The organism is Bifidobacterium sp. ESL1133, assembly GCF_058107325.1.
Genome location: NZ_JBYLUI010000001.1, coordinates 1 through 57,671, shown reverse-complemented (window position 1 = coordinate 57,671; position 57,671 = coordinate 1). Strand labels below are relative to the sequence as shown.

Sequence of the window (57,671 nt, the reverse complement as noted above, 5' to 3'; positions counted from 1 at the left end):
GGGTTGTGCAGCTTCATCAGCACCCACACCGCCACCGCGAGGATGGCGATGCCACCGATGATGTTGAGGATGAGAATATTGCGTTTGCCCTTGGGCCCCGGCTCGTCGAACAGCAGAGAGCTTTGCTTACTTGCTTCACTCATGGCTTTACCTCCTGACCGCGAGCTTGTTGGACAACACCGTGGTGATGATGCCGATGGGAATGATGAGGATGACATATCCCAATGCGAAGATGAGGAATATCTGTACGATGGAATTGGCGTGGGATTCGATCATGGTGCTCATCAACGATGAGGTCTCCGATGCCACGGATGCGGCGGCGGCCACGGTCGAATTCTTGAGCAATGCGATAAACGTGTTACCCAAGGGTGCCACCGATCCACGGAAGGCCTGAGGCAGAATAATCTGCGTCGCCGATTGCATGAAGCTCAACCCCAAAGCACGCCCGGCCTCTGCTTGCCCCAATGGCACAGTGTTGATGCCCGAGCGCAGGGACTCGCAAACAAATGCCGCGGTGTACAGCGACAGACCCGTGACAGCCAACCAGAAGAAGTTCACTGAGAACTTGTCGGAGAACGTGAGCTTGAGCTGCCCGAAGGCACCAAGCACCATGAAGACCATGATGATGGTGAGCGGCATGTTTTTGAACAGCTCAACGTATGCGCCAGACAAGGTGCGCAGCGATGAGATGGGGCTGATGCGCATCATGAGCAGCACCACGCCCAGAATCAACGAGAACAGCGCGGACCAGAGCGTCAGTTCAATGTTGACTAGGAACGCACCGGGAACATTGTATTGACTCAGCAATTGTACAAAATCACTCATTTCGAAGCCCCCGTTTCTCCCTTGTTCGACAGTGGCGGGTTGTACTTGTCATTCGGCGTGTACTTCACCCCGCGGGTGTTGTCCTTGATGGCACGCTTCCACGAACCGTCCTGAACCATATGGTTTACAGCCGTATCGATCTTGTCAATCAGCTTGTCGTTGCCTTTTTTCACACCGATGCCGTAATACTCCTGCGTGAAGGGCTTGCCGATCAATCGCAATTTACCCCTTGCGTTGGCGGCAAGACCGGCAAGAATGATGTCGTCAGTGGTCACTGCATCCACGATGCCCGAGAACAAGGCCGTGGCGCACTCCGCATATCCAGGCTGCTCCATGAGCTGCACCTTTGAGGAATATTTCTTCTTGATGACCTGCGCGGATGTGGAGCCGGTCACCGAGCACAGACGTTTGCCGTCCAAGTCGTTGGGACCGGTGATGGAGTGGTCGTCATTCCTCACCATGAGATCCTGGCCGGCCACAAAGTATGGGCCAGCAAAGGAGACGGCCTTCTTGCGCTCAGCAGTAATGGAATAGGACGCGAGAATCATGTCGACATCCCCATTCTGCAGCATGGCCTCACGCTGCTTACTGGGGGCTTCCTTCCATACGATCTGCCCTTCAGAGTACCCGAGCTCGTGAGCGATGTAGCGTGCTACATCCACGTCGAAACCTTCGTAGGCGCCAGCCTTCTTGAAACCAACACCAGGCTGGTCGAACTTGATTCCTATCCGGATCTTTCCCTCTTCGTTCCCCGAGCCGCACGCGGCCACGGTGAACACGCACGCCACCGCGCACACCAGCGCCAGCATGCGCTGCCATATGTGAGATGTTCGTCTCGACATTCGTTTCATCACGTTTCACATCCTTCCCTAATAACGCAGCACGTTCATGCGGCAGCGCCACACCAACGTCAATCAATACTCGATACGCAATTCAGTGCGTCAGAATCTTCGACAGGAAGTCCTTGGCACGGTCGGTCTGCGGGTGGTCGAAGAAGTTGTCGGGAGTACCCTCTTCAAGAATCTTCCCGTCTGCCATGAACACGATGCGATCCGCGGCACGCCGGGCAAAGCCCATCTCGTGCGTTACGCAAATCATGGTCATGCCCTCCTTGGCGAGGCTGATCATCACGTCAAGCACCTCGTTCACCATCTCAGGATCGAGCGCGGAGGTCGGCTCGTCGAAGAGCATCACCTTGGGCTTCATGGCAAGCGCCCGCGCGATGGCGACACGCTGCTGCTGCCCTCCGGAAAGCTGGGACGGCATCTTGTTGGCCTGCGATTCCACGCCTACGCGTGCCAGCAGATCCATGGCCAAATCGTTAGCCTCTTTGGGATCCATGTGGTGTACCTTGATCGGCGCCAATGTCACGTTTTCCAAAATGGTCTTGTTCGCAAACAGGTTGAACTGCTGGAACACCATACCCACCTCGGCACGCAGATTGGCCAAGGCCTTGCCTTCCTGAGGCAGTTCGTGACCACTGATCAGAATATCTCCTGAGTCAATGGTCTCCAAGCGATTGATGGTGCGGCACATGGTCGACTTACCGGAACCGGAAGGCCCCACCACGACCAGCACCTCACCCTGCTTGACGGTAAGGTTGATGTCTTTGAGCACGTGCAGCTTACCGAAGTGCTTCTCAACATGCTTGAGCTCGACCAGCGCGCGGCCGGTCGGTTGATTGGAACCGGTGGTGCCGGTGCCCGCCTGCTGCGGGTCTTGTACTGTGTTCTCTACCATGGGATTAGTATATCGATGCATTGTTACGAACGTTCGCAATATGCGCAATATAGCCGATACAAACTCGATAAGTAAGCTTGTTTTCCTTGATATTCCAAGGAATTATTTTCCGCACTTTTTTGCTTACCGATACGAAAATACTCGGGCGGCAGCTACATGTCAGCCGCACGCCCGAGTATTTTTAACTCTTTACTGCATAGTATGCATATTGTGCATACTCATGAGCCCGTTACTCTTCCTCGTCAGGCTCCCAGTCCACACCGGTCTCAGCACGCTGAGCATCCGAAATCGGCGCCGGGGCACCAGTGAGTGGATCACGCCCGCCACCGGCCTTCGGGAAAGCAATGACATCACGGATGGAACTTGCACCGGCCAGCAGAGACACGGTACGGTCCCAACCCAAGGCGATACCTGCGTGCGGCGGCGCACCATACTTGAACGCTTCGAGCAGGAAACCGAACTTCTCCTGAGCTTCCGCCTCGTCGATACCAAGCACCTGCAGCACACGGTCCTGAATATCGGTGCGATGAATACGCACCGAACCGCCGCCCATCTCCTCGCCGTTGCACACAATGTCGTACGAATCGCTCATGGCGTGCTCTGGATCCTTGTCAAACGTATCGATCCAGTCTGCGGAAGGCATGGTGAAGGGGTGGTGCATGGAAGTCCATTTGGAGTTTCCGACTGCCACATCGTCATCATCAGGATCGTCGGTGCGCTTGAAGAGCGGGAAGTCTACCACCCACGTAAAAGCGAACTCGTCAGGCTTGAGCAGTCCCGCCTTGCGGGCGATCTCCACACGGGCCGCACCCAGCAACAATTGTGAGGATTCGCGCGCTCCTGCAGCGAAGAATACAGCGTCGCCATCCTTGGCACCGGTGGCTTGCTTGAGTCCTTCGCGCTCGGCGTCGGACAGATTCTTGGCTACCGGCCCCTTGAGTTCACCGTCAGCGCTGAACTGCACATAAGCCAGTCCCTTGGCACCACGCTGGCGCGCCCACTCCTGCCATGCATCGAACTGACGACGCGGGGTGTCCGCGCCACCCTCAAAGACCACAGCGCCGACATAAGGCGCCTGGAAGACGCGGAACGGGGTGTCCTTGAAGTACTCGGTGAGTTCCACGATCGGATTGCCGAAGCGCAGATCAGGCTTGTCGGAGCCATACTTATCCATGGCGTCCTGCCAAGTGATGCGTTGGATGGGCAGTTTGACCTCATAGCCTTGCGTCTTCCAGATGGCGGCGATGACCTTCTCGGCCATGGCCATCACATCTTCCTGATCCACATAGCTCATCTCAATGTCGAGCTGGGTGAACTCGGGCTGACGATCCGCGCGAAAATCCTCGTCACGATAGCAGCGGGCGAGCTGATAGTAGCGCTCCACACCGCCGACCATCAGCAGCTGCTTCAACAGCTGCGGGGACTGCGGCAACGCATACCAAGAACCTGGCACCAAACGTGCCGGCACCACGAAATCACGGGCACCTTCAGGCGTGGACTTAATGAAGGTCGGTGTCTCAACCTCGGTGAAGTCCATATCTTCGAGCGCATGACGAGCAGCGCGTGTCATGTCGCTGCGCAGCTTCAGATTGCTCTGCATCTGCGGACGTCGCAGGTCCAGGTAACGGTACTTCAGACGCACGTCCTCACCAGGCAGCTTGTTCTCAGACTCGTTCTCCAGCGCTGTGGAGACTTGGAACGGCAGCGCATCGGCTTTGGCCAATACCGTCAGCTTCTCGGCGACTACTTCGACCTTGCCCGTGCCCAAGTGCTCGTTCTCGTTGCCCTCAGGACGCTCACGCACCTCACCCTCGATCTGCACCACGAACTCGCTGCGCAACGGGCGCGCAATCTCCTCATCGTAGATGACGACCTGCACCAAGCCGGTGTTGTCACGCAAATCAATGAAGGCCACACCGCCGTGGTCACGCCGGCGATCCACCCAACCGGCGAGGGTCACGTGCTGGCCGATGAGATCCTCTCCTACCTGCGCTGCGTGATGTGTCCTGTACGCCGTCTGGCTCATACTTCCTCTATTCCTTTTGCTCTGCGAAGCCGCGAGCGTCCAGCTCCCGGGCATTCATGGCCACTGATGGAACCAGCATTCGGTTCCACGCCAACGTTTTTACCGCTCTTAGACTAGCGAGCTGCCCAGACGTGACAACCGCCCGTCACTGCCGCCAATACCACTCGTCTGCTCGCATCATGTCACTCAGGTGACCGAATCGTACCCACTCAAGGCGATACCGGATCAAGATGCGTACGTTTCGTTCATAAATCAGCTTAAATGTGAACGAAACGTACCCATTTACAGGCATACAGCCGGCGTATGGGTACGTTTCGATCTATCTCAGCCAGAAATAGGCACGGTAGAAAGACAATGACCAGGATAATTACCACTACTCGCTGAACTCAGCCAAGAGCGAGCGAGGTAGGCAAGACGACTGGCTGGACGAGCCATCGCTCAATCATTGCTCCAGAGACACGCTTTGCTCGGCGTACCGATCGTCGGGAGTCCAAGAATCGGCATTGGCCGGAACCTGCTCTCCTGTCACGATGTTCTTCACCGAGTCGCCCTCGATGGCATCGGACGCATCATCACTCTGACCTGCCGGGAACCACACATACGGAATGCCGAGTTTGTCGGCATACTTAATCTGCTTACCCAGTTTTGCCGCTGTGGGAGCCACATCCGCCGCGATACCGCGGGCACGCAACGACGCGGCGATGGCGTTGGATCCGGAACGCTTAGCCTCATCCCACACCGCAACCAACACCGAAGCCGGGGAGATGCGCGAAGCGGCAGCGCCTGCGGTGTGCAGCATGTAGGACACCAAACGAGACAGACCGATGGACAGACCGACCCCCGGGTACTTCTTGCTGCCTTGCGATGCCAAGTTGTCGTAGCGACCGCCGGAACAGATCGAACCGAGCGAGGCCGCGCCGTCCAAGAAGGTCTCGTAGACCGACCCAGTGTAATAATCAAGACCGCGTGCAATCTTCAGATCCGCAATGACGGAACCCGGACGAATGGCGGCAGCCTCGTCCACAATCATGGCCAATGTGTCAAGCCCCTCAATCGCCAGCGCATAGGCATCGCTGTCTTGAGCGATACCGTGTGCCACACACAATGCATCGAACCGCTCACGCAGCTGCGCACCATCTGCGGCACTAAGCTCGGCGAGTTCAAGACAGGCTTTGGCCTGACGCTCGTCGGCACCGCATTCGCTGATTAGCAGTTTGGAGACCTCGTCGGCACCTATCTTGTCAAGCTTGTCAATCTCACGCAGCACGCCTTCCACATCGCTCAGGCCAAGACCACGATAGAATCCTTCAGAAAGCTTGCGGTTGTTGGCGTGCACCGTGGCTTTGGGAAGACCAAAGGCACGCAGCTCCTCAAGGGCGCTGACCATGACCAACGGCAACTCCACCTCGTAGTGCGCGGGGAGGTCACCGTTGCCTACCACATCGATATCAGCCTGCACAAACTCGCGGAACCGGCCCTCTTGCGGACGCTCGCCACGCCACACTTTCTGAATCTGCCAGCGCTTGAATGGGAAGGTAAGCTGTCCGGAATTCTCCACCACGTAACGGCTGAGCGGCACGGTGAGGTCAAAGTGCAGCCCCAACCGCTGTTCAACCGGCGTGTCGGACTCGTGACCAACCTCCTGCAAGCGTGAGAGCAGGTAGATTTCCTTGCTGGTCTCGCCCTTCTTCAGCAGGCTCGAACCCGGCTCTGCGGCACGGGTTTCTATGCCTATGAACCCGTTGAGTTCAAAGACATGACGCAGCGTATCAATCACGCGCTGTTCAATTACTCGCTCTTGGGGAAGCCACTCGGGAAACCCTGATAATGATGCACCTTTAGCCATATCTCCTTATAATAAATGAGGTAGCCGAAATTAGGTCATCCTTCTTCCGGTATCCGCCTCTACACGACAGACCCAAGGAGCTGGCCATGGCCGACGAACAAGTCACTCAACCCACACCCACCACAGACGCTGGAACCGCCACTTCGCCCGCCACGCCGAGCGCGCCCAAACCTCACGCTCCCTCCCCTCTGGCTTTTGCCAAAAAGCCCATGAACCACCCCGTAGCGCCGAAGACGCAAGACTACTCCGAAGCTGATGTGAAAGCAGCAGAGGCATTTGGCCGCGTGGACGAAAACGGTAGCGTGTTCGTCAAGGAAGCAGGAACCGAACGTCAAGTAGGACAGTTCCCCGGAGCCGACACGCAAGAGGCGCTCACTCTTTATGCCCGTCGCTACCTCGATTTGAAAGCCAAGCTGGAGCTCTTCGCCGCACGTTTGGACAATCCGAGCATCAAGCCGCACGAGATTGACGAGTCCATCGCAACGCTCGGCGAAGAGATCACCAATGCCGAAGTCGTGGGTGACACCGCCGCGTTGCATACCCGCTACGAGGAACTCAAAGCACAAGGTCTGTCCAAGAAGGAAGAGCTTGCCAAGGCTCGCCAGGAAGCTGTCGCCAAGGCGATAAGAGAACGCACCGCCATCGTCGAGGAAGCCGAGGCTCTGGCCGCATCTCTGGGAGATTCCACCAATTGGAAGTCCGCCACCGACAAGGTGAAGGCGCTGTTCGAGCGTTGGCAGGAGCACCAGAAGACCACCGCACGCATCGACAAGCCTACTGCAGATGCTCTGTGGGCACGCTTCTCAGCAGCACGCTCAGCGGTCAACCAAGGCCGCCGCAAGTGGGGCAAGGCTCGCGATGCCGCCCGTGAGCAGACCAAGGCCGCCAAAGAGGCCATCATCAAGGAGGCCAACGAACTCAAAGACTCCACCGAGTGGGGCGCCACTTCGCACAAGTTCAATGAACTGATGGACCGTTGGAAGTCCGCAGGTTTTGCAGGACGCCGTGAAGAGGACGACCTGTGGGCACGCTTCCGCCAGGCCGCTGACACGTTCTTTGATGCACGTCAAGCCGACCGCGATCAAATGAGCTCCAGCGAACAAGAGAATCTGGCCAAGAAGGAGGAGCTGCTGAAGAAAGCACAGGCGCTGCTCCCTGTGGCTGACGAGAAGGCAGCCAAGCAGGCTCGACAGGCTCTCTCCTCCATTCAGGACGAGTGGGATCAGATCGGTTACGTGCCTAGGAACGACGTGCACCGCATCGAAAACGGCCTTGACCAGGTGGACAGCGCCATTAAGGCGGTTGAGGATGCGGCTTGGAAGAAGAGCGACCCTGAGGCCGACGCCCGTGTTTCCAGCTTTGAGAGCCAGCTCAAGGCACAGTTGCAGGCACTCGACGAGCAGATTGCCGCCGAAGGCGATGCCAAGCGCAAGGCAAAGCTTGAGGCGGAGAAAGCCACCAAAGAGCAGTGGCTGAACGCTGTAAAGTAGTGGCGAACACTGCCGACTGATATAGTCGCAGATAATTGTGGGGGTGTGCACAAATCCTGTGCACACCCCCACGTGTTTGTGTCCAGTTTATAAGCTGTTATATTCAGTTTGGCGAGTCAAGATGCCGAGACACCAAGGCATCAGGATACGAAAACGATATCAACACTATGGCCAGATAGCACGAGGTGCATGAACCGGTTGGGGTTCATGCACCTCGTTCATCTCAACACATGACCGCACCTCGTGCGGCAGGTATCACTAGGCGTTACTCGTCTTGTGACGCGTCTGAGTCCTTGTCAGTCTCAGCTTCTGTCTCGTGCTGACCGGTATCGCTGCCATCGGCACTGGCTGCACCTGCAGTCGGAGGCGTCAGCGGAGGCACCGGCAGAGCGGGAACCGTGCGCTCATCTGCGGCACTTGCTGCAGAGTCGTCGTGACCGGCACCGGATTGCACCGCCGTCAAGTCAGACTCGACAGTGTTCTGTGCGTCACCATCTGCAGACTCACTGCGTTCGGCCTCGACAAGTGTAGGGTCTTCGAATCGCTCGCCTCGGAAGGTGAACTCTCCCAAGATGCCCTCTCCCTGTGCATCGACCACAACCTTCTGCCCGTCCTCAAGCTGACCCATCAGAATCTGCTCCGAGATGGCATCCTCAATGTCGCGCTGAATCACACGGCGCAACGGGCGCGCACCCAGCAGCGGGTCAAAGCCCTTCTGCGCCAAGAGGTTCTTAGCGTCATCACTCAGCTCGAGCGACATGTGCCGTTCAAAGAGACGGTCGTTGAGACTCTTGATGTCCAGATCGACAATCTGACGCACTTGGGGTTCGGTGAGCTGACGGAAGACGATGATGTCATCCAGTCGGTTGAGGAACTCAGGACGGAACTGCTGCTTGAGCTCGCTCGTCACCTGTCCCTTCATACGCTCATAGCTCGTCTCACCGTTCGTCCCCGCACTGAAACCGGTGTTTGCAGCCTTGGCGATGTCCTTGGTGCCGAGGTTGGTGGTGAGAATGATGATGGTGTTCTTGAAGTCCACCTTGCGGCCTTGCCCGTCGGTGAGATGACCGTCATCCAGCACTTGCAACAACGTGTTGAAGATGTCGGGATGAGCCTTCTCAATCTCGTCGAACAACACCACGGAGAACGGCTTGCGTCGCACTTTCTCGGTGAGCTCGCCGCCCTCTTCATAGCCCACATATCCCGGGGGAGCTCCGAAGAGCCGCGAAGAGGCGTACTTCTCTGAGAACTCCGACATGTCTACGCGGATGAGAGCATCGTCGTCATCGAAGAGGAACTGTGCCAACGCCTTGGCCAGCTCGGTCTTACCGACACCAGTGGGACCGGCAAAGATGAAGGAGCCAGCGGGGCGCTTGGGATCTTTGAGACCAACTCGTGTACGCCGAATAGAGCGCGACAGCGCAGAAACGGCCTCTTCCTGGCCAATGATGCGCTTATGCAGCGAGGATTCCATGCCAAGCAGCTTCTTCGACTCCGCTTGGGTGAGCTTGAAGACCGGAATGCCGGTAGTGTTCGACACCACCTCGGCAATCACGTCCTCATCAACCACCATCTTGACGTTGCTGCCGCCCTCGCGCCACGTGGTCTCTTTCTCCTTGCGACTCTGCTCCAGCTTCTCCTGACTGTCGCGCAGCTCAGCGGCTTTCTCGAAGTCCTGATCCTTGATGGCCACGTCTTTCTCGTCGGAAAGCTTGGCGATGCGGCTGTCAAGCTCCTTGAGCTCTGGAGGAGCGGTCAACCGCTTGATGTGCAGCCTGGCACCAGCCTCATCGATAAGGTCAATGGCCTTGTCCGGCAGATTGCGGTCCTGAATATAGCGTGAAGACAATTCAGCCGCAGCCTGCAACGCACCATCTGTGATGGTGACGTGATGGTGGTTCTCGTACCGCGCACGCAAACCCTTGAGAATCTCGATGGTATCGGCGATCGAGGGCTCTTCGACCTGAATGGGCTGGAAACGACGTTCCAGAGCCGCATCCTTCTCGATGTATTTGCGGTACTCGTCGGTGGTGGTGGCACCGATGGTCTGCAGCTCGCCACGCGCGAGCATGGGCTTGAGAATGTCGGAAGCTCCCAGTGCTCCATCGGCAGATCCTGCACCAACGATGGTGTGGATCTCGTCGATGAACAGTACGATATCTCCGCGGGTCTTGATTTCCTTCAAGACCTTCTTCAAACGCTCTTCGAAGTCGCCACGGTAACGTGAACCCGCCACCATGGAAGCCAGATCGAGCGAATACACTTGCTTGTCTTTGAGGGTCTCAGGCACGTCACCCTCGTGAATCTTCTGTGCCAGTCCCTCCACGACAGCGGTTTTACCTACGCCAGGTTCACCGATAAGCACCGGGTTGTTCTTGGTGCGCCGGGAGAGCACTACCATGACGCGCTCAATCTCCTTGGCACGCCCAATGACCGGATCCAGCTTACCTTCTGTAGCCTCGGCAGTCAGGTTACGGCCAAACTGATCGAGCAATGCAGAACCGGTTTTGCGGGCTTTGTCCTGGACACCGCCGGCATTGGCCAGCTCGCCTTTGCCGTTCTCTGAGTCTTTGGCGCCATTGCCGCGAATCAAATCGATGGTGGAGCTGCGCAACTCGCCCAAATCCACATCCATCTTGATAAGCACCTGGGTACCCACACCCTCGCCTTCACGGATGAGACCCAGCAGAATGTGCTCGGTGCCGATGTAGCTGTGCCCCAGCTGCAAAGCCTCACGCAAACTCAACTCCAAGACCTGCCGCGCATGAGGCGTGAACGGAATATGGCCGTCCGGAGCAGCACTCCCCTTACCGATCATCTCCTCAACTTGCTTGCGCGTGCCATCAAGCGTAACACCCTTTGCTTCCAGCGCTTTGGCAGCGATGCCTTCGCCTTCCCTAATCAGGCCGAGCAGCAGATGTTCAGTGCCGATATAGTTGTGCTGAAGGGTTTTCGCTTCCTCCTGCGCCAGCACAATCACGCGCCTGGCACGGTCGGTAAACCGTTCGAACATACTTGTCCTTCCAATGTCGACAGTACTTATCTCAACTCTACAGATTCACGTGTACGATTATTCCGCACCAGGCAGATTGCGCTAAGAACGCAACCTTGTCCCTACCAAGACATTCATCTAGCTTTGCACTGCATCCTCAATGACGTCTTCCAGCAACTCCACCCGTTCGGCATTCCGCCCCTCGTGACGGTCAAACACGTCGATGTGAACATCGTCGTACGCCGGTTTCGTCTGCATCCAAAGCCTCGACGGCTCAGGCTGTTCAATCTCGGAATGCTCGCCGCACCCATGATCGAGCGAGACGACTTTGGCATCATCAGGACTCCACCGATTGGCGCATACTGCGAACATCGTGCCCAACTCTCCCACCATCGGCACCGCGAACCCACACGTGCTGCACACATTGCCGGCAGCGGTCTTGGTGGATAAGGATTTAGGTCCGCGCTGTCCTTGATACCAACGTTTGGCGGTCTGCGAGCGCCCTAATGCGCTCAGTACATGACGCCGGGAGAGCGAAAACTCCTCCACCACTTCATCCAGATCACTCATCTCGCCGCCGTCAGCATCGCTTTCGGCGGTTTCCTCTGCGGTCTTGCTCTCGCCGGCACCGTCTTGGGACTCTGCCGCTTGCGTTTCTTGTGCGGTATGATCTGCGTTGTTGCCGTATGCAGTGGCTCCGTCGTTGCTGCGACCGGACACTTCTGCGCCTTCATCGCCTTCTGCGCCACCGATACCATCAATGTCATCGTCCTGATCGGCATCATGCGGGACAGATTCGTCGGCGTCCTGCGATTCCTGGTATCCGGGTTCCAACCGTGGATCGTCGGGATCGGTGCCCAAAGCGTCGGTGACCGATATATCCTTGGCTTCGATGCGGTCTTTCCACGGCACCCATTGAGGAGCCAGTAATGACTCATCGGTGGCCACGAGTGACGCTTCGTTGACACTCCATGCCCCGTCGGCATCGCGGAAGAGCGTGACCGCCCACTGCCAACCTTCATAACCGCGCATGCGGCAGGCAAACCTGAAGTCGCTTACGCCCTCCCCCAAGTCAATGACCTGGAGGAAGTCCCCTACCTGGCTAGGATCATCGGCGGTTTCGAACGCCACTGCCTGAGCCAGCTCTTGTGCGGCCGTCATGGATTGTGTCATGCGTTATTCCTGTACATCGAAATTATCGGCGACTGCGCGCAGCAGCACCGCGAGTTTGCGCGACTGTGCCGCGTCCGGATAATGGTGGCGTCGCAGCGTGTTGCCGGCACCGTCCAACAGTTTGATCAGGTCTTCGACGATCGCTGCCATGTCGTCCGGTGCCGGGCGTGTGGCCTCGACGATGGAAGGGGCGGGACCGCTGAGTTCCACGTCCATGGCTTGCGGCCCTTTGCGGCCGTCCACCACCGAAAACTCGACCTTGGCGCCTTTGCGCACCATGTTCACGCCTTGCGGCAGGGACGAGGCGGGAAGAAAGACATCCCCTCCCTCATCGCTGGTTATGAAACCGTATCCACGCTTCTGGTCGAACCACCGTACTTTCCCGCTGGGCATTGTTCACCTCTCTTGATTCAACGCCGCCGAACGGCATAACCGAACGTCAACGCACACTGCTCATCCTATTCTACTGCTTGCGAGCCCCGAAGCGCTACGGGAAGAATCATGGTGAGCGTAAGCCCTCCTCCGGGAGTGGTGCCGGCACAGATGAATCCGTGATGAGCGTGTACCACGGATTTGGCTATGGACATGCCCAGACCGGTGCCGCCCTTCTCCCTGGCTCGGGAGGGATCGGCGGTATAGAAGCGCTCGAAGATCTGTGACTGCTTCTCCTCGGGCACTCCAGGCCCATGGTCGCGGAACATCATGACCGCGTACAACCGCCCCGGATCGTCCTCGTGCAGGTCGACCGCCATGTCGAGGAAATGTTCCAACGACAGCGAGGTCTGTTCCATATCCTGCAGCTCATCGGCACCCATACCCGAACGGATGATGTTCAGCCCTACTTCCACCAGCGAATCGGCTGGTGTGTAACGGTGAATGTTGCCCACGATGTTGGTCGCCACCTGTCGCAGCCGCGAGCCGTCGCCCTGCAGCTCGACATCGGGGAACCGTCCCTGCTTGAAGACCAGCTGGGACGGCTGACCGTCTATTTGCGGTGCAACCGCCAGAGTGCCGCGGTGAATGTCCCTCTTGGGGTCCAATGCATGCAGGTCATCGACGGCGTCACCGAGCATCTGATGCAGTTCCACCGTCTGCGTGGTGTCCACGCCGCGCCCTTCATCGAGCCGTGCCAAGGACAGCAGGTCTTCGACCAACACTGTCATGCGCGAGCTGGAATCCTCGATATGTGCGATGGAGGTATCGGCACGTTCCAACGCCCCGGGCATCTGCCGCTGCATGGTGTACAGTTCCGCGTATCCGTGGATGGCGGCGAGTGGAGTGCGCAATTCGTGACTGGCGTCGGAGACGAACTGTTTCATTTTCTCCGTGGTCACGCGCTGCTCTTTGAAACTCTGTTCGATGCGCGCCAACATGGCGTTGAGCGACGAGGCAAGAGAGCCGACCTCGGTGTTCGCAGGCGCCGTGGGAACGCGCTGCCCCAAGTCACCGTTGGCAATTTTCGCCGCCGTTTTCTCGATGCGTTTCAACGGGTCCAGCGTACGTCTGACGAGCAGGCTGCCCACCACGCCTCCGATGAGCACGATGCCCACACTCAAAAGCAAGGCATCACGGGTGAGTGTGCCCACCACGTCGATCTGGTCGCTCATGGATAAACCGATGTATACCACTTGCGTGGTCACCAACGTGCCATCATCACGCTTGTCCTGCCTGGCCAAGGCCAACACCCGCCAGGGCGCCTTGGCTTTCTGCAACGTCATCGAGTTCGCCGTCGGGCCGGCGCTGATGAGTTTGGATTGCGCGGTGAATGGCTCTCCAAGCTTCACGCTGCCCATAGATCCGTTTTCCGGCAAGTCCGGTTCAGCCAGCACATCATCCTTGAGCGTGGGGAGCAGCGGGGTGTAGATGATGCGATTCTCCATGTCGCGGTACTGCAGGAAATAGTCGTTGGGGATCCCTGAGCTGCGGCCGTCTCCTCTGCGCTGATCGAGCCATTTGGCGTTGTTGTAGATGAGCGGCGCTTGGTCACGAAGCTGGTTGTCGGTCTTCTCCATCAGGTAGTCGCCCACCAGCTGACGGATGGTGAATGAGATGCCGAAAGTACCGACGGCAAGCAGCACCAGCATGCATGCCACCAGTTTGACGGTGAGCGGTATGCCGTCCACTTTGCGCATGACAACATTGAGCAGGCCGGAATAGCGGCCATGCCCACCTTGTTCGGTGTCGTGCTCCTGATGCGCTGTGGACGTCATGAATTACGCTTTCTTTACGCTTTCTTCGGTTCGCGGATCATGTAGCCGATACCTCGCTTGGTTTCGATGAGCGGATCGACCTTGCGGGTCGTGCCATCGGCGCATTCCACCTCCACACCATCGACCTTCTTACGTAGGTACGAGATGTACGATTCCACAATAGCCGCGTCTCCGCCCCAGTCATACTGCCACACGTGGTCAAGGATCTGTGCTTTGGAAAGCACGCGGCCTACGTTGTCCATAAGATAGCGCAGAAGCTTGTATTCCGTGGGGCTCAAGTCAATCGGTTGACCGGCTCGACTCACATCGTGCGAGTCCTCGTTAATCTCCAAATCACCCACACGGATGATGGGATCGACCTCCTCCTGCTCGTGAGTGCGCCGCAAGATGGCTCGAATGCGGGCCACCACCTCTTCCAGGCTAAACGGTTTGGTCACGTAGTCATCGCCGCCGACCGTCAGTCCCATAATCTTGTCTTGCGTATCGTCCCGGGCAGTCAGGAACAGCACGGGTGCTTCCACCCCGGCTTGACGAATGCGACGGGTAACCGTAAAACCGTCAATATCCGGGAGCATGACGTCCAGTACGATCAAGTCAGGCTGAACCCGTTCTATAACCTCGATGGCTTCAGAGCCTGAAGCTGCGGTCTCCACTTCAAAGCCTGAAAAATGAAGAGAGGCAACCAGCAGGTCCCGAATCGAGGGTTCGTCATCCACCACTACCAGTGATGCTTCAATTGGTTTTGTCATGCCTCTACCTTCCCGCTGTCATCTGTATATTTCCTGAATGTTCTCTGCACGTTGCGCCCATAGCCGTTACTCACCGGTGTCGTTCGCTGTGCTGTCAGCCTGACGCTGCACGCTTTTTGCGTGATGTTTGGGCCTCTTGCGGGGATGCCGTTTACGGATACGCCACCAGCTCAGCACGATGCCGGCCGCCAAAGCCACGGCAGCCACCGAACCGGAGATAATCCATATCGTTTTCTCCCGGTCTTTTTTAACTTTTTGTATCTGCTTCATCATGGCCAATGCTGCTCCCGACCAGTCCGGGGCATCGGCTTTCTGCAACGGTTCCAGCGCTGCGTCGGAGAATTTATCGACGTTTTTCTGACTTTTCAGCCATGAATCTGAGTTCTTGGAAACCGCCACTACGAGGCGTCCGTCGTCTGAAGCCACTGCCAACAGCACTGTGTTCGGCTCTGGTTTGGTGGATTCCAAAGCATCCGAGACCCAAGTGTCAGGATGCTTCGATCCAGTAAAATTAGCCACATACAGCAAGCGTACGGCAACACCCGTGGCATTGTGAGTCTCGTTGATGGCATCGTTGATTTTTCCGTAGTTACTGCCGAGCAGGTTCTGCGTGTCGGTCACAGTACCGCTGGTTTCTGCGTCTTTTTGCTTAGCCATCCCTGGAACGGCAGTGCACGACAGCGTGAACGCCAACGCACAGACGAACGCCAACAGGAAACGAACGCAGGATGATAGCAGGACGTCTGCGCGATGCTCGGAACCGCCATGCACGCCAGTGTTGCGAGCATAGCGTCGGTTCCCGGTATGCACCATTCCAGCCTCACTTCGTGTCGTCACCTTGTACAGCCTTATCCATCACTCATTCTAGCCGCACCCATCAGCATCTGAGTGGTGTCAGTACTGAGCAATGCAAGATATCACGAAATCAAGCCGGCTGTGTAACAGCATGCACGGGTATCTAACAAAGACGGGTATCTAACAAAGATGCGCGGCCTCATTCAAAACGAGTCCGCGCATTTTCATTGGCATACAGGCACGAATGCCTGATGCAGTGACCATCGGCAAACACCAGCAATTACCGTTGCTCGCCGTCAATCAACTCAGTAGCCCATGTCAGCCTGTCCCTGAGCAGCAGCCGGTGCCGGCGGCTCAGGCTTGTTGGCGACCACAGCTTCGGTGGTCAAGAACAGGCCAGCGATGGAGGCTGCGTTTTGCAGAGCGGAACGAGTTACCTTGAGCGGGTCAGCGACACCGGCCTCAAGCAAGTCCTCGTATGAATTCGTCGCTGCATTGAAGCCTTGGCCTTCCGGCAGCTCTCGTACAGTATTGAACACCACGTCACCGGATACGCCAGAATTCTCGGCAATCTGCTTGATAGGAGCCTCGACTGCGCGGAACACAATCGCCGCACCCGTGGCCTCTTCATCAGACAGACTCTTGACTGCCTCGGAACCTTCGGCCTTCTTGGCAGCCTGCACCAGGGCGACACCACCACCAGGCAGCAGACCCTCTTCGATGGCAGCCTTGGCGTTGCGCACAGCATCCTCGATACGGTGCTTGCGCTCCTTGGCCTCAACTTCGGTAGCAGCACCCACCTTGATAACGGCTACGCCGCCGGCGAGCTTAGCCAGACGCTCCTGCAGCTTCTCGCGGTCATAGTCGGAATCGGTGTTGTCGATTTCGGCGCGAATCTGAGCAACGCGAGCATCGACATCATCCTTGGAACCGCCACCGGAAACGATGGTGGTCTCTTCCTTGGAGACGATGATCTTCGCAGCATGTCCCAGCACGGACATGTCGATGGAGTTGAGCTTGAGCCCCAGATCGTCAGATACGACCTGAGCACCGGTAAGTACCGCAATATCCTGCAGCATGGCCTTGCGGCGGTCACCAAATCCCGGAGCCTTGACTGCACAGGAATTGAACGTACCACGGATCTTGTTAAGAATCAGCGTCGGCAGAGCCTCGCCGTCCACATCCTCAGCAATGATGAGCAGCGGCTTGCCGGACTTCATGACCAGTTCAGCCACGTGGACGATGTCTTCCTGACTGGAGATCTTGCCGCTGGTCAGCAGGATGTAGGGGTCGTCCAGCACAGCAGTCTGCTCGTCGTTGTTGGTGACGAAGTACGGGGAAATGTAGCCCTTGTCGAAACGCATGCCCTCGGTGAAGTCAAGATCGAGACCGAAACGGTTGTTGTCCTCGACGGTGACAACACCATCCTGGCCAACCTTGTCAAGAGCTTCGGCGATCTTGTCGCCAATCTCAGGATCGGCAGCAGAAATGGTGGCGGTGGCGGCAATCTGATCCTTGGTTTCCACATCCTTGGCTACGGCCATGAGCTCCTTGACGATGGCCTCAGAAGCCTTCTCAATGCCACGACGCAGCGCAATCGGATTAGAGCCAGCCACTACGTTCTTCAGCCCTTCGTGCACCAAGGACTGAGCCAAGACGGTCGCCGTGGTCGTGCCGTCGCCGGCAACGTCATCGGTCTTCTTGGCAACTTCCTTGACCAGCTCGGCACCGATGCGAGCGTATGGATCCTCAAGTTCGATTTCCTTGGCGATGGATACACCGTCATTCGTGATGGTGGGGGCACCATAGGACTTATCGAGCACAACGTTGCGCCCCTTGGGTCCCAGCGTCACCTTAACGGTGTTGGCCAGCTCGTCAAGACCAGCCAGCATTCCCTGACGAGCTTCCTCGTCATATGCAATCATCTTTGCCATTTATTCCTCCACATAAGGTTCACGGCTATTGTCGATCCACCCAAGGCTTAAGCGACTCTCGACCGTCAGCTGCCGATTATCACTCTCGCACCCCGAGTGCTAACAGGCAATCTTAGCACTCTGCCATTGCGAGTGCCAACTGTGTTCGCAATTGCGCTGAAGGCATGAAACATAAACCTCATCCCAGCCACCGCAAACCGGAACACCATCACAAAACAAGTCAAGACGTCGCTTCAGCGCCTTCTGCAATCCGTTACAGCACACCCGCGCTTCACCCAGCCACACAGCCTATCTCATGCCACATCGCACAACAATTCAATCTCACAACAAAAAACGAGGCCCCATCTACACTGCCCGATGAAACCTCGCTGATAAAAATGCAGCAGCATCAATCAGTAATCAGCGTTCATATCGTCGTCATACCGGTCATACCGGCTTCTTCTCCTCTGGCGAGAGGAATAACCGTTTCTGTCGCCGCTGCCGATCTTGATGGCCGACGTGGCCTGCAACCCTTTCTGACCTTGCTCGAATTCAAATTCGACCTTGTCCCCATCTTCAAGCTTCTTGAACCCATCGCTCTGAATAACCGAGTAGTGAACGAAAACATCCTCACCACCATCATCAGGGCTGATGAAGCCGTATCCCTTACCTGAATTGAAAAACTTCACGGTACCTATTGCCATAATGTAAACCACTCTCTTCAATCGAGCCGCGGACTGTAGCAGCGGAGTGCAAACTTACACCTCCACCAGCACGGCTTAGAGATTGAGTATACATGCTTTTTGCATAGGTTATTGTCACAACACGCCCGGATTAATGCAAAGCGACAACATGAGCGAAATTACACAATAACACGTAGACGTTTCACCAGTAAACAACCACCCAATCCAGACACTTCAAACATTATCGTCTGTATATTAATACGGCTCATGCAGAATACAGAAAAGCCCGGATCGTTGCGACACCATCGCAACGATCCGGGCCCAAACCATCGCGGCTTAGTTCATCAACACCACCTCGACAGGAACCGAGATCGCCGTCTGCTGCTCAACAGCAGCGATACCCAAAACCTTCGCCACATCTTCCGCAGTCGCCTTGTCGGCTTCGTTCTGATACCACACGACTGTGGCGCTGGGAGCCTGACCCGCAATATTGCCCGCAGTCGCATTGGCATAGCCGGCCTGCTGAAGCATCTGCTGCTTGGCTGCCGCATGACCGGCAATCTGCGTGCCATTGGCGACCTTGATGGAGGTCTGCTTGTTCGCAGCAGCCGGTGCAGGCTGATTCTGCGCAGGCTTCTCCCCTTCCTTCTTATCAGAGTCCTTCTGCACATCGTCCGCGTCGGACTTCTTGTCCTTGTCCGAATCCGACTGACCGTCGTCCTTGGACGAGTCAGCGGAATCAGAGTCCTTCTGCTTGTCAGAATCCGTAGTCTGTGACGCAGTATCGGAACTCCACGGCAGATGGATGCGCGAAAGCTCACCTGACAGCATGCCCCAGACTAACAAGCCCGCAGCGGCAGCCACAATGATGACAATCACATAGGGCATGGTACGCGCCCAGAATGAGGCCGCACCCTGATGAGCCCCCACAGGACCCACTGGTGGATGATCGAAGATATCCTCGCCGTACGACTCGTCTGTATCGTTGCGCTCGCGTGCCATAGTCGCCCTTTCCTACCTATTATCTCTCCCAAGTGTACCGTCCAGCGCAGCCAAATTCATTTGGCATGCAACACGAAAACTCTTCCCTGACCGACTGCAAAAAAGCAAGATAGGCACCGGAACCTACAGTGGCAGTATGACTCAAGCGCATATCAAACCACTGTCGGATCTCGTCGAGTCGGGCTGGGCGCAGGCTTTGGCTCCGGTCGAACCGGACATTCACCGCATGGGAGACTTCCTGAGAGCCGAACTTGCCGCAGGCCGCAGATATTTGCCTGCAAGTCACAATATTCTACGGGCGTTCACCATACCCTTCGACAGCATCAAGGTGCTCATCGTCGGGCAGGACCCATACCCCACTCCAGGTCATCCCGTCGGTTTGAGCTTCTGCACCGCCCCCGAGGTGCAGCCCGTCCCCAAAAGCCTCATCAACATCTATAAGGAACTGCACGACGACTTGGGGGTGCCCATTCCATCAAACGGAGACCTGACACCATGGTGCAGCCAAGGTGTGATGCTGCTGAACCGCTGCTTGACAGTACAGGCAGGACGACCGAACAGCCATCAGGGAAAAGGTTGGGAGAGCATCACCGAAGCCGCCATCGACGCCTTGAATGCGCGCAGAGATGAAAACGGCTCTCCCAAACCGCTTGTGGCCATTCTCTGGGGGCGTAACGCGCAAAGCTTAGAGCCAAAACTCACCAATGCGTTCATCATCAAATCCCCCCATCCAAGCCCGCTTTCCGCCTCGCGGGGCTTCTTTGGTTCGAAGCCGTTCTCACGCGCGAACGCCGCACTGCAGTCCGCGGGAGCGACCCCTGTCGACTGGAGTCTGCCCTCCTCCTCATCTCAACCTCTCGCTACAATCTGAGCCATCGATAAGTGGCCACACCGCACAATCTGGAATCAACCCGGAAGAAAGAATCGAGCGAAGCCCATGGCATTATTCCCACCGCGTCCGCAGTCGCCTGCGCATAATCCGACGCCTACCACTCCTACCGGCGAAGCACCCGCCGCAAGCACGTCAAGTCTCTCCCCGGCCGATGTGAACAGAGCCAAAGCCTTGGCGAACCGCCTGCGTGCCAGATTCACACATTCACTCGTCGGCCAGGACGACCTGCGAGAAGCCATGATCACCACACTGGTGGCTGGCGGCCACATGCTGATTGAGTCGGTACCCGGGCTGGCCAAGACCACTGCAGCGCAGATTTTGGCCACCTCGACTTCAGGAACGTTCAAGCGCATCCAGTGCACCCCCGACCTGATGCCCTCCGACTTGGTGGGCACCCAGGTGTTCGACTTCTCCAAGCAGCGCTTCAACACGCAGATTGGCCCGATTCACGCCAATTTCGTGCTGCTGGACGAGATCAATCGTTCCAATGCCAAAACACAGTCGGCCATGCTTGAAGCCATGGCTGAGGGAGCCACCACCATCGGCGGGCAGCGCATCGCCCTGCCCAACCCCTTCATGGTGATCGCCACACAGAACCCCATCGAGGAAGAAGGCACGTATGCACTGCCTGAAGCCCAGATGGACCGCTTCATGATGAAGTCGGTCATGTCCTACCCCACCGCCGAGCAGGAGCAGCAGATGCTCAATATGCTCACCAAGCGCGGATCCGACTCGCTCGACCCTTCGCAGATGGGGCAGGAGGCCCTCGGCAGCAAGGATATCCTCTTCCTGCGCGCCGCCGCACGTCAAGTGCATGTCTCGGATGCCATCATGGCCTACGCGGTCGATCTGGCATCTACCTCACGAGGCGCCGGCACCCACCCGCTCCAGCAGCTTGCCTCCTTGGTCCGTCTCGGTGCCAGCCCACGTGCTTCCATCGCTCTGGTTCGCATCGGTCAGGCTACGGCATTGCTGGCCGGGCGTGACTATGTAGTGCCAGAAGACATCAAGGCGTTTGCACATGAAGTGCTGCGGCACCGCATCATCCTCACCTTCGAAGCCCAGGCACAAGGCATCAACGCCGACCAGATCATCGACTCCATCGTCGAAACGGTACCCGTTCCATGAGCATCATGTCGTCAGCAGCCACCCAGAGCGCCAACGTGCGCCGCAAAATCGAGAGCATGGCAAGTACGCTGAATCTGCCTACCGTGCGCAGAGCTTTGGGCGTACTGGAAGGTGAGCATGCCTCCATGCAGCGCAACGGCGTGGGAGACCTCATCGGCACCAGGGAATACACCGACGAGGACGAGGCCAGACTCATCAACTGGAAGCTCAGCGCACGCGCAGGCCGCCCTATGGTCACGGACCGCGAGCGACTGGTGACCACGCGCATCTGGCTCATGCTCGATACCGGCAAGCAGATGGCCGGAACGTGTCCTTCAGGGGAACCTGCTTGGGCCGTAGCGGCAAACGCCCTGTGCATGTACGCAGCTCTCAGCTCCCGCCGCCATGACGACATCTCACTGGTGCTGGCCAATAACAGCACCATCACCCGCATCCCGTGCAAAGGCGGTCTGGCGCAGTTTGAGCGCACCATAGACCAGGGGCTTAACCGCGACTGGCAAGCCAAAGGCAACCTTGCCGCACTGCTGGACTATGCCAGCCGCAGCGTGGATGACGGGTCGATGATCGTGCTCGCCACCGACGAACGGTCACTCGACGAGAGTCATCTTGACGCCATCCACCGCATCGCCACCCGTCACCCCTTCGTGCTGGTCAATATCTCCATGCTCAATCCCTTCGCACCACATGCTTTAGGCGATGACGTACGCATTCGAGAAGGCGAGTCGCGCCGCCGCATACCCGCGTTCATGCGAGATGCCACCGCGGCTCGGCAGACGGACGAGCAGCGCAGACATCAACGGGAAACACTCGAACAAGAGCTGCGCACCTGCCAAGCCTCGCTGCTGCAGGCTTCCGGGTCACAGGACATGTTCGACTCGTTCGTCGCCCTGGCTTCGCAAACGCTTGAACAGGGTTCCCCTTCCCCGCTCGCGGCACCGTCTGCGACTACGATGGGAGGCATTCGATGACGGTAACACCCGCACATTTCACGTCGGTATGGTCAAACTCGGTCGAAGCCGCCAAGACCATGCCCAAACCTCAAGACCCCATATCGACGCCAACCGTGCTCATCGTGGCCTTGATAGCGCTGTTGGTCATCGCGGCAATAGCCATCACCGCGGTGGTATGGCTCTCCATGCGCAAGACGGAAGCCCCCATCGAACAGTCCACACCACAGCCGAGAGAGCCGGAACTCCCCCGTCCCACCGACAAACGATCGTGGCATAAGCGCATTGAAGATGTGGTGCAACGCTACGATGCGAAAAAATTGTCCCGTCAGGACGCCGTGCAGGAACTTGCACTCATCGCACGCCAATTCGCGTCGGCGACCACTGGCAGAGATCTGACTTCAAGCACATTGAGAGACATTGACCGAGAACCTGCGGGAGGCGAAATCGGACACGGCATGAACCTGTTCAAGCAAACCATCAACGCATTGTACCCACCTGAATTCGCGCACGCTTCCAGCAACGACCCCTCACAAGGAGCCAGTGTGGAGCAAGCGGCCAAGTGGGTGTCCAACTTGGTGGAAAGGTGGCGCTCATGACACGAACCGTGAACATGCCGGCGTCCATGATGATCTCCTGGCACTGGCCTTGGGCCTGGATCGTTGGCCTCGCCGTATGCGCGGTGTGCCTCATCGGATGGAAAATCGTGCAGCGCAAACGTGACGCGGCACCGCACCAGCCAAAAGGCAACGAAGCGCTGATCTTCAATCTCGATCAGGATTTCAACACCGAATACACCTCGCATATGCTCCATCAGTGGGAGATACTCAACCGTGTGGCCGTAGGAATCATGGCAATGGCCATGGCACTGGCCGTCACCCTGGTAGCTCGCCCCTCCCAGGTCAGAGAGGAAGATGAACGAGCCAGCAGTCGCGATATCGTGCTCTGTCTCGACGTCTCCCCCTCCATGCTGGCCTACGACCATGAGGTACTTGGCCAGTACCTCAAACTTATCAACAATTTCAAAGGTGAGCGCATCGGACTGAGCCTGTTCAACTCCACATCCCGATCGCTCTTCCCCCTGACCGACGACTACGAACTGGCTTCATCGCAGCTTAAGTCCGCGGCGGATATCTTGGGAAAGGTGTCCTCGCAAGACAAGATCGACAAAATGGATGCACATACCACCCAGCAGTTCTCCGATCTGATCGAGGGCACACAAAACCGCAAGGACATGACCTCGTTGATCGGTGACGGCTTGGTGAGCTGTGCCGCCATGCTGCCCGGATTCACCTACGGCACCAGCCGAACGGACAAGAACGCGCCTGCTCCCCGTCCCGCCTCCATCGTGCTTGCGACGGACAACGCGTCAGGTAAATCAACCTACACGCTCGATGCCGCGCTTAAACTCACCTCTCAGGCAGGCATCAGCGTGGACGGACTCTACTCCGGCCCGCAGAGCGAAAAGGACGGCAAAAACGCGAATGACATGCGTCAGTCCATCGAAGCCCATGGCGGCACCTACTCCGACGACGGCAGCGACGCAAAAGCCATTCAAAACCTGGTGCAGAGCATCGAGAAGCGCAAGAACAAAACACAGAAGCGGGAACTCAAGGCACTGATGGTGGATACACCCGGCTGGTGGACGTTTGCCCTAGCGGTTCTACTGTGTGCCTGGCTGGCGTTGACCTGGAAGTTGAGGCGTTGAGATGAACGGACAGAAAGCCACCATCATGGCCCAGGTCACGCTCGCTCCGGCATTGGGATGGCCCGTAGGCATCATCATCGCCGTAGTCATGATTGCCATGGCAGTTTCGACGGTAGTGCTGTACCGCCGTGGGCAGGACGGCAGCAGCGACGTGACACGGGGATCGACCATACGCCGCGTACTGATGTGCGTACTGGTGGCCGTTATGGCGCTTACCCCGAGCATGACGGAATTCACCCGCGCCCGAGCAGTGAACGCCACCGACGTGGTCATCGCCACCGACGTGACCGGTTCCATGGCGGTAGACGACGCCCACTATGGTTCGGCAGACACCATCAGCCGACTCGCCGCTGCTCAGGACGCCGTGAACGACCTGACGCAGTTGTACCCGAATTCGAACTTCACTGCCCTGCACTTCGGAGCGAAGGCCGCAACTGACGTCCCGCTGACCCCCGATACCGAAGCAATCAGCAACTGGGCTGACGGTCTGCGAGCCGAAGCCACCGACCAGTCGGCAGGTTCAACTCTCGATACCGTACTCGATCCGCTGTTGCTGACATTGAAGTCCATACGTTCCAGTCACCAGCATGACACCATCGTGCTCTACCTCATCACCGACGGCGAGCATACCTCATCGAAGAACCGCAGGTCTTTCTCCGCTCTGCGGCAGTATCTTGATAACTCATTCACCATCGGAGTCGGCTCCAAGCAAGGTGGCAATATTCCCACCATCACCGCCGATCCCACCGGTTCAGGAACCGACGTGAGCACCGGCAGCTGGGTCACCGACCCAAGCACCGGTCAGCCCGGCGTCTCAAAAATGGATGCCAAAGAGCTCAGTGCCATAGCCGATGAAATGAGCGGCGACACCGTTTTCTTGGACAAGAACCACAAACTCGACGCTTCCGACACTGTGGAACGGTCGGACGACTGGAACATCACCGAGGGGGCTACCAAGCACGAACGTCTCAACCCTGTGGTCTGGCCGTTCGCCATTGCGTTCGCCCTACTGCTCGCCTACGAGATGGGTGTGTGGCTTTCGACCTCCAGGAGGCTCATATGAGTGCAGATGCAGAACGCAATATCTCCCCCGCCGCCACAAGGCCAGCAGAGGGGGAAACCTCGGGCAGCGACTCAAAAACAGCCGAAACCCGCACGCCGTTATGGGCACGCATCGCACTGGTCGCAGTTGCGGTGCTGGCCTTGTGCGGTGCCGGCGTGATAGCTGTCAATCTCTCAGCCATCGGCACCTACAACCAGGCTACCGAAAGCCTTAATCGCAATCTGAAACTCTCGAAAAGCGACACCGTCGACCTCAACAAGCTCGCCGTGCAGCAGCAGCAGACCGACGAACAGTTCAGCGACGCCTCGCAATTCAATCCACTGTTACTCCCGCAAATCAGGCAGAGCGTCGAATCGAATACGCAGATTTCACACTCACTCACCTCCTCCACCAAGCACAAGATTCGCGTGGCGAAACGCGAGGCGGAGAAGAATGCTTCCGACCCTGCGTCCGCAAACGGGGGGAAAGACGGCAAAGGGTCGTTAAACGACGACCAGCGAGCGCAGGTCGAAGAGCTGCTTTCCGCGAATCAGCCTGCCAGCGGAAGCAACAACAACGGCAGCAACCATGCCAAGCGCGATCAAAACACCAAGCCATGGTGAGGTGCCGGTGAACCTCCTGTGAAGCAGAATGTCCGTGTTGTCCTACCTAGGGCACACGGACATTCTGTTTCAGGCCAGCCGTTCACGGCTGGCGCTACCCTTAGAGCATGCAGTTGACCGAAATCTCCCCCTCGATTCCTTTGACTTCGCTGGATGGTCGCTACCGCAGGCAGACCCTTCCCCTGGTCGAATACCTCAGTGAACCTGCGCTCAACCGAGAGCGCATCGTCGTTGAAACGGAATGGATGATACTCCTGGCCAACGGGTATGCAGACAATGGCCACCGACAGCTCGTCCCAGGCGTACAGCCGCTGAACGATGCAGAGATACGCTACCTGCGCGGCATCGCGGATGGCTTCGATGAGGAGGGCATAGCCCGCCACGCTCAGCTCGAATCGCAGACACACCATGACGTGAAGGCTGTGGAATACTATATCGACGAATGCCTGGACGCCGCAGAAGACGAATTGGGGGAAGATACACAGCTGCCCCGTCTCAAGACCTTAGTGCATTTTGCCTGCACGTCAGAAGACATCAACAACTGCGCGCAAGCCCGTTGCGTCAAGCACGCCATGGAACACGTGTGGCTGCCCGCCGCCACCCGTCTCATTGACCGTCTTGATGCCCAGGCTCGTGAGTACCGAGATATTCCCATGCTCGCCCTGACCCACGGACAACCAGCCACCCCCACCACACTCGGCAAGGAACTGGCGGTATTCTCCCACCGTCTGCGCAGACAACTGCGGCATGTGGAGCGTCAGGAGTACCTCGGCAAGTTCAACGGGGCGACCGGCACATACGGAGCGCATATGACCGCATGCCCTGATACCGACTGGATAGCCGTATCCCGCGAGTTCGTGGAAAGGCGTATGGGGCTGAGCTTCAACCCGCTCACCACACAGATCGAAAGCCATGACTGGCAGGCGGAACTGTACGGCACCATCAGTCACGCCAACCGCGTGTGCCACAATCTAGCAGTGGATATGTGGATGTATATCTCCCGAGGCGTGTTCGCTCAGGTACCGGTCGCCGGTGCCACAGGATCGTCCACCATGCCGCACAAAGTCAATCCGATTCGCTTCGAAAACGCTGAAGCCAACTTCGAGCTTTCCTGTTCCCTGCTCGACACGCTGGCCTCCACCTTGGTGGAAAGCCGCTGGCAACGCGACCTGACCGATTCCACCACCCAGCGCAACATCGGAGCTGCACTGGGCTACTCGCTGCTGGCTTTGGACAATCTGGACGCAGGCTTGGCTTCCGTACGTCCCAACACCGAAGCCATGGACCGCGAGCTTGACGGAAACTGGGAAGTGCTGGGAGAACCCATTCAGACGGCGATGCGTGCGCAGGAACTCGCCGGCAGGCCTGGGATGGATCACCCTTATGAAAAGGTCAAGGAGCTCATGCGCGGCCACGAAATCGGTCGCGATGACGTGGAGGAGTTCATCGATTCCCTTGACTTCGACGAGGCCAGCGCCGCCCGTCTCAAGGCACTCACTCCGCAGCAGTACACCGGTCTTGCCTCAGCATTGGTGGACATCGATCAGCGATGAAGAATCGTAGCGAATATACCGGCGATACCGACGTTCATGCAGTGGAAATCGACGATACCGCCCCGGAGCGCACCCATAATTTCAATGATCTGATGCACGCTGCAGCATCGTTTATCATCGCTCTGGTGGTGATTTTCGTAGCGCTGTACATGCGCGGCATCACCCGCGGAGTAGAAGTGGATGCCAGGTCGGCCGGAGCCGCCATTGACTGGATCATGGATGTACCATCCTCGGTATTGCAGCAGATGGCATCGTTCGTCATCGTCATCGGCGTACTCATCCATCTGCTGGTCAATCGTGAGTGGATGCAATCGGCGGTAGCCGTCATCTCACTGTTCTGCGGCTATGCGACGGTATTGGCGCTCTCGCTGCTGTTCACCAAATTTGGCCAGCCTGCGTTGTTGGCAGCGGTTACCTCGCCCGGCGAGGGATCCGGCTCAAGCGTACTGCCCGACATCTACGCCGGCATCGGCGCGTTTCTGACGGTGGCAGGCCCTAGACGCGTGCGTTCCAGTGTGAAGTGGAGCTGGAACCTACTCTACGTAGTGGCTGTCATCTTGGTCATCGTCTCTTGGCATTCGGTAATCGGGGTCATCATATCCTTCACGGTGGGGCGCATCATCGGCATGGTGCTGCGCTTTACGATGGGCACCTACAGCAAAGGACTGTGGGGACAACAGATTGTGCAGGCGGTGCAAGGCATCGGGCTGGATTTGATTTCATTGCACCGCCGGCAAGGCACGAACAATGAGACCGGTGTGCTACAGACGGCGCTCGACGATGATCTGACCGAGAATTCACGTATCTACGATGCCACCGACCGGGCGGGTGTGCATTACATCATCTCGGTATTGGACGCGCAGCCGCACAATACCGGCTACTGGAACCAGCTGCTGCAGGTGCTGCGTTTCAGCGGCGTGACCATGCGTCTCGACCGTTCGGCCAACGACGCCACCCATCACCATCTCTCCATGGTTCTAGGGCTGCGCAACTGCGGCCTTGCCGTGCCCGATGCCTACGGAGTCGTGGAAGGAGAAGAGTCATCGGTATTGGTGTTCCGCCAAGACGGCACTCCCCGACCGATTGACCTCGCTCATATGAGTGAGGATGCCGCCGCCGACTTCATGCGTTATCTCAGCCGAGCCAACGACCGCGGCTACACACATCGCCGCATCACGCCGGATACCTTGGCATGTCTCGACGACGGCACGCATATCATTGCGGGATGGCAGAACGGCGACTGCGCCAGTTCCAGCACCAATGTGGCCGTGGATAAAGTGCAGCTGCTGGTGCTGTGTGCCACGCTTTTAGGAGAAGAGACCGCCATCGACGTGGCCCGGCGCGTGTGGGGCGACAAGACGCTCCTGGCACTCACTCCGTTTGTACAAAAGGTCATCATTCCAGCACAGACACGAACTCTGCCCGGCTGGGACAAGCAGCTTGTCTCCCAAATGAGAGAACGTCTCACCGCACTGGCGCCCAGTGGCGATGAAGCCCCGGCAGAACCCGTCACTCTGGCTCGATTCAATGTGAAATCATTCCTATCCATCACGTTGCTCATCATTGCGGTGGCAGTCATTTTCACTCAGCTCAAACCCGACGAGGTGATTGCTGCGGTCACCCATGCGAACATATGGTGGGCTCTGATATGCCTGGGCTGCTCCATGCTCGCATGGGCCGCATCCGGCCTCACGCTCGGTGCGTTCATGGACAGGAATCGACGCAGTCCTTTCTCGCTCTTCTGCTCACAGGCCGCATCCGGCTTCACTGCCGTAACCATGCCCGCCGGGGTGGGGCCTGCGTTCGTCAACCTCCAGTATTTGCGCAAGAGCGGATATACCAATACTGCGGCAACGGCCATCATGAGCGTGACCTGGGTGGTGCAGGGAGCCACAACGATCATTCTGCTGCTCTTCATGGGCCTGTTCACCGGTCGCAACATGTTTTCCGGCGGCGTTCCCACCAACACGCTGGTGGTGGTCATCGGCATCATTGTGCTTGTGTTGTGCGCGGCAATGGCGATTGCTCCGGTGCGCCGCCTGATCATCACCAAGTACATCCCGATGCTCAAATCGTACGCCCGCCAACTGGTAGACGTGCTCTCGCAACCTCGCAAGCTCGCGTGGAGCGTGCTGGGAGCCGTACTGCTCAACGCCGCTACCGGCTTGGGCTTCTGGGCGGCGCTTATGGCATTCGGATACCATTCGAACCCCATCGAGACCACGTTTGTATTCCTGCTGGCCAATACTCTCGGCTCGGCCATGCCCACCCCGGGAGGTCTGGGAGCCATTGAGGCGGCGCTCACCTTTGCGTTTACTTCTATAGGGGTTCCTGCCGCAGTGGCGCTTTCCTCCACATTGGTGTACCGCGTCGGGTTCTATTGGCTGCGCATTCCCATCGGCGCTCTGGCGCTTAAATGGTTAAACAGAAACAATTTAATCTAATAATGCCGCAAAAAAGGCAATTTTCTAGGAAAAAAGACCGAAAAACCCTGACATGTCGCCGTTTTTGCCCGGGTCATGCGCTAAACTCAAGGGTGACCAAGGTTTTCGCACGTTAGAGCGGAGGCCCCGAGTAATCAAAGGATCGCATTTCTATGGCATACAACAAGTCAGACCTCGTCTCGAAGATCGCGCAGAAGTCCAACCTCACCAAGGCTCAGGCCGAGGCGGCCGTCAACGCTTTCCAGGATGTGTTCGTGGAAGCCATGCAGTCCGGTGAAGGCCTGCGACTGACCGGTCTCTTCTCTGCCGAGCGTGTGAAGCGCGCCGCACGTACCGGCCGCAACCCCCGCACTGGCGAGACCATCAAGATTCCGGCATCCTACGGCGTTCGTATCTCCGCCGGATCGCTCCTCAAGAAGGCCGTATCCTCCAAGTGAGTCATTGACGCTCCACGCATCGCAAGTCTCTGCCCGCTCTCACGGTCAGGGACTTCTTTGTTTGTAGGCCCATACGTCTGTGTGGCTCACATTGTGTCAGCTCATGGAAAAGGCACAAGCCAGAACACCTATAATCGCTCTTAGAACCGTTACCGCAGAAAGGCCCGTCAGATGAATTTGAGAGAGCTAGCCCTCGAAGTGGCCAGTATTGTGCAGGATGCCGGACGGCATGCATTCCAAAGCCAGACCAATCCGCATGACCTTATTCTCTCCCCGATTCCAGCTACCAAAACGCGCTTGGAATCGGTCATCGACAAGAAGCTCGTCAGCTTCATCGAAAACCGGCTTACCTATCTTGCGCCGGGTCAAGGCATGTGGAGAGACCGCCCAGAGCACGGCAAACCTGGCGACCGGTTCTGGTGTGTGGGCAATGTTGACGGCACCAGCAACTTCACCCGCAACATGCCTGAATGGACCATCACCGTATCTTTGTTCGAATTCGTGACCGCAACCCACGCCCACCCCATTCTGGGCGTCGTGCACGCACCGGCGCTGGGCGTCACCTACCTGGCAGCCGAGGGAGAGGGAGCCATACGCATTCGACGCACCCCAGCCGGAGACAGACACGAACGCATCATGCCGTCTACTGTGGCACATCTCGACGGATCCATCGTCAGTTTCGGTATGCCCTACATACCTGAGGAATCCGGCAGAGCATTCCGAGTGCTCGGCCGCATCGCCGGCAAACCGGCCGATGTGAAACGAGTCGGCCCGGTCTCGCTGGATTTGTGCCGAGTGGCCGACGGTACCTACGACGCCTACTTCGAACCACACCTACACCCATGGGACATTCCCGCTGTCTCCGCAGGCACCGTGGTGGTGCGGCAAGCCAAAGGCAAGGTAAGCCAGTGGTGCTCGGACACCATACACTGGCGTGGCGAAAACGACATCGTGGCCTCAAATGGGCTTATCATCGACGAGCTCAGCCCCTATTTTGAGGATCTGGACGACTGATCCGAAGCCCAAAACCGGGGCTTGAATGCCGCATCAAGTCGAGAGGCGCCAACTCGAACCCGGTTGACGCCTCGCATTACGTGGTTGGTGCCTCACATTGAGGCCAGGCACCAACATGCGGCACATTCTTCTGTTAATCGAGGAACGCACCTGACCCCAAGTGTGCGCCACGTGCCCAGTCGGCGGCTTTCATGGACTTTTTGCCCTGTACGGTAACCTCTTCAAGCTCCAGTGCCTGCGAGCGCGTACCTACCCATACATGTTTCTTGTTCACGGCAAGCACGCCCGGCAAAAGACCGACAGGTGCACCACAATCTTCCTCGGCCACGCGCGCCTTGAGCACATGCATCAGCACGGCATCCTCAGTATCCTTTCCGGCCCCACTGCCATCGACGTGCAGACGGCACCATGCACCCGGATCAGGTGTGCATGCACGAATCTGACGATCTGCGGCGAATGCCGGAACGTCGAAACGAATATGCGCGTCTTCCGTGGTGATCTTCCTAGCCACTTCGTAGGATCCCCCGGGCTGTTCCTGAGGCAGAATCTCCCCGCTGGCCATAGCCTGCAGTGCAGCGGTCATCAACCGGGAACCGTCTTGAGACAGGCTCGTCAGCACATCACCCGAAGTGCTATGAGCGCCGATGCCAAGCGTGGACTGCGCCAGGATGGGACCGGTATCCATGCCTTCGGTGAGACGGAACACCGTCGCTCCCGTAACCGTTTCTCCAGCCCAGATGGCACGCTGCACAGGAGCCGCACCCCTCCACTGTGGCAGCAGGGAAAAATGCAGGTTGTACCAGCCCAATGGCAAAGCCTCAAGCACCGGTTTACGCAGTATTTTCCCATAAGCCACAATGGCACCTGCCTGGGCACCGGTGGACTGAATCTGCTCGACGAACCCCGAATCCTTGGGATCGCTGTCCAATACGGGAATACCAAGCTCAAGCGCAGCCTCTTTAACAGGACTGGGAGTAAGTTTCCGGCCGCGCCCACGCACCGCATCCGGACGCGTCAACACCGCCACCACCTCAAAGTGCTCCGTGTCTTGCGACAACGACCGCAACGTAGGCACTGCCGCTTGAGGAGTGCCTGCAAACAATACTTTCAACATTTCAGTCCCTTCATTTTCCGTCGGCACACCAACCGACTCGTAACAGTCTGCCGCCATTGTATTCCAGCCCATCCCACTGTTGGACGGACATCAACCAATACACCAGAAACCTCCACCGCATTCTCGCTTCATGCCTGTACTGCGTTAGGTCAGATCCTTGGGATCCAGTTGGAAGCGCAACTCTCCCGGTTCACGACTCGCCACGTGCCGAGCCGAAGCCGTGTGCAACCGCTGTGCCAGTTCACCGCGTCTCGCCAAGGGTACCCTCACTACGGCTTTGACACGGTCGCGAGTGGCCTCCAACTCGCGTGCGTCCATGGTACGTGGCTGTGCAATCGGCACCGGCCCCAGTACCGAAGGGAACGTTTCACCCCCTACCGGCACTTCGGAAAAATCTCCACCCAACGCACCGATGTCCCGCAGCATCCGCATTACGGCATCCCGCTTGCCCCAGACCGTGGCAGCACTCACCACTGGCGGGAAGCCGGTCTCGGCACGCTCCTTGACCTCCCGTGAAGCGAGTACGCGAGAATCCCACAGTACCAGCGACATGGCAATGGCCGGATCACTTTCACCTAGGATAAGCGCTTGTCCTCCTTGCGCTCGAGGGGCACACATCGCCACGGCACGCATCCATGCGCTCAACGCGTCTTGCCTTGCGTCGATTCCGGGAGCGTACAGACTCGTCCATGCGTCCAAAATAGCCACTGCTTGATAGGAACCGGGCCGGTCAGGATGGTTCCGGTCGGATTCCACCCGCGGTTCAGCACCGGGCGTGGCAATGACGAGCAGTGGCCGGTCAGGGACCCGGGCAACCACACCTTGCGCCTGATGCGGACTGGACAACACCATGGAAACCCCATGGAACAACTGGCTCAATTCCTCAGCGGTGCCAGCCGCTCCCACACGCACCGATCGCATACGTGTCTGATGGCAAGCCGGGCAAGACCAATCAGAAGCCATGGCTCCGCACCAGCCACAACGCGGTGCTTCACCATGCACCAGACGCAACGGGCCGGTGCACTTGCGGCAACGCGCCTGCCGGTGGCAATGCGAGCAACTGAGCGCTTGTGCAATACCGTCCTGCGGAATGGAGAACAATACCGGCCCTCGTTCCAAGGCCTCGCTCAAGATGCGCACCGCGCTGTGTGGCACACGCGCACCAACGGTCGAATCAGCCAACCGGCTCAACTCATCACGGTTGAACCACCGAGTCCATGGGGTTGCCTCTTTCAACGCAGCCGGCAGCGGGTGCAACGCCACGCTCCGCCCGCTGATCTGCGTCTCACACACCTGAGGCAACTGCAGCTTCGGTTCGGCTTTATCCCCGGCATCCCGGCCTTCATCTGCCACTTCAACACGCGGCATATCCGACCGTTCATACTCCTGCTCGGCATCCGGTGCGATGCCGGTCTCCCCGCTTTCCCACTGGCTGATGGGACTGCGTGCCTGTGCCATCACCACCAGCGTACCGGCATGCGCCTTGGCACGCAGTCGCAACACACCGCGCGCAGATGCGTATGGCATCATACCGTCGGCATACTGGTAGGCGCTATCCTCAACGATGGCGAACAGCGCTTCGCCTTCCATCGGCGCGTACATGGCGGCTCTGGTACCGACCACGCAGCGCACTTGACCATTCGCCACCGCCACATACGAACGATATCGCTCGGCCTGCGGCATGGAGGCACTCAGGCATGCCACATCACCGGTGAAACCGCCATGACCGGCTTGAGTACGTCTGAAAGCGGTAAGACCGTAGGCGCTCAACGCTTGCATCATATCGTTGACTTCACGCATGGACGGCATAACCAGCACGGCGCCGCGCCCCGACAGCAGCGACCGCGCCGTCATCCATGCCAAGTCCCGAGCCCACTGGCCCGCCCCCGGCATGGCATCTACCACAAATGGGGAAAATCCATGCTCGCCGAGTGCATCTCGGAGTGCGGTCGTATGGTCAAAGCAGCCTTGCAATCGGTTCAGTTCTTGGTCAATCAACACCTCATTGAGACGAGGTGAAGTACCGGCACCGCCAAACGCCTGTCGCGCCCCCAGTGCTTCACCGGTATGTTGCGCACCGGAAAGCGAGCTGGTTTCATGGTCTTGAGGTGATTGTTCGACGCACGCAGTGACGGACTGCCTACCGATTGCCAAGGCCAGGCGCTGCTCTTCGTCCACCTTCGCCACTCTTGCAGGCACCGCCAGACGGACAATGTTGGCCAGTGTGCCTCCATAGGCCTGAGCGATCAGTTCGATATCCCGGCGCATGGAATCGCCGACCAGCACGCCTCCGCTCAGTACACGTTCAAGGTAGCGCAGCGAAGACGCAGGTGCGTCGCTGGTGGCGGTGCGCGACCAGATGATGCCGTTGAGCTTCTGCCCGCCGAAGCGCACCCGCACCATGACACCAGGCTGGGCGTCTTCGTCGAGCTTCTCGTCGATGAGGTAGTCAAAAGTACGTCCCAGATGGGCAGCCTGAACATCGAGCACCACCTGCGCCACAGGATAGCGACCAGCCGGATGACGTTCCTTCGGCGCACGCTTGCGACGTTTGCGCGGAGCCAGCCCCGCCAGTGCCAGTTGCTCAGCCTCCTGTGCCATACTCACCGCCTTTACGCTCAATACCAATGATGGCGACGATGTCTGACACCGTCGCCATCAGCACATGCCTTTCATCCCGTCGAAGGGATTACCACGTCAGGTATGTGCATCTCACGCCATGTGCGGCGTTGCCACGCATGGGCTCCTATTTACTCGGACTTGATGCGAGCATCCTTGACCCACCACGGACGCAGCGGATATGTGGATGTCATGGCCTCTCCTCCGGGGCGCACGCATAGGAACTGGTGAATCTGAATGTTGTTCAGTTCGAAGTTCAGCGCGCATCCGGCCATGTACAGCCCCCACAGGCGGGCCTTGGGCTCGCCCATCAGCTCCACGGCACGATCCCAGCCAGCCACCAGGTTTTCATTCCAACGGTGCAGGGTGAGCGCGTAATGCTGACGCAGATTCTCCTGATCCACCACTTCGAAGCCGGTGTCGTGGATCACGGTCTCAATCTCACCGGGGCTGGCAAGCTGCCCGTCCGGGAAGATGTAGCGATCGATGAACTCGCCTGCGGACTTGCCGGTCATCGAGTTGACACGGGTGATCTGATGGTTGAGCAGACGTCCGCCGGGCTTGAGCTTGTCGAAAATCTCCTGGAAGTAGCCCGGATAGTTCTTAAAGCCCACATGTTCCATCATGCCCAGAGAGCAAATGCCATCGAAATCACCTTCCGGCACGTCACGATAGTCCATCTGACGCACCTCGGCGAGATCTTCCAACCCCTCACGCTTAATCCATTCCTGCGCCCATTTGACCTGTTCTCCAGCCAAGGTAACACCCAGCACACGAATGCCGCGTTTGGCGGCACGAATAGCCATGGAACCCCAACCGCATCCAATGTCGAGCAAACGGTCGCCGGGTTTGAGGTCAAGCTTATCGAGCACCAGATCGAGCTTGCGTGTTTCCGCTTCCTCAAGGGAGTCCTCAGGAGACTCGAACACGGCGCATGTGTAGGTCATGGAAGGGCCGAGGAAGAGGCGATAGAACTCGTTGGACTGGTCGTAGTGGTAGCTCACGGTAGCGGAATCACCCTTTTCCGTGTGCGGCATGAGTCCGGCAGCCCTACGCTTCCAGCGGCTTGGCCCTTCGATGGCCGGAGCCTCGGGGTGATGGATGCCGTGCGAGTAGACGCTGGCGACGACACGTGCCAGGTCGGCGGGATTCGGCTTCTTCACATCGGACTTGAGAGCCACCAGCTGCTTGAACACCTCGTACGGGTCTCCCGGCACCAGCTCCGGAGAGCTGATATCGCCCTGCAGATACGCGCGCGCGAGTCCCAGATCGTTGGGATGATCCACCATGTAATACACGGCACGCGAATTGTTGACGTCAATGTGCAGCGGAGCGTCCTGCGGGCCGAATGACGACCCGTCAAACGCTGAAATGTTGATTCTTCCTGTGTCGACGAGGAACAAACTCATGATGTCCGACACGCTCATAGCGGCCATGCGCCACCTCCATATCAAAATTCCCAAACAGTATTCACTGTATTGCCCTGTTTCGACACTTCATGAGGTGGCGCATTCACCGCTGCCTAGTGGTGCATCCCTACTCTCCCAAGGAAATTCAGCTTTCCGAGATGGCTTTTTTCAGCTCATCGACCTTATTGGTCTTCTCCCAGCTGAAGTCGGCATCCACACGGCCGAAGTGACCATATGCCGCGGTTTTGAGGTAGATGGGGCGCAGCAGGTCGAGCTCATCGATGATGGCAGCAGGACGCAGGTCGAATACCTGACGCACCGCAGCTTGAATCCGTTCATCGCTCACGCCGCCGATGGCGGTGCCGAACGTGTTGACATTGATGCTCACCGGCTGTGCCACACCAATGGCATACGCCACCTGAATCTCGACCTTGTGCGCCAGACCTGCAGCCACGATGTTCTTGGCGACCCAACGTGTGGCATACGCCGCGCTACGATCCACCTTGCTGGGGTCCTTGCCGGAGAAGGCGCCACCGCCGTGATGCGCCGCACCACCATAGGTATCGACGATGATCTTGCGACCGGTCAGCCCCGAGTCCGCCGCCGGGCCGCCGAGCACGAACGAGCCGGTGGGATTGACCAGCATACGAAAGTCGTCATGGACGATGTTGTCGCCGCACACTTCGGCAAGTACAGGAACGATGACATGCTCACGCAGTTGAGATTCCAACCATTCGTGCGTGGCCTGCGGATCATGCTGGGTGGAGATGAGCACCGTGTCGACGCGTTCGGGCTTGCCCTGCTCATCATATTCGATGGTAACCTGGGTTTTGCCATCGGGGCGAAGATTGGGGACGATGCCTTCCTTACGCACCTGGGTGAGGCGTTGCGACAAGCGGTGCGCCAGATAGATGGGCAACGGCATGAGCGTCTCGGTCTCATCACACGCGTAGCCGAACATGATGCCTTGGTCTCCGGCTCCCTGTGCTTCGTACCGCTCTTCTCGCGATGCTGCAGACTCCTGCTCCTCATCAAGCCGTGCCACACCCTGATTGATCTCGCTGCTTTGCCCGGTGATGGAAACCAGAACGCCGCATGAATCGGCATCAAGCCCGACTTCGGAGCTGGTGTACCCGATGTTCTTCACCACGTTGCGCACGATGTGCTGCACATCCGAATAGCCTTTGCTGTTCACTTCGCCAAACACGAAGAACTGTCCGACGGCGGCCGATGTCTCTACAGCGACGTGTGAGTGGGGGTCCTGGGCCAGCATGTCGTCAAGGATGGCATCTGATATCTGGTCGCAGATTTTATCCGGATGGCCTTCGGTCACGGATTCCGCGGAGATGAGGCGGCGTTCTGCTGTCATTATTCACTTCTTTCTTCCATGCCGGCCGTGGCTTGCGCTGCGGCCGACGTGTATACATACGTTGCAGCAATGCTACGCCCAGCCCCCTATCGCCTTTCTGTTCAAGCCGTTCAGCAATGCCTGCGTTCGTCTCGCAGATACGACAAAGCCCCGCGCATGGCGGGGCTCGATGCCGGGGTGTAGTCCACCCAACACAGCAGGAGACACCGCAGGCATCTCCGGTCTGCAGCGACTAGCGGCTGCCTTCATTCAAGTCGTCTTCTGCCAGAGTCTCTTCAAGCAGACCGTCGTTGATCTCGCGGAACGCAATGGACAACGGCTTCTCTTGGTTCTGGTACTCCACCAGCGGGCCGACGTTCTGCAGCAGACCTTCATTGAGCTGAGTGAAGTACGAGTTGATCTGACGTGCACGCTTGGCCGCGAAGATGGAAAGCGAGTACTTGTTGCCGTCCACATGCTCCTGCAACTGGTCAATCGTCGGATCCACAAGTCCGTTCGGCGTAGGATCGGTGCCAAATGCCATAGGTAAAACTCCCCACATCGTGAAACTGCTATATATAGCCTTCGAGGCCTCCACTCTAGCGCTCGGGCACGATAACATCGCCCAGAGCACACCGACGCGTGCGGAACTTGCATAACCAGCACTGTCTGTCAGCCACACATCCGCGAGCACAACCAGCGTCTCGTAATTTACTCGAACGAGCGCACAGCATCCATGAAACGTTCACCGTACAAGTTGAGCTTGTTCTCACCCACTCCATTGACTGCCAAGAACTGCGCGGACGTCACCGGTTTGATATGAGCCATGTCGCGCAGCGTCTTGTCGGAAAAGACGATATACGGCGGTTTGCCAATCTCACGGGCGATGTCGAGGCGCAGAGCACGCAACCGTTGGAACAAAGCCTCCTCGTCCTCGCTGAGCGCCTGATCCGCAGACAGCGCATTTCGAGAAACAGCGTCACGATCGCCATCATCGGTGTACGAACCGAATGCCGCGCTTGCAGACGCGCTCCCCTTGCGTTCCACACGCTTGATCTCATAGTGAAATTCCGGCTTAGTGGTTTCTGCCGCGCGCGGGCCGAACATGACCAGAGGCAGACGCCCTTCGGAAATGGTGAGGAACCCGTCGGTAGCCATCTGGTTAAGCACGTCCTTGACTCGCGCATCCGGTACCGCAGACAACATACCGAAACTCGGCACCTTGTCAAGCCCGCGTTGCACCAAGTCCTGAGCGCGCGAACCGCGCAGCACCGCCACTATCTTGCCCGAGCCGAACCGCTGCCCTAGGTCATGCACACAGCGGCTGATAGCGCGGGCCGTGTCGCTCACATCTATGGTGGCGAACTCGCTTTCACAGTTGGCGCAGTTGCCGCACTTGACAGCTTCCTGCTCTTCACTCGTTGGCGAGTGAAGAACAGCGTCGTGTGCCTCAATGTCAGCCGTCTCGGTGCTGGTCGGCCCGCCGGCGCCCGCATCAGTGCCGTTTGAATCGGTGCCACTTGTATCAGCACCGTTTGGATCAGCGAAATAGGAAGTCATGTATCGATGCAGGCACGTCGTGGTACGGCAGTAACCAATCATGGCATTGAGCAGACGACGATGGCTGGCACGCACCACCTCCTGTTCCTGTGCACTGAGCCGCTCGTTGTTCGAATCCATATCCATCAACCGTCGGCGGGTAACGATGTCCGACTCATTCCACAGCAGCGTGCACCGGCTCGGCTCGCCATCGCGACCGGCGCGACCTGCCTCCTGATAGTAGGCCTCGATGCTTTCCGGCATATTGTGGTGAATCACGTACCGCACATTGGATTTATCAATACCCATGCCGAATGCGTTGGTAGCCACCACCACCGGCACGCGATCGGTAACGAAATCACGTTGAGCACGTTCCCGAGCATCTGCCGCCATACCGCCATGGTACGCAGCTGCGCGAAGGCCTTGATCGTTCAAATCAGCGGCAAGCTGTTCGGTCTCCTTGCGTGTGGCACAGTAAATGATGCCGGATTCATCGGCATGATTCGCCGCATAGCTTGCTATCCACTGATTCTTGCGCTTGGTAGGCATGTTCATGATGTCGAAGTACAGGTTCGGCCGGTCAAAGCCAGTGACCGTGACTTCGGGTTCGTTCAATCCCAACAACGCTACGATGTCCCGGCGCACGCGCTCTGTCGCTGTAGCGGTGAAGGCCGCCACCGTAGGTCTGGTGGGCAGCGAGGCGATGAACTCGCCAATGCCGAGGTAGGATGAGCGGAAATCCTGCCCCCACTGGGATACACAATGCGCCTCATCTACGGTGATGAGCGAAATCGACACACGCGCAGCGAAGTCCCGGAACCGTTCAGTCTCCAGACGTTCCGGCGCCACATAGAGCATACGAACATCACCGCGCATTGCCTGCGCGAACACCATGCTCTGCTCGTCTGCAGTCTGTGTGGTGTTGATGAACGCCGCAGGAATGCCTGCATCCCCAAGCGCATCGACTTGGTCGCGCATCAAAGATATGAGCGGGGAAATGACAATAGTCAAGCCGTCCAACAGCGTGGCCGGCACTTGGTAGCAGATGGATTTGCCTGCACCAGTCGGCATGACACCAAGCACATCGCGACCGGCTAATATCGCTTCAACCAACGCTTCCTGGCCTTGTCTGAACGAGTCGTAGCCAAAGTATTGCTTAAGCGCGGCGAGCGCAGTGCCCTGTCGTATGTCTGTCATGTGACCATTCTAAAGCGCCCTGTTGAAGAGGTGGGAGATACGCTCTAATAAGGAATCGTCCCTGCTGAAGGCAAAGCGTACGCACTGACGAACTTCAAAATGGCTATATCAAGCCGTTTTCGCAGTTTCACAGCGCCGCTGCAAATCATTCAGTAGGGACGTAAAGCTTGCTCCTATTACGCACAACGACAACCTCACATTATGAAACAGCGGCAATCAGCGCACGTGTGTATTGAGACCGCGGCTGTTCAAGCACCTGCCGAGCGTTGCCCTGCTCTTCCACACGCCCATCATGTAGCACCATAATGCGGTCGGCGATATGCTGTACCACGCCCAAGTCATGGGAAATCATGATCATCGCCATCTGCGGGCGCTCGGCACGAATGGCAGCGAACGCGTCCAGAATCTGCACGCGGGCAGCCACGTCAATCGCACTCATCGGCTCGTCAGCAACTAGCAGCCTCGGCTGGTTCACCACCGCGCGAGCAATGGCGACACGTTGCGCCTGCCCACCAGACATGTCTGAGGGATAACGGTTCATGAACTCTTGCGGATCCAAGCCCACCATGGTCAACGCACGATGAACCTGTTCCTCTCTCCATTCGCTCGGAGAAGTGCTCATCTCCCCAAAGGTCTCGTGATCTGCTGCACTCCCCCGCGCCTTGCCTCCGGCATCATGTAGCGGTTCGGCCACACTCCGAGCCACCGTCCAGCGCGGATCCAGCGAGGAAAACGGGTTTTGAAACACCAACCCGCTGTACCGTCGCAGCGCTTGGTACCCGGCAGAGCGGCGTCCTTCCACCGGTTGTCCGTCGAACGTCACATGCCCATCGCTCGGGGCGTCCAACCCCAGCAGGATGCGACCGAGGGTGGATTTACCTGACCCTGACCCGCCAATAATCGCTAAACATTCGCCGCGGCTGACCGCCACATCGACCTCGTGCAAAGCCTCAACTTGGTGCCGTCCGCGGCCGAACGTTCTCGTGATACGATCCCCGATCAGCAGCATCTGCCCTGTTTCATTCGTTACCGTCACGACACATCTCCCGAACGTTCCGTATGCAAAGTGAGCACTCGAGCGGCGTCGACCAAACGTTGCGCAGCCGGCGAGGCAGGTTGTTCCAACAATGCTGCCGTCTCGCCTTCCTCGACGATGCGCCCTTCGTCAAGCACGTAGCAACGTGTCGTGGCACGGCGCAGCACGGAGAAATCATGGGTGATAAACAGCATGGATGCCCCTGCATCGTCCACCAGTGACACCAACAGGTCAACAATGCGCCGTTGCGTCAACGCATCAAGCGCTGTAGTGGGTTCATCGGCCACAATGAGCCGCGGCGAAGTGACCAGGGCCGTGGCGATGCCGACCCGCTGCTGCTGCCCGCCCGAAAGTTCGGATGGATACGCTTCACCGGTCTGTTCGTCCAGTCCCACGCGCGCAAGCATGGTATTGACCCGTTCGTGCCGCTCACTGTCGGACAGATCGTAGTGCAACGTCAATGGCAATGCCACTTGGTGCTTCACACGGCTCACCGGGTTGAGTGAAGCTCCAGGATTTTGGAACACGGTTCCCACTGATCGGCCTCTCATGGCAGCCAATTCGCGCTCGTCAGCACCGACCACTTCGGTGCCTGACAGGTTGATGGAGCCGGAAACGCTCACATCAGATCCGAAAGGCAACAATCCCAACATGGCTTTGGCAATCATGGATTTGCCGGAGCCGGAGGAGCCGATGAGGCCTACACGCTCCCCCTCGCCGATGTTCATGTTCACATCACGCACGATAGGTCTGCCGGCAATGCTGATGTTCATGTGTTGGATATCAACAATCATCGGTATTCTCTCCTCTCGCATCCTGACCGTGTTTCTGATCAGCAGCATCCCGGTCTCCAGGCGTATGCGTTGTTGCAGTGACAGCCTCAGCCCTCAGTGCAGCGTTCGAGACCGGGTCGATGGCGCCACGCAGCGAGTCGCCGAACATATTGAGCGCCACCACCACAAGGGTAACCACCAAACCCGGCCAGAGCACGGTGAGAGGGAAAATGTTGATGAGCTTGACCGACGTGGCGAGAGAATGCCCCCAACTTGGCACGCCCGAAGGGACTCCCACCCCCAAGTAAGTCAGCCCCGATTCCGCAAGCACCGCAGTGCCGGCAGACAGCGAAAGCTGCACGGTGAGCGTGGGAATGATATTGGGGAGAATATGGCGCATCAGCACCGAGAACCACGAGGATCCAGACGCCAGAGCCGACTGAACATAATCGGACTGTGCGGCCAGAAGCGCCGCTGGCCTGCATACACGAGCCAGATTGAGGCCGTACCCGATTCCGCAAGCCACCACAACCACCGTTATCGAAGCTCCCAACGGCACCGCGAGTATCAAGGCAATAAGCATGGTGGGAATGGAAATAAGAGCATCGACCACCACCACGGCCACGCTTGAAAGCGCGGTGATACGAGAGACCATCATGGCGATGAGCAACAGACCGAATGCCGCGGCAAACACTACCGACAGCAGGGCGATGAGCAGGTTGGTACGCCCGCCCGCCATCAGCCAGCTCAGCACATCCGCACCGGTGCCGTCCGTACCCAACCAGTAGTCGGCCGATGGTGCCGACCAGACTCGGTACCCATCCGTAGCCCACAACGATTGCGGAGTCCAGACCAACGACACCAAGGAAATCACGATCCACGCACCAAGAACGATAAGCGAGAACTTACCTTCCCCACTTCTCCATACCGTGCGTATGACCACAGCCAACCAGTGCCACGCGCGCCTCACCGCACCGCTGACACCCTGCCGGGTACGCTGCCGATTGGTGTGATGAGTCATCGTGCCTCCCCTTCGCCGGCATGTCTGAGCCGCGGATCGAACGCACGGTGCAGCAGATCGACCAGTAATCCCATGAACAGGAAAAACGCCGCCAGCATAAACAGTTCGCTTTGCACTGCGAGCAGATCGCGATTGCCCAGGTCGGTGACCAGGCCAGAGCCGATACCCGGCAAAGCGAATAGATTCTCCACCACCATCACACCGGTGACCATGCCTGCGAACATAAGACCGGTGACCGATACCAGCTGCGGCAAGGCCAGACGAAACCCTACGGTGCGCACCGCTTGAGCTCGCGTGTAACCGCATGCCATCGCTTGATCGATTGGCCCGGATGCCATCGTATCCACCAGAGCCGAACGCGTGTAGCGCATCAGGCTGGCGCCATCGATGATGCCCACCGTCAAAGCAGGCAATATCAGCGATGCCAAAGCCTGGCCAGGATGTGACCATCCATCTTCCGGAAAGCCTTGAGAAGGCAGGAAGCCGAATAGTCCAGTCCCCCGGGCGAACAGCAGAATCAGCAGCAGACCACCCCAAAGAGCCGGAACCGCACCGCCCACAATGCCAATCACGTGGAACCATGCGCGCGCTTTGGGGCTTTTCGCCATCGCCGACGCATACCCGAGCGGCAGGCCGACAGCCAGTGCCACCACCAGTCCCAAGCCGATGAGCGGGAAGGTTACCGCGGCACGGGATGCCACGGTGCTCCCCACCGATCGACCGGTAAGCAGCGAGGTGCCGAAGTCGCCGTGCAGCAAGCCCGTCAGCCAAGCGGCATACTGATCCGGCAAGGAGCGGTCGAGCCCCATGTCACGCCGCAGCTGTGCAACACGCTCGGGAGTGGCGTTCAGCCCGGCCATGATTTGCGCCAAATCACCGGGCAGCACGCGCAATGCCGCGAAAATCACGACGGACAACCCCAGCAACGCCACGATAAACAAGGCGAGCCGGCGAATCACGAACCTCATGTCGTGCCAGCCTTTCTGTGAGTCTAGGCTACGCCTGTGCCGGCGTGTAGGTCAGATTCCACACCGGCAACAGCGTCTGGTTGAGGTTGAGCGGCATACCCTTCAACCCGGCAACCATGGCGGTGGTGATGCGGTAGTTGAACAGCCAATCCGCCGGGGCATCGTCACTCACCAGCTGCGCCGCCTGCGCCAGAAGCCCGTCTCGTTCCTTGTCGCTATTGGCAGCCATCGCCTGGGAATAAAGGTCCCGAACCTTGGCATTGTCGTAGTTGTAGTAATACTTGGTGTTTACCCACTGCGAGAAATCATGGCTTTCGCTGTGGTCGACGAGCGAGAGGTCATAGTCCTTGTTGGTATACACATCCTGCATCCACGTAGAGAACTCGACCACGTTCACTTTCAGGTCAATGCCCACGGCTTTGAGCTGGCTGCGCAACTGGTCGCCGAGCTCGGTGCCGTACGTGTTCGCATATTCCAGCTTCAACTCAAGCGGATGGTTCTGATCGTAGCCAGCTTCCTTAAGCAATTGCCGAGCCTTGTCCGGATTGGGCTTGGAAACAGCGGCGCTGGTGTCCTTGTAACCGGGATCGAGAGAAGGTATGGGACCGCCCATGAGCTTGTCGGCTCCACCTCGTGAAGCGACAATGGCCTTGTGGTCGATAGCCAAACGGATGGCCTGACGCACGCGAATGTCGGAAGTCTTGGCACCAGTGGAATTCATGGCCAGCACAAACTTATCGGTTCCCTCTCCCACATGCACCTCATAGTGTTTGGGGTCCGACGAGAAGGGCTTGGCAAGGTTGGCGGTGATAGGGGCCAACGCTTGCACGGAACCGGATTTGAGCGCGTTGACCGCGGCATTGTCGTCGGTGAAATAACGTAGGGTCACGGTCTGCGTTTGCGGCTTGTGGCTGCCCCAGTAGTGAGGGTTGGCACTGAGTGTGAGGGAACTGTTGGCTACGAATTTCGATACGGTATACGGTCCGGAACCGACGGCCTGCGTTTTGACGTCGTAGTGTGCATCCTTGTCGAAGACCAGACCGGGCCGTCCCGCCAGCACCCACAGCAGATTCGAGTATGGCGCACTGAGAGTGATCACGACGGTATCGTTGCCTTCTGCCTGGGCGTCTTTGAAGTTCTGAAGCGACTCTGCGTCATGGTAGTCGTTCTTCACCAGTTCGTTGATGGACCATGCTGCATCTTCGGCATCCAAAACGTCACCGTTCGAGAAGGTGATGCCATGGTTGAGATGGAACGTATAGGTAAGGCCGTCCGTGCTTTTCTCCCAACTTTTCGCCAGACTGGGCACCACGTTATTGTCTTGGTCCCGAGCCACAAGACCCTCATACACGTTGCCCACAAGAGCCTGGTCGAGCGCCGAGCCGGACTGATTGCGGATGTCAAGGTTCGCTGGAGCAAGCTTGAGACCGATGCTCACCTCTTTGCTGGGTTCGGCCGTGTTCTGTGACGCCGGTTTGCGCGTCACAGCGAACACCACAACGAGCGCCACTACCACTACCACTGCCAGCAGCACCCACAGCCAAGTGTGCTTCTTGCCGCCCTTGTCTGCGCGTCCGTTGTTGGATCCGCCCTTGGATCCCTTTGCCTTGGCTTCGAGCGACGAGTCGGTACTTGCAGTGCCGCCTCGCTGCCGGTCAGTCTGTTCTTGCTGCGTTTGGGTTGCACCGTTGTTATCGTGTGCACCGGTTGAAGTTGCCATGATTCCTCTTGCATCGTGTTCTTGCCGCGGAATTGCACTCGTACCTGCCCGAACACGGTGCAAGCATGTAGTCTTGCCGCCATGCCGAAGGGCACGATTGTAATACCGCAGTGGTGTGTTGTATGCTAGCCGCCGCAATGGGTCGTCTGCACTGCATATTGTATCGCGCGCCTTGCCCGAATAGTTACTCTTGGAGCAGCATATTTTGGCTAGAGAAGGCCGCGCGGCACATCTGTTGTGATATGTTGCGCCCGTAGAACACACACTCATGTATACGCTCGTGTGGAATGCAGCGAGGGGTCGTCCGCACGCTTGCCGACGACCCCTCGCTCTGAAACCCTTGCTTCTACCGGGTCTTCAGATAGTATTTGTTCTTCTCTTCGATGCTCTTGGACATGTCCCCGTTGAACACGATGCCCAGCAGGTTGTCCTTGGCCGAGCGCAAAGTGTCCGCCGATTCCTTGACATCGTTGCTGTTCGACACACCTTTGCGAGTCACCAAAGCCACACCGTCCGCAACCGTAGCGTAGATGGCGGCGTCGCTGGAGACTTCCATAGGCGTGGCCTCGACAACCACAAAGTCGTAGTGGGAACGCGCTTGGTCAATCAATTCGGTCATCAGCGATGAACCGAGCAGGATGCTCGGACTATTGGGAATCTTGCCTGCAGGCAGGATGTGAAGGTTCGGTTTCCAATATTTGACGATGCCTTCACGCAGACGCACCGACTGACGCAGCACATCGGACAGGCCGGTCATGGTGGCCAGTTTCAAACGGTTCGCGACCGAGGGGGAACGCAGATCCGCTTCGATGAGCAGCACGCGACTTCCACGTTCGGCCAGAGCGGCTGCGATGTTGATGGAGACAGTGGTCTTGCCTTCCGCCGGAGTGGCGGAAGTGACGATGAGCAGGCGTCCTGCCTCTTCCTGTTCAGTCTTGTTTTTCAGCGCGAACTCGATATTCGAGCACATGCTGCGCATCTCTTCACTGATTGCACTCTCACCATGCGCCACAATGACCGGCTCACTGTTGTTGAAGCTCGGCGATTCCGGCACCACGCCGAGCACCGGGGTCTCAAGAAGCTGGGAGACTTCCTCAGCGGAATCAAACTTGGTACGGCGAATCTCCAAGACGAGGGCCACACCGATACCGGCAACGACACCCAGGAGCAGGGACAGCACAAAGTTCACCTTGATGTTCGGAGAACTCTGAGAGCTGGGCGGAGTCGCCTTCTGCATGGTCTGCAGTTCGATGGGGGACGCTTTTGCATCCTTCTTGTTCGCGTCGTTCATGTGAGAAACATATTTCGCCAGATGCTCAGCCACACCGTTCGCGATGTTGGCGGCATCCTGTCCGCCCTTATCCGTCACCGTTATGTTGATGATCTGCGTTCCGGTCGGGTTGGTGACGGTAACTTCTCCAGACAGACCGGCCCCAGACTTGCCAAGACCCAAATCGCTTGCCACAGGCCCCAAAACCTTTTCCGACTTGGCGATCTGCAGATAGTTGGCGACCTGCGAATTCATGTAGCTGGCACCTGTGCTCAGACTTTGCGCGCTCACATCAGCAGTCTTGTAGGTGGCAAGCAGCTGCGCGCTGGCGGTGTACTTGGACGGCATGATGAACGTAACAATCATGATTACCACAACCACCGCCACGAATGTGGCAATCACCGCTTTTGCATATCGCTTCAACGTACTGAAGAGAGTCCCCAGAGTCATTCCTATGCCTTTCAACCCAAAGCGGTACACAACCACCCAAATCATTGTCTCAGCCAAGCCTACACGAAGAACTGCCCACAGCAACCCTTCTTCAGAGCTGCAGCGGGCAGTAATTCACTTCTCCACAACGCAACCTTGCCACGTCATTTCACAAGGCCAAACGGTCTCCAACCAATCCGCCCCGTCCTTTGCTGTTGCGTGCAGAATCAAGAGACACCATGGCGACACACCGCGGGAGTCCCATCACTTCACTGCGCCGCGCATCACACCGCCGACCACCCACTTCTGAGCGAAGATATAGACGATGAGAATGGGAGCCATGGCCATGAGGTAACTGGAGAATGCCATCGGGTAGTTGGTGGCAAATTGAGAGCTGAATACATACTGCGCCAACGGAATCGTTTGATTGGTCTGGTCGGTGAGCACGATGAGCGGCATGAGGAAGTCGTTCCACGCCCACAATGCGGTCATAATGGCGATGGTGGCGTTGATGGGCCCCATGAGCGGGAAAATGATCTTCCAGAAAATCTTCCACGTGCTCGCCCCGTCGATGCGTGCCGCTTCTTCAAGAGAGACGGGAATCGAACGGATGAATCCGGTGGCAATGAACAGGTTGGTCCCCAGGCCCAGTACGGTGTACAGGATGATGAGGCCGAATGGGTTGTCCAAATGCAGGGCGCCCATCTGCTTGGCCAGCGGCAGCATGATCACCGGGAAGGGCACGAACATGGCTGCGATGAAGAAATAATAGATGAACCGGAAGAACCGTTTGTCCATGTTTCTGGCCACCGCGTATGCCACGAAGGTGTTGGTCACCAAGGTGAGCACCACAGCCGCCACAGTGATGACAGCCGAGTTGAGTGCCGCTTTGGGGAAGTTCACCTTGGCGGACGCATCTGCAAAATTATGCCATTGCCAGCTGGTCGGCAAACTGAAGGTTCCGGCCTCGCCCGGCGTCTTCAGCGCCGTTAGCACGGTGAAATAGAGTGGCACCAGCACCGTCAGTGAGAGCACGGCAAGCGCGGCCGTGAGCCACCAGTTGATGTTGTGGTCACGCCGGTGCACTCTCCTCTTCTTTGCTTTCCGGTTGCCCGGCCCACCTGCCGGAGCCGAGGCTGCATGTGGCTGCGTTGTTGATATCGGTGTGAACGATGGTGCTGTATTCGCGTTCATCGTCACCGTCGTGGTACGCGTTGCCGAAACGGCTTCGTTGGTACCGGTTGAGCTTATGCTATCGGTCATCGTCGGCTCCTTAATCCTGCTCGTTGCGGTTGGAAATCTTGAGTTGCACAAAGGCGATAAGCGCCAGCACCACAAAGAAGAGCACGGCGTTGGCTGTCTGATAGGCATATTCGCCGCCGGTCAGACCGCCTTTCCAGATCAGATAGGTCACGGTCTCGGTTTTAGAGTCGGGACCGCCTTCGGTGAGGGCCACCACTTGGTCGAAGGTGCCGAGCGCGTTCTTCATGGAGAGCACCAGGTTGATGGTCAGGAATGGCCCGATGAGAGGGAAGGTGACTTTCCAGAATTTCTGCCACGCGTTGACACCGTCAATGGCGGCAGCCTCGTAGATTTCGTCGTCGATGGTCTGCAGGCCGGCAAGGTAGAGCAGTACCGAGTAGGCGACTCCTTGCCATACGGCCAGGAAGACTATAGGTATCCAAGAGTATTTGTCGCTGGTCAGCAACGACTCAGAAAGCCAGCCTATGTGCAGCGCTTTGCCCAAAGCCGGCAGCGGTGTCATGAAAATGTACTTGAATACGTACCCGATGACGAGCACACCCAGCGTGTAGGGGATGAAATAGATGGCTCTGAACCCGTTCTTAAAGGCGATGCGACCGTTGAGCGCCACTGCCAGGAAAAGCGCGATGACGTTGATGAGCACCGTGATGACCACCGCGATGGCGATGGTGAACAGGTAGGCGTGCCCCACCCGCCCATCCTTGAAGAGCGCGGCGTAGTTGTTCAGGCCGATCCACTTATAGTCGCCGTACCCTTGCGAGTTCGTGAACGAGTAGGCCACACCACGCAGGAACGGCACGTAGAGGAAGATCGCGAAGACAATGACCGCGGGAACGGCCATCCAGTAATACGCCGGTTCCACTTTACGTTTGGAGAATGATGACTTGCGGCGGTGTTGCGCTTTGCCTGCACCGGTTTTCGCAGCTGTGTTTGACATGATGACCTCCCTTTCTACTCGAATGTCCGAGCTTGCACTTTGTCCCACTCGCTCTGCATCGAGTTGGTGAATTTATCGACGTTGCCGCTCGTCACCATGGTCTGCAGATAGCCGCCGATGTTGATGGACGAGGGGATGTAATGGTCGCAGAAGTCGGCCACGCGATTACTGGAGAAGAATTTCGAGACACCGGTCAGAGCAGGGTCGCCGAAGTGCGTCTTCTTGGAAGGCGTGATCGCGGCCTGTGCATCGGCATAGGTATTGAGTTGTCGTTCCTGCATGAGGAATTCCACGAATCGGCGGGCCTCTTTGGGATGTTTGGTGTTCGCGCCGATGGTGAGCATCACATCATCGCCGGCGGTCAGCACTTGTTCTTTGGGATCGTTGGTCGCAGGCATCTGTGCAAACCCGAGTTCCACGTCTTTGCCGATCATGGTAATCTGCGGTATCGCGTAGGTGCCGAGGGGAATGATGGCGGCCTGCCCTTTGGCGAAGTTCTGCGTGGCCTGCTGATAGGTCACACCTTTATCCGCTGTGGAATATGAGAACAGATCGACCTCACGCTGTGCAGACTGGGTCCATATGGTTTTGAAATCAGTGCTTCCGTCTTTGAGCTTGCCGTATTGCGACTCGGGAACCAGTGTTCCGGCAAAGGATGCGAGAGGTGCTTGGGCGGTCCAGGAATCTGCAAGCGAGCCTTGGACGGGGTTGATGCCTGCTGCTTTGAATTTTTCGAGCATGGCAGTGAAGTCGTTCCATGTTTGGGGCGGATTGTCTGGGTCAACGCCGGCCTGACGCCACAACGCTTTGTTGTAGATGTATCCGGAGGCGTTGCCGGCATAAGGCAGACCGTAGAGGCGCTTCTTGGAGCGGTCTGTGGTCTGCACGAGGTTTTTGGCTATGGTGACCATGCCGGGGTTCAGTTCTTTGACAAGCGGGTCATCCGTGAAGTCATGAAATACGCCGGAGGCGGCAAACATACCGAAACTAATGTCACCGTTGAAGGTGATAACGTCAGGCACACGGTTCTTGACGAAGCGGGTGCGCAGGTCGGTCTGCGCGTTGGCGGAGTTGTTGATGCTGATTTTGATGTCCGGATTGCGGTCCTCAAACTCCTTGGCCATGGCTTTGAACTGGTCCGCCGCCTCAAACTTGTATTGGAAGAAGTCCAGCGTGACTTGGTCGCTCTTCGACGAACCGCACCCTGTCATGCCTAGGAGCACACCCATTGCGCATAGTGCGGATGCAACTTTAAGCAACGTCGCTCTGGCACGCCCTGCACTCCCGGCAGCTTTACCTGGCGAGGCTGCCCGCTCGCCTGAATCGAGATGAATCTTATTGCCCATCGCCAAGCTCCTTCGCTTATCTGTGACCGCGGCAGCTACACCGCAATGCCTTGTTCTAGATAAGCATGAAAGTTTTATGTTTCCCACCTGATGAGTGTCTGCATGACAGCACAATTAAAAGCGCGTATTTTAGATGCGTAAGGAAAGTAATTCTTCCCGCACGAGAATACGCGCCGGCGATTCAGACGCCGCACACCACACACGCAGGCAGGAAACTTATGAACACCGACACTTCGACATATCACTGGTTTGAGGGTTCCGATTCCACTCACGAGGTGGCGCGCACCATCGCCCAATACGGCCCGATCTCTCGCGCCACGCTCTCACGCATGCTCGGTCTCACCCAAGGTTCGCTCTCTCGCATCACCTCTGATCTGCTGTACCATAAGGTCATCGAGGAAGCAGGGACCGAAGCTGAGCCGGCGATAAGGAACGAATATGCCAGCCACGTGGGCACTGTGCAAACCGAGGAAATGCAACGTATACCAGCCTATGACCGCACCCCCTCCACCAAACGCGGACGCCCGCAGACGAACCTGCGCCTGCGCGCTTCGCAACGTTCGTTCATCGGTGTGAACGTGCACAACAACGGTATTACCGTCATCGCCACCGACGCCTTGTGCCATCCACTCGGCCCCGCCTTGAACGAACCGTTGCCGGACTGCGACCCGCACGCCGTAGCCAGCCAGATTGCCTCTCTTGCCTCGAGTTGCGCCCAGCAAGCCGGCATCGCCCCGTGCCTGCTCGGCATCAGTCTTGGCGGTCATCCCGTCGAGAGCAGCACCGTCACCTATGCGCCGTTTCTACATTGGGATAGAGAGGTGAAGCTCGCCGATATGGTGCAACAGCAATGCGCCATACCCACCTTGGTGTTCAATGACCTTGATTCACTGCTCCTATATGAAAGCTGGTTCAGCGAAGGTGTGGGCGTACCACGTCTTGCTTTGGTCACTGTCGGATCCGGCGTGGGGTACGCGCTGTGCGAGAACGGACAACCGGTGAGCCCAAGCGACAAAAGCTACGGTCTGGTGAGCCACGTGCCCATTGACCATGAAGGGCCGATGTGCTATGCCGGGCATGTGGGTTGTTCGCAGTGCCTGACAACCAACTCCATTGCCACGGAATATTCCGAGATGATCGGCATTACCTCCAGTGCCGATGATTTCTTTGCTGCATTGCACGGCGAATCACCGCAGGCGCGCAAGCTGCTCAACAAGTTGTGCTTCCGCTTGGGCACATTCATTGCGGTCATGGCCAACTTTGCCATGCCGTCCAAGGTGTTGGTCAGCGGTGAGATATCGTTCCTGGCCCACCAGAATGCCGAGTCGGTGCGCCGCGGCATCAACGCACACCGCCCCACGCAAGCCTCTCCGGTTGATTTCAAGATTCTCGACTGTTCATGGGACCAGTGGGCGCAGGCCGCTGCAGCACACGCCATAACTACGTACATTAATTGACACACGCACTCGCGGCGCATTGCCGGCTATCACAAAATTCGGGGGTTTGCGCAATATCACAACAATATTGCGCAAACCCCCGAATCGGCTTTATGCCCGATCAGACACGTACCGCCTCGAACATCACTGCTTGAGCCGGGTTCAGGCTCGGCGGGCGAATGCCGAAGCTCTGCAAGGCTTCACCGTCCAGCTGCACGCCGTCCTCGTTCCACCACAGCAGCGGCGTCTGCCCATTGGCCAATCCCGGCACATCAAGGTTAAGACTGACGCCGAGCGGTCTGACTTGGTAGAGTGCCTGCGGGTCCAGACCAGGCAGACACACTGGTGCCGCAGGATAGGTTTGCGAGGAAGTCAGTTGCGTGAATCGATAGGTCGCCCTGGCTTTGTCCGCACTCACCACGCCGTCCAGACGCACTGAAGCGTCTGCGCTGTCGGCATGAACCACTGCGCCGCTATGGAAATCATCACGACGGCGCTTGTATTCGGCAATCCAATCCCCAAGAACGTCCAGATCGGCCTGATCTTGTTTGAGCAGGTTCCACTCAACTCCCATGTGGCCGAAGAATGCCGTGGCTGCTCGCATCTGCAAACTGGTTGCGCGTCCAGTGGAGTGGGCGGGGCTGTCACCCACGTGTTCGCCGATCATCTCAGGGGGTACCAGAAGCGACGTGTAGCGCTGGATATCGGCACGCTCCACCGGATCCACGCAGTCGGATGCCCAGACACGGTCGGCGTGCTCGAGGATGCCCAGGTCGATGCGACCGCCGCCTGACGAGCAGCTTTCAATCTCCAGACCGGGATGAGCGGCTTTCAAGTCATGGAAAATCTTGTATACCGCCAGCGTCTGGCGGTGCACTGCGGGAAGTCCGGAACGCGGGGAGACCGCTTCGGTCACCAGCTTATTGTGGTCCCATTTGATGTAGTCAATGCCCAGCTCATCAATCAGAACGTCGATGGACCGGTAGATATAGGCAAAGGCATCCGGGTTGGTGAGATCGACCACTTGCTGGTTGCGGCCTTGCATGGGAAGCCGCCCAGCGGTCGGTGCAAGAATCCAATCTGGATGCTTGCGCGCCATATCCGAATCAGGATTGACCATCTCCGGCTCGAACCACAGGCCGAACTCCATGCCTTTGGAGTGGACGTGCTGCGCCAGCGCCGCCAGGCTTTTCGGCCCTTCAGGCCACACCTGCGGCGAGATTTGCCAGTCTCCAAGGCCGCGTTCGTCATTGCGGCGAGAACCGAACCAACCGTCGTCCACCACAAAGCGTTCCACGCCGACCTGTGCCGCTTTGTCAGCCAGATTGGCCAAAGTGTCATAGTCGTGCTGGAAGTACACCGCCTCCCATGTATTGAGGATCACCGGGCGCGGGCGCGACGCAAATGAACGATGCGCCTGACGCACGTACCCATGGAAGCGTGCGGCCACCTCGTTGAGCCCCTCGCCATAAGCTCCATACACCCATGGTGTGCGGTACACAGATTGAGTCGCAGGGTCAACAATATCTTCCGAGGCAATATCATCGTTGCCGAAGTCATCATGTTCGTCTTGGCAAGACTGCAATACCATCTCGCCATCGAACAGTCGCTCGCCACCGCCAATCACACCTTGTGTATACGGCGTACGCTCAGCGGCCAGCACGCTGTTGCCGCTCCAGCCCACGTGCGTCGCATATACTTCTCCATGCTCAAACCCGAACCCGGGTACACCGGCAGTGAGCAGCAGAGAAGCGTCAAAGTCCGGGCGACCGACCAGCGCGTTCTTCTCGAACCGCCCCACGGCAAACGACGTGCGCTGTGGGGAACGCTCACGCAAGTGTCGACCTGTGGTGGTCAATATCTCGCGCGCACGGTCAGGCACCGAGAACCCGAGCTCGACATGCTTGACCGACAGGGCACCCTCGCCGCTATTGGCAATGCTGGCACGCTGACGAAGCAGGCCTTGAGCGTCAATCTCGAGCGTCCAAGTCAGGTTCACGCCCTGTTCACTGTCTTGGGCCTTAACCACCAACGACGGCACCGATTCCCCAGAGGCGCGCGCCGCTTGCTCTACGGCAACGCTGTGCACTGCGAACTTGACGAACAGCTCACGGCCGTCACGACTCACGCTCAACCGGGAGGCACCACTCCACGACTCGGCTTGGGACGGCAGGATGCTGGGCCAACTCGTCTCATCGAGCGCTCCGGAAACACGCTGCGGGTGCTGCGCCGCATAACTGGCTAGCAACGAATCCGGATGGGCAAGGGGTCTTCCCCAGTGCACCAAACGCGGTAGTTCCGCATCGACGAACAGCAGCGCGAACGCTGATTTTGTCTCGGTGTCTTCGCCATAGGCAATCTTGATGTCCACGCTACCGGACGATGCCTCATCACGAGACGATGGTGTAAACAATTCAATATGCGCCATTGCACTTCCTTTCATATGTCGTCATTTGACATTACTTGAGTATGAAAACTCTACCGCACACTGTTTTTCTTGCCATATGCTGCGTGTTGTTTGCACAGCGCAAGTAAATCGCAAATTCCCCGTCTTTTTCGCCCCCATGCCATAGAGTGGCGTATATCACTATTTTGATATGATGTATGTAGTGATCTTATGCGCCATTCAACACGCGGCACATCAAGACAAAACACCAACAGGCCACAGCAACTCCAACCAGAGCAGGCCGCCCGAACCCTACAACGACAAGGATCAACATGGCACAGAAGAAGGGGTCCGCACCTTCCGCATCGGCGTCACTGGAAAACAACATCAGCCCAAACGAGCAGCGCACAGCCACCGCTATCGGTATTTCGGTGGTGGTAGCGGCGATTGCCGTGGTCGTGGCCATCGTTGCCGTAGTGTGGGCCGTGAACAAGCCCGCCAAAAGCGAGGCAGCAACCGCCAAACCAAGCGAGAACAGCGCTCAGGTGAGTCTGCGCCAGGCACGCACCAACGTCACCGCCGTCAAGACCAAGCCCGAACATTCCAACTCCGAAGGTGGCTTCCTGCTTTCCAAAGACGGGATCGGCAAGCCGGTGAAGACCGCGCCGACCGTGGCCCTGTATGTGGATTTCATGTGCCCAGCCTGCCGCGTGCTCGACAGCCAGATGCTCCCCACGTGGACCAAGATGCTGAATGCCGGTCAGATCAACTTCGAGATTCACCCCAGCTCATTCTTCGACGACCTTTCCACCGATAAGTATTCGACGCGTGCCGCCTCCGCCGTGGCCTACGTGGCCGACAAGGATCCCGAGCATGTGCTCGGATTCATCGCCGCGCTCTACGACGAAGGGTTCCAACCAAAAGAAGGCCAGCAGTACAAGCCCGTCAGCAACGACGCCATCGCAGCACAGGCCCAGAAAGCCGGAGTGAGCCCGGAAGTGGCCCAGCAGGCGGTGAAGGGCGACTACACCAAATGGATTGAGGCACTGGCGGTCTACACTCCCCTGCGCCCCTCGGTACTGCCCACAGAAGGCAGTCGCAAGGGCGAGTTCGCCACCCCCACCATCACCATCAACGGCAATTATTGGGACCGCGTCGCCGCCACACGAGACGGTACCGACGTGAACACTGCGTTCTTCAAGGCCATCGGTATGCAGGCAGGCGATGCTGGGACCGAAGGCGTTATGCCGTCCATCGGCGCCAGCGAAAAGCCGAAGGCCTGATCGCACACCTGCCCCTACCGCGCAAGTGAAAGTAAGGCCGCCATCCGCCCCGACGATGGCGGCCTTGCTTATTTCTCAGCGGCGGCATCCTACCGATATCGCGATAATCGTCGCTACTACCAGATTGGTTGGTGCCACACTGGCCTCATCATCACAGCTACCCCATCTCCGCAAGTTCGTTTGACGGCACCACAGACACCTCTCTGTTGCAAGGCGTCATCATCGCCTATTACCACGCGGCAGCGTCGCCGTCATGCTCAGCTACTTGTACGGGCCTAAAATGATGAACGAACAGTCATAGTGTTCGAGGAGATTGTTAGTTATGTCACGATGCTGCCGTACGCTGGAGTACAGCATATATGCATCGTGCACCTGTATGCATCAGTTTGGTCATGAAATAGCAACGTGTTGTGAGTTGCGGAAAGCTGGAGAGGAAACAACCATGACGTTCTTCACCGACACCCCGAGCAACCATGCCGGCTCGTCCAGGCACCACCGCGCACTGCTCGCCGCCGGCGTCGCTCTTGCAGCAGCCATCGCCCTCGGCGGCGGTGTCAGCGCATACGCCACCGCAGATTCCGCCACCAACGCCTCTTCCAGCGCAAGCAATCTGTCAGAAGCATCAAATATCACCCCCCCCCCAGCAAGTCTGAACCGCTAGTACCAGCAACCTCTCCCAGCACGCCACTCCTAGACTCCACCGATACCAACAGCAGCGATACACAAACAGCCACAGCAGAGGCTGACGCATCATTGAGCGAATCCGAACCAGCAGCAGGCACAGATTCCCCCAGCATATCCACACTCGGCGATGGCACGTGTGGCATCACCAAAGTAAATACGCTCAATTTCCGTTTCACAATTGACGGTTTCCCCGATCCGGACGTAAGGGGAGGAAAAATCCTCACGCAGGAGACCGCCGTGCAGATGTGTGTCTATCACGCCTACAGCACCACACAGTTCAGATACTCCAACGGCACCGCCACACAAGGCGACACCTCACAAAACATCACCCTCACCAACGTAGCATTCCCGCAAGTAAAAGCGACAGCATATGTGAAAAAGGGGTACACGGTAGACCCCTCCAAAGCGTATACGATACACTGCTTTTACAATGAAGCTATCGGCACAACCAAATTCAGCGGCACTATATACTACACAGGCTTGAGCAAACTCACCAAGTCTTCACAAGCGTCTCCATCGATGAACATCGATACGTATAATGCTACTTGTCCTGCGGCTGTGGGTGCAGTGTACCAACTCAACGGCAACTACCCAACCAACACCAGCGTGCAACCCTCATACAACCAAGTCTACGCACCAAACATCCCCGGCTACGACATCA

General features: G+C 57.8%; 47 protein-coding genes (1 of these 47 running past the window's edge). 16 read left to right on the top strand and 31 right to left on the bottom strand.

What is annotated here, in order from left to right; all coding sequences use genetic code 11:
* The 6 genes from AC3B5A_RS00235 to hisS all read right to left on the bottom strand — a co-directional run.
* A protein-coding gene (locus AC3B5A_RS00235; RefSeq protein WP_489797931.1) for an amino acid ABC transporter permease crosses the window boundary here: on the bottom strand, positions 1–143 show its beginning. It extends 994 nt beyond the left edge of the window; 143 of the gene's 1,137 nt are visible here — the first part of the coding sequence; its start codon is at positions 141–143; the stop codon falls past the left edge of the window.
* 4 nt (positions 144–147) lie between these two features.
* The gene (locus AC3B5A_RS00230) at positions 148–825 is read right to left on the bottom strand and encodes an amino acid ABC transporter permease (RefSeq protein WP_489797929.1); all 678 of its coding nucleotides are present in this window, start codon (positions 823–825) and stop codon (positions 148–150) included.
* Positions 822–1,676: a glutamate ABC transporter substrate-binding protein gene (locus AC3B5A_RS00225; protein ID WP_489798464.1), complete on the bottom strand. Its 855-nt coding sequence runs from the start codon at positions 1,674–1,676 to the stop codon at positions 822–824. Before AC3B5A_RS00225 ends, AC3B5A_RS00230 begins: the two co-directional genes overlap by 4 nt.
* Before the next feature lie 82 nt (positions 1,677–1,758).
* On the bottom strand, positions 1,759–2,565 hold the full coding sequence (locus AC3B5A_RS00220; protein ID WP_489797928.1) for an amino acid ABC transporter ATP-binding protein: 807 nt from the start codon (positions 2,563–2,565) through the stop codon (positions 1,759–1,761).
* A 229-nt stretch (positions 2,566–2,794) separates the two neighbouring features.
* Complete coding sequence (gene aspS / locus AC3B5A_RS00215) at positions 2,795–4,591, bottom strand: aspartate--tRNA ligase (protein WP_489797926.1); 1,797 nt, start codon at positions 4,589–4,591, stop codon at positions 2,795–2,797.
* A 442-nt stretch (positions 4,592–5,033) separates the two neighbouring features.
* Positions 5,034–6,437 carry a histidine--tRNA ligase gene (hisS, locus tag AC3B5A_RS00210; RefSeq protein WP_489797924.1) on the bottom strand — a complete coding sequence of 468 codons (1,404 nt, stop codon included), beginning with the start codon at positions 6,435–6,437 and terminating at the stop codon, positions 5,034–5,036.
* Between the two features lie 86 nt (positions 6,438–6,523).
* Here hisS and AC3B5A_RS00205 point away from each other — a divergent pair, with 86 nt between their 5' ends.
* Entirely contained in the window at positions 6,524–7,927 is a 1,404-nt protein-coding gene (locus tag AC3B5A_RS00205) for a DUF349 domain-containing protein (protein ID WP_489797922.1), read from the top strand.
* Between the two features lie 265 nt (positions 7,928–8,192).
* Here the strand turns inward: AC3B5A_RS00205 and AC3B5A_RS00200 are convergent, their stop codons facing one another.
* The 9 genes from AC3B5A_RS00200 to AC3B5A_RS00160 form a co-directional block, all read right to left on the bottom strand.
* Entirely contained in the window at positions 8,193–10,940 is a 2,748-nt protein-coding gene (locus AC3B5A_RS00200) for an ATP-dependent Clp protease ATP-binding subunit (protein ID WP_489797920.1), read from the bottom strand.
* A 117-nt stretch (positions 10,941–11,057) separates the two neighbouring features.
* A complete protein-coding gene (locus AC3B5A_RS00195) occupies positions 11,058–12,092 on the bottom strand; it encodes a DUF3027 domain-containing protein (RefSeq protein ID WP_489797918.1) in 1,035 nt (344 codons plus the stop codon).
* 3 nt (positions 12,093–12,095) lie between these two features.
* Positions 12,096–12,485 carry a cold-shock protein gene (locus tag AC3B5A_RS00190; protein WP_489797916.1) on the bottom strand — a complete coding sequence of 130 codons (390 nt, stop codon included), beginning with the start codon at positions 12,483–12,485 and terminating at the stop codon, positions 12,096–12,098.
* 65 nt (positions 12,486–12,550) lie between these two features.
* On the bottom strand, positions 12,551–14,302 hold the full coding sequence (locus AC3B5A_RS00185; RefSeq protein ID WP_489797914.1) for a sensor histidine kinase: 1,752 nt from the start codon (positions 14,300–14,302) through the stop codon (positions 12,551–12,553).
* A gap of 14 nt (positions 14,303–14,316) precedes the next feature.
* Complete coding sequence (locus AC3B5A_RS00180; RefSeq protein WP_489797912.1) at positions 14,317–15,051, bottom strand: response regulator transcription factor; 735 nt, start codon at positions 15,049–15,051, stop codon at positions 14,317–14,319.
* 66 nt (positions 15,052–15,117) lie between these two features.
* The gene (locus AC3B5A_RS00175; protein WP_489797911.1) at positions 15,118–15,708 is read right to left on the bottom strand and encodes a TPM domain-containing protein; all 591 of its coding nucleotides are present in this window, start codon (positions 15,706–15,708) and stop codon (positions 15,118–15,120) included.
* Positions 15,709–16,151: 443 nt separating this feature from the next.
* On the bottom strand, positions 16,152–17,780 hold the full coding sequence (gene groL, locus AC3B5A_RS00170; protein ID WP_489797910.1) for a chaperonin GroEL: 1,629 nt from the start codon (positions 17,778–17,780) through the stop codon (positions 16,152–16,154).
* A 392-nt stretch (positions 17,781–18,172) separates the two neighbouring features.
* Positions 18,173–18,463, bottom strand: a complete 291-nt coding sequence (locus AC3B5A_RS00165) for a cold-shock protein (protein ID WP_489797908.1) — start codon at positions 18,461–18,463, stop codon at positions 18,173–18,175.
* A 315-nt stretch (positions 18,464–18,778) separates the two neighbouring features.
* Positions 18,779–19,444, bottom strand: coding sequence for a LytR C-terminal domain-containing protein (locus tag AC3B5A_RS00160; RefSeq protein ID WP_489797907.1), 666 nt, complete (start codon positions 19,442–19,444; stop codon positions 18,779–18,781).
* A gap of 136 nt (positions 19,445–19,580) precedes the next feature.
* Here AC3B5A_RS00160 and AC3B5A_RS00155 point away from each other — a divergent pair, with 136 nt between their 5' ends.
* The 11 genes from AC3B5A_RS00155 to AC3B5A_RS00105 all read left to right on the top strand — a co-directional run bounded on the left by AC3B5A_RS00155 (position 19,581) and on the right by AC3B5A_RS00105 (position 31,232).
* Positions 19,581–20,315 (top strand): uracil-DNA glycosylase, encoded by a 735-nt coding sequence (locus tag AC3B5A_RS00155; protein WP_489797905.1) that lies wholly within the window; start codon positions 19,581–19,583, stop codon positions 20,313–20,315.
* A gap of 66 nt (positions 20,316–20,381) precedes the next feature.
* The gene (locus AC3B5A_RS00150) at positions 20,382–21,464 is read left to right on the top strand and encodes an AAA family ATPase (protein ID WP_489797904.1); all 1,083 of its coding nucleotides are present in this window, start codon (positions 20,382–20,384) and stop codon (positions 21,462–21,464) included.
* 5 nt (positions 21,465–21,469) lie between these two features.
* Positions 21,470–22,432, top strand: coding sequence for a DUF58 domain-containing protein (locus AC3B5A_RS00145; RefSeq protein WP_489797903.1), 963 nt, complete (start codon positions 21,470–21,472; stop codon positions 22,430–22,432).
* Positions 22,429–23,010, top strand: a complete 582-nt coding sequence (locus tag AC3B5A_RS00140; RefSeq protein ID WP_489797901.1) for a hypothetical protein — start codon at positions 22,429–22,431, stop codon at positions 23,008–23,010. Before AC3B5A_RS00145 ends, AC3B5A_RS00140 begins: the two co-directional genes overlap by 4 nt.
* 26 nt (positions 23,011–23,036) lie before the next feature.
* Positions 23,037–24,119, top strand: coding sequence for a vWA domain-containing protein (locus AC3B5A_RS00135; RefSeq protein ID WP_489798462.1), 1,083 nt, complete (start codon positions 23,037–23,039; stop codon positions 24,117–24,119).
* 25 nt (positions 24,120–24,144) lie between these two features.
* The gene (locus AC3B5A_RS00130) at positions 24,145–25,182 is read left to right on the top strand and encodes a vWA domain-containing protein (RefSeq protein ID WP_489798460.1); all 1,038 of its coding nucleotides are present in this window, start codon (positions 24,145–24,147) and stop codon (positions 25,180–25,182) included.
* Entirely contained in the window at positions 25,179–25,784 is a 606-nt protein-coding gene (locus AC3B5A_RS00125; protein WP_489797899.1) for a DUF6466 family protein, read from the top strand. The genes AC3B5A_RS00130 and AC3B5A_RS00125 overlap by 4 nt, the downstream gene beginning before the upstream one ends.
* A 107-nt stretch (positions 25,785–25,891) precedes the next feature.
* Positions 25,892–27,337, top strand: coding sequence for an adenylosuccinate lyase (gene purB, locus AC3B5A_RS00120; protein ID WP_489797897.1), 1,446 nt, complete (start codon positions 25,892–25,894; stop codon positions 27,335–27,337).
* On the top strand, positions 27,334–29,781 hold the full coding sequence (locus tag AC3B5A_RS00115; RefSeq protein ID WP_489797896.1) for a lysylphosphatidylglycerol synthase transmembrane domain-containing protein: 2,448 nt from the start codon (positions 27,334–27,336) through the stop codon (positions 29,779–29,781). Before purB ends, AC3B5A_RS00115 begins: the two co-directional genes overlap by 4 nt.
* Positions 29,782–29,933: 152 nt before the next feature.
* Positions 29,934–30,218 (top strand): HU family DNA-binding protein, encoded by a 285-nt coding sequence (locus tag AC3B5A_RS00110; RefSeq protein WP_489760673.1) that lies wholly within the window; start codon positions 29,934–29,936, stop codon positions 30,216–30,218.
* A 171-nt stretch (positions 30,219–30,389) separates the two neighbouring features.
* Positions 30,390–31,232, top strand: a complete 843-nt coding sequence (locus tag AC3B5A_RS00105) for an inositol monophosphatase family protein (protein WP_489797894.1) — start codon at positions 30,390–30,392, stop codon at positions 31,230–31,232.
* A 133-nt stretch (positions 31,233–31,365) separates the two neighbouring features.
* Here AC3B5A_RS00105 and fmt read toward each other — a convergent pair whose 3' ends face one another.
* The 15 genes from fmt to AC3B5A_RS00030 form a co-directional block, all read right to left on the bottom strand.
* Entirely contained in the window at positions 31,366–32,346 is a 981-nt protein-coding gene (fmt, locus tag AC3B5A_RS00100) for a methionyl-tRNA formyltransferase (protein WP_489797892.1), read from the bottom strand.
* A gap of 144 nt (positions 32,347–32,490) precedes the next feature.
* On the bottom strand, positions 32,491–34,947 hold the full coding sequence (locus tag AC3B5A_RS00095; RefSeq protein ID WP_489760676.1) for a primosomal protein N': 2,457 nt from the start codon (positions 34,945–34,947) through the stop codon (positions 32,491–32,493).
* Positions 34,948–35,096: 149 nt separating this feature from the next.
* Entirely contained in the window at positions 35,097–36,401 is a 1,305-nt protein-coding gene (locus AC3B5A_RS00090; RefSeq protein ID WP_489797890.1) for a class I SAM-dependent methyltransferase, read from the bottom strand.
* Positions 36,402–36,519: 118 nt separating this feature from the next.
* On the bottom strand, positions 36,520–37,743 hold the full coding sequence (gene metK, locus AC3B5A_RS00085; protein ID WP_489760678.1) for a methionine adenosyltransferase: 1,224 nt from the start codon (positions 37,741–37,743) through the stop codon (positions 36,520–36,522).
* A gap of 232 nt (positions 37,744–37,975) precedes the next feature.
* Positions 37,976–38,266 carry a DNA-directed RNA polymerase subunit omega gene (gene rpoZ, locus AC3B5A_RS00080; protein WP_489797888.1) on the bottom strand — a complete coding sequence of 97 codons (291 nt, stop codon included), beginning with the start codon at positions 38,264–38,266 and terminating at the stop codon, positions 37,976–37,978.
* 167 nt (positions 38,267–38,433) lie between these two features.
* The gene (locus AC3B5A_RS00075) at positions 38,434–40,458 is read right to left on the bottom strand and encodes a RecQ family ATP-dependent DNA helicase (protein WP_489797886.1); all 2,025 of its coding nucleotides are present in this window, start codon (positions 40,456–40,458) and stop codon (positions 38,434–38,436) included.
* Positions 40,459–40,657: 199 nt separating this feature from the next.
* On the bottom strand, positions 40,658–41,467 hold the full coding sequence (locus AC3B5A_RS00070; RefSeq protein ID WP_489798459.1) for an ABC transporter ATP-binding protein: 810 nt from the start codon (positions 41,465–41,467) through the stop codon (positions 40,658–40,660).
* A gap of 23 nt (positions 41,468–41,490) precedes the next feature.
* Positions 41,491–42,288, bottom strand: coding sequence for an ATP-binding cassette domain-containing protein (locus tag AC3B5A_RS00065; protein WP_489760681.1), 798 nt, complete (start codon positions 42,286–42,288; stop codon positions 41,491–41,493).
* Positions 42,278–43,288 carry an ABC transporter permease gene (locus AC3B5A_RS00060; RefSeq protein WP_489797885.1) on the bottom strand — a complete coding sequence of 337 codons (1,011 nt, stop codon included), beginning with the start codon at positions 43,286–43,288 and terminating at the stop codon, positions 42,278–42,280. The genes AC3B5A_RS00065 and AC3B5A_RS00060 overlap by 11 nt, the downstream gene beginning before the upstream one ends.
* Positions 43,285–44,256 (bottom strand): ABC transporter permease, encoded by a 972-nt coding sequence (locus AC3B5A_RS00055; RefSeq protein ID WP_489797883.1) that lies wholly within the window; start codon positions 44,254–44,256, stop codon positions 43,285–43,287. Before AC3B5A_RS00055 ends, AC3B5A_RS00060 begins: the two co-directional genes overlap by 4 nt.
* 28 nt (positions 44,257–44,284) lie before the next feature.
* Positions 44,285–45,976: an ABC transporter substrate-binding protein gene (locus tag AC3B5A_RS00050; RefSeq protein ID WP_489797881.1), complete on the bottom strand. Its 1,692-nt coding sequence runs from the start codon at positions 45,974–45,976 to the stop codon at positions 44,285–44,287.
* Between the two features lie 346 nt (positions 45,977–46,322).
* A complete protein-coding gene (locus AC3B5A_RS00045; protein WP_489797879.1) occupies positions 46,323–47,696 on the bottom strand; it encodes a tyrosine-protein kinase domain-containing protein in 1,374 nt (457 codons plus the stop codon).
* A gap of 243 nt (positions 47,697–47,939) precedes the next feature.
* Positions 47,940–48,869 (bottom strand): carbohydrate ABC transporter permease, encoded by a 930-nt coding sequence (locus AC3B5A_RS00040; protein WP_489798457.1) that lies wholly within the window; start codon positions 48,867–48,869, stop codon positions 47,940–47,942.
* A gap of 79 nt (positions 48,870–48,948) precedes the next feature.
* Complete coding sequence (locus AC3B5A_RS00035; RefSeq protein ID WP_489760687.1) at positions 48,949–49,875, bottom strand: carbohydrate ABC transporter permease; 927 nt, start codon at positions 49,873–49,875, stop codon at positions 48,949–48,951.
* A gap of 14 nt (positions 49,876–49,889) precedes the next feature.
* Complete coding sequence (locus AC3B5A_RS00030) at positions 49,890–51,221, bottom strand: ABC transporter substrate-binding protein (protein ID WP_489797877.1); 1,332 nt, start codon at positions 51,219–51,221, stop codon at positions 49,890–49,892.
* A 218-nt stretch (positions 51,222–51,439) separates the two neighbouring features.
* Here AC3B5A_RS00030 and AC3B5A_RS00025 point away from each other — a divergent pair, with 218 nt between their 5' ends.
* The gene (locus AC3B5A_RS00025; protein WP_489797875.1) at positions 51,440–52,678 is read left to right on the top strand and encodes an ROK family protein; all 1,239 of its coding nucleotides are present in this window, start codon (positions 51,440–51,442) and stop codon (positions 52,676–52,678) included.
* Positions 52,679–52,778: 100 nt separating this feature from the next.
* Here the strand turns inward: AC3B5A_RS00025 and AC3B5A_RS00020 are convergent, their stop codons facing one another.
* Positions 52,779–55,085: an alpha-galactosidase gene (locus AC3B5A_RS00020; protein WP_489797873.1), complete on the bottom strand. Its 2,307-nt coding sequence runs from the start codon at positions 55,083–55,085 to the stop codon at positions 52,779–52,781.
* Between the two features lie 290 nt (positions 55,086–55,375).
* On the opposite strand from AC3B5A_RS00020, the gene AC3B5A_RS00015 reads away from it, so the two are divergent.
* The 3 genes from AC3B5A_RS00015 to AC3B5A_RS00005 all read left to right on the top strand — a co-directional run.
* Positions 55,376–56,326: a DsbA family protein gene (locus AC3B5A_RS00015; protein ID WP_489797872.1), complete on the top strand. Its 951-nt coding sequence runs from the start codon at positions 55,376–55,378 to the stop codon at positions 56,324–56,326.
* A gap of 442 nt (positions 56,327–56,768) precedes the next feature.
* The gene (locus tag AC3B5A_RS00010; protein WP_489797870.1) at positions 56,769–56,987 is read left to right on the top strand and encodes a hypothetical protein; all 219 of its coding nucleotides are present in this window, start codon (positions 56,769–56,771) and stop codon (positions 56,985–56,987) included.
* 92 nt (positions 56,988–57,079) lie between these two features.
* Positions 57,080–57,671: hypothetical protein (locus AC3B5A_RS00005; protein ID WP_489797868.1), on the top strand; the 592-nt coding region annotated here is incomplete at its 3' end.

Bases quoted from the DNA above. Each gene is read 5' to 3' on its own strand.
- AC3B5A_RS00230 (WP_489797929.1), bottom strand. From the start codon at position 825: ATGAGTGATTTTGTACAATTGCTGAGTCAATACAATGTTCCCGGTGCG.
- AC3B5A_RS00225 (WP_489798464.1), bottom strand. From the start codon at position 1,676: ATGAAACGAATGTCGAGACGAACATCTCACATATGGCAGCGCATGCTG.
- AC3B5A_RS00220 (WP_489797928.1), bottom strand. From the start codon at position 2,565: ATGGTAGAGAACACAGTACAAGACCCGCAGCAGGCGGGCACCGGCACC.
- aspS (WP_489797926.1), bottom strand. From the start codon at position 4,591: ATGAGCCAGACGGCGTACAGGACACATCACGCAGCGCAGGTAGGAGAG.
- hisS (WP_489797924.1), bottom strand. From the start codon at position 6,437: ATGGCTAAAGGTGCATCATTATCAGGGTTTCCCGAGTGGCTTCCCCAA.
- AC3B5A_RS00205 (WP_489797922.1), top strand. From the start codon at position 6,524: ATGGCCGACGAACAAGTCACTCAACCCACACCCACCACAGACGCTGGA.
- AC3B5A_RS00200 (WP_489797920.1), bottom strand. From the start codon at position 10,940: ATGTTCGAACGGTTTACCGACCGTGCCAGGCGCGTGATTGTGCTGGCG.
- AC3B5A_RS00195 (WP_489797918.1), bottom strand. From the start codon at position 12,092: ATGACACAATCCATGACGGCCGCACAAGAGCTGGCTCAGGCAGTGGCG.
- AC3B5A_RS00190 (WP_489797916.1), bottom strand. From the start codon at position 12,485: ATGCCCAGCGGGAAAGTACGGTGGTTCGACCAGAAGCGTGGATACGGT.
- AC3B5A_RS00185 (WP_489797914.1), bottom strand. From the start codon at position 14,302: ATGACGTCCACAGCGCATCAGGAGCACGACACCGAACAAGGTGGGCAT.
- AC3B5A_RS00180 (WP_489797912.1), bottom strand. From the start codon at position 15,051: ATGACAAAACCAATTGAAGCATCACTGGTAGTGGTGGATGACGAACCC.
- AC3B5A_RS00175 (WP_489797911.1), bottom strand. From the start codon at position 15,708: ATGGCTAAGCAAAAAGACGCAGAAACCAGCGGTACTGTGACCGACACG.
- groL (WP_489797910.1), bottom strand. From the start codon at position 17,780: ATGGCAAAGATGATTGCATATGACGAGGAAGCTCGTCAGGGAATGCTG.
- AC3B5A_RS00165 (WP_489797908.1), bottom strand. From the start codon at position 18,463: ATGGCAATAGGTACCGTGAAGTTTTTCAATTCAGGTAAGGGATACGGC.
- AC3B5A_RS00160 (WP_489797907.1), bottom strand. From the start codon at position 19,444: ATGGCACGCGAGCGCAACGATACAGACGAGTCGTACGGCGAGGATATC.
- AC3B5A_RS00155 (WP_489797905.1), top strand. From the start codon at position 19,581: ATGACTCAAGCGCATATCAAACCACTGTCGGATCTCGTCGAGTCGGGC.
- AC3B5A_RS00150 (WP_489797904.1), top strand. From the start codon at position 20,382: ATGGCATTATTCCCACCGCGTCCGCAGTCGCCTGCGCATAATCCGACG.
- AC3B5A_RS00145 (WP_489797903.1), top strand. From the start codon at position 21,470: ATGTCGTCAGCAGCCACCCAGAGCGCCAACGTGCGCCGCAAAATCGAG.
- AC3B5A_RS00140 (WP_489797901.1), top strand. From the start codon at position 22,429: ATGACGGTAACACCCGCACATTTCACGTCGGTATGGTCAAACTCGGTC.
- AC3B5A_RS00135 (WP_489798462.1), top strand. From the start codon at position 23,037: ATGATGATCTCCTGGCACTGGCCTTGGGCCTGGATCGTTGGCCTCGCC.
- AC3B5A_RS00130 (WP_489798460.1), top strand. From the start codon at position 24,145: ATGGCCCAGGTCACGCTCGCTCCGGCATTGGGATGGCCCGTAGGCATC.
- AC3B5A_RS00125 (WP_489797899.1), top strand. From the start codon at position 25,179: ATGAGTGCAGATGCAGAACGCAATATCTCCCCCGCCGCCACAAGGCCA.
- purB (WP_489797897.1), top strand. From the start codon at position 25,892: ATGCAGTTGACCGAAATCTCCCCCTCGATTCCTTTGACTTCGCTGGAT.
- AC3B5A_RS00115 (WP_489797896.1), top strand. From the start codon at position 27,334: ATGAAGAATCGTAGCGAATATACCGGCGATACCGACGTTCATGCAGTG.
- AC3B5A_RS00110 (WP_489760673.1), top strand. From the start codon at position 29,934: ATGGCATACAACAAGTCAGACCTCGTCTCGAAGATCGCGCAGAAGTCC.
- AC3B5A_RS00105 (WP_489797894.1), top strand. From the start codon at position 30,390: ATGAATTTGAGAGAGCTAGCCCTCGAAGTGGCCAGTATTGTGCAGGAT.
- fmt (WP_489797892.1), bottom strand. From the start codon at position 32,346: ATGTTGAAAGTATTGTTTGCAGGCACTCCTCAAGCGGCAGTGCCTACG.
- AC3B5A_RS00095 (WP_489760676.1), bottom strand. From the start codon at position 34,947: ATGGCACAGGAGGCTGAGCAACTGGCACTGGCGGGGCTGGCTCCGCGC.
- AC3B5A_RS00090 (WP_489797890.1), bottom strand. From the start codon at position 36,401: ATGGCCGCTATGAGCGTGTCGGACATCATGAGTTTGTTCCTCGTCGAC.
- metK (WP_489760678.1), bottom strand. From the start codon at position 37,743: ATGACAGCAGAACGCCGCCTCATCTCCGCGGAATCCGTGACCGAAGGC.
- rpoZ (WP_489797888.1), bottom strand. From the start codon at position 38,266: ATGGCATTTGGCACCGATCCTACGCCGAACGGACTTGTGGATCCGACG.
- AC3B5A_RS00075 (WP_489797886.1), bottom strand. From the start codon at position 40,458: ATGACAGACATACGACAGGGCACTGCGCTCGCCGCGCTTAAGCAATAC.
- AC3B5A_RS00070 (WP_489798459.1), bottom strand. From the start codon at position 41,467: ATGCTGCTGATCGGGGATCGTATCACGAGAACGTTCGGCCGCGGACGG.
- AC3B5A_RS00065 (WP_489760681.1), bottom strand. From the start codon at position 42,288: ATGATTGTTGATATCCAACACATGAACATCAGCATTGCCGGCAGACCT.
- AC3B5A_RS00060 (WP_489797885.1), bottom strand. From the start codon at position 43,288: ATGACTCATCACACCAATCGGCAGCGTACCCGGCAGGGTGTCAGCGGT.
- AC3B5A_RS00055 (WP_489797883.1), bottom strand. From the start codon at position 44,256: ATGAGGTTCGTGATTCGCCGGCTCGCCTTGTTTATCGTGGCGTTGCTG.
- AC3B5A_RS00050 (WP_489797881.1), bottom strand. From the start codon at position 45,976: ATGGCAACTTCAACCGGTGCACACGATAACAACGGTGCAACCCAAACG.
- AC3B5A_RS00045 (WP_489797879.1), bottom strand. From the start codon at position 47,696: ATGACTCTGGGGACTCTCTTCAGTACGTTGAAGCGATATGCAAAAGCG.
- AC3B5A_RS00040 (WP_489798457.1), bottom strand. From the start codon at position 48,869: ATGAACGCGAATACAGCACCATCGTTCACACCGATATCAACAACGCAG.
- AC3B5A_RS00035 (WP_489760687.1), bottom strand. From the start codon at position 49,875: ATGTCAAACACAGCTGCGAAAACCGGTGCAGGCAAAGCGCAACACCGC.
- AC3B5A_RS00030 (WP_489797877.1), bottom strand. From the start codon at position 51,221: ATGGGCAATAAGATTCATCTCGATTCAGGCGAGCGGGCAGCCTCGCCA.
- AC3B5A_RS00025 (WP_489797875.1), top strand. From the start codon at position 51,440: ATGAACACCGACACTTCGACATATCACTGGTTTGAGGGTTCCGATTCC.
- AC3B5A_RS00020 (WP_489797873.1), bottom strand. From the start codon at position 55,085: ATGGCGCATATTGAATTGTTTACACCATCGTCTCGTGATGAGGCATCG.
- AC3B5A_RS00015 (WP_489797872.1), top strand. From the start codon at position 55,376: ATGGCACAGAAGAAGGGGTCCGCACCTTCCGCATCGGCGTCACTGGAA.
- AC3B5A_RS00010 (WP_489797870.1), top strand. From the start codon at position 56,769: ATGACGTTCTTCACCGACACCCCGAGCAACCATGCCGGCTCGTCCAGG.